This window comes from Acinetobacter sp. WC-323 (assembly GCF_000314615.1).
GTDB lineage: Bacteria > Pseudomonadota > Gammaproteobacteria > Pseudomonadales > Moraxellaceae > Acinetobacter > Acinetobacter courvalinii.
This window is the reverse complement of record NZ_AMZS01000029.1, coordinates 1-57,671: the sequence shown is the minus strand read 5'-3', so window position 1 is coordinate 57,671 and position 57,671 is coordinate 1. Positions and strand designations below refer to the sequence as shown.

Annotated in this window: 47 protein-coding genes and 1 pseudogene (1 of these 48 running past the window's edge); 14 read left to right on the top strand and 34 right to left on the bottom strand. The window is 42.1% G+C overall.

All coding sequences use genetic code 11. The annotated features are described in order from the left end of the window. Window positions 1-1,818, bottom strand: the 5' portion of a protein-coding gene (locus ACINWC323_RS14425) for an ExeM/NucH family extracellular endonuclease (protein WP_009509671.1). Its footprint begins 624 nt before the window's first position; 1,818 of the gene's 2,442 nt are visible here — the first part of the coding sequence; the start codon lies at window positions 1,816-1,818; its stop codon lies beyond the left edge, outside the window. A 183-nt stretch (window positions 1,819-2,001) separates the two neighbouring features. Here ACINWC323_RS14425 and trmB point away from each other — a divergent pair, with 183 nt between their 5' ends. Further along, window positions 2,002-2,718 (top strand): tRNA (guanosine(46)-N7)-methyltransferase TrmB, encoded by a 717-nt coding sequence (gene trmB, locus ACINWC323_RS14430; RefSeq protein ID WP_005231014.1) that lies wholly within the window; start codon window positions 2,002-2,004, stop codon window positions 2,716-2,718. Window positions 2,719-2,798: 80 nt separating this feature from the next. On the opposite strand, the gene ACINWC323_RS14435 is transcribed toward trmB, so the two are convergent. The 17 genes and pseudogenes from ACINWC323_RS14435 to ACINWC323_RS14510 form a co-directional block, all read right to left on the bottom strand. Then, window positions 2,799-3,578 (bottom strand): tetratricopeptide repeat protein, encoded by a 780-nt coding sequence (locus tag ACINWC323_RS14435; protein ID WP_009509656.1) that lies wholly within the window; start codon window positions 3,576-3,578, stop codon window positions 2,799-2,801. Window positions 3,579-3,649: 71 nt separating this feature from the next. Beyond that, window positions 3,650-4,555 (bottom strand): tetratricopeptide repeat protein, encoded by a 906-nt coding sequence (locus ACINWC323_RS14440; protein WP_009509679.1) that lies wholly within the window; start codon window positions 4,553-4,555, stop codon window positions 3,650-3,652. A 16-nt stretch (window positions 4,556-4,571) separates the two neighbouring features. Continuing rightward, the gene (locus tag ACINWC323_RS14445) at window positions 4,572-5,357 is read right to left on the bottom strand and encodes a putative type VI secretion system effector (RefSeq protein WP_005231017.1); all 786 of its coding nucleotides are present in this window, start codon (window positions 5,355-5,357) and stop codon (window positions 4,572-4,574) included. Further along, entirely contained in the window at window positions 5,357-6,124 is a 768-nt protein-coding gene (locus ACINWC323_RS14450; protein ID WP_009509652.1) for a putative type VI secretion system effector, read from the bottom strand. Before ACINWC323_RS14450 ends, ACINWC323_RS14445 begins: the two co-directional genes overlap by 1 nt. Beyond that, window positions 6,121-6,884, bottom strand: a pseudogene (locus tag ACINWC323_RS0118830) (putative type VI secretion system effector). The gene ACINWC323_RS14450 and the pseudogene ACINWC323_RS0118830 overlap by 4 nt, the downstream one beginning before the upstream one ends. Next, entirely contained in the window at window positions 6,881-7,648 is a 768-nt protein-coding gene (locus tag ACINWC323_RS14455) for a putative type VI secretion system effector (protein ID WP_032881176.1), read from the bottom strand. Before ACINWC323_RS14455 ends, ACINWC323_RS0118830 begins: the two are co-directional and overlap by 4 nt. A gap of 10 nt (window positions 7,649-7,658) precedes the next feature. Then, window positions 7,659-10,418 carry a T6SS effector BTH_I2691 family protein gene (locus ACINWC323_RS14460; RefSeq protein ID WP_009509682.1) on the bottom strand — a complete coding sequence of 920 codons (2,760 nt, stop codon included), beginning with the start codon at window positions 10,416-10,418 and terminating at the stop codon, window positions 7,659-7,661. A gap of 8 nt (window positions 10,419-10,426) precedes the next feature. Next, entirely contained in the window at window positions 10,427-11,371 is a 945-nt protein-coding gene (locus tag ACINWC323_RS14465; protein WP_009509644.1) for a hypothetical protein, read from the bottom strand. Continuing rightward, entirely contained in the window at window positions 11,368-13,968 is a 2,601-nt protein-coding gene (locus ACINWC323_RS14470) for a type VI secretion system Vgr family protein (protein WP_009509676.1), read from the bottom strand. Before ACINWC323_RS14470 ends, ACINWC323_RS14465 begins: the two co-directional genes overlap by 4 nt. 87 nt (window positions 13,969-14,055) lie before the next feature. Beyond that, entirely contained in the window at window positions 14,056-14,829 is a 774-nt protein-coding gene (locus ACINWC323_RS14475; RefSeq protein WP_009509663.1) for a Rossmann-like and DUF2520 domain-containing protein, read from the bottom strand. Window positions 14,830-14,910: 81 nt separating this feature from the next. Further along, complete coding sequence (locus ACINWC323_RS14480) at window positions 14,911-15,960, bottom strand: hypothetical protein (protein ID WP_009509683.1); 1,050 nt, start codon at window positions 15,958-15,960, stop codon at window positions 14,911-14,913. A 184-nt stretch (window positions 15,961-16,144) separates the two neighbouring features. Further along, on the bottom strand, window positions 16,145-17,560 hold the full coding sequence (locus tag ACINWC323_RS14485) for an OmpA family protein (RefSeq protein ID WP_009509670.1): 1,416 nt from the start codon (window positions 17,558-17,560) through the stop codon (window positions 16,145-16,147). Between the two features lie 315 nt (window positions 17,561-17,875). Then, window positions 17,876-18,445, bottom strand: coding sequence for a hypothetical protein (locus tag ACINWC323_RS14490; protein ID WP_032881170.1), 570 nt, complete (start codon window positions 18,443-18,445; stop codon window positions 17,876-17,878). A gap of 205 nt (window positions 18,446-18,650) precedes the next feature. Then, the gene (locus ACINWC323_RS14495) at window positions 18,651-19,883 is read right to left on the bottom strand and encodes a dihydroorotase (RefSeq protein WP_009509662.1); all 1,233 of its coding nucleotides are present in this window, start codon (window positions 19,881-19,883) and stop codon (window positions 18,651-18,653) included. Window positions 19,884-19,895: 12 nt separating this feature from the next. Continuing rightward, window positions 19,896-20,912 carry an aspartate carbamoyltransferase catalytic subunit gene (locus tag ACINWC323_RS14500; protein ID WP_009509655.1) on the bottom strand — a complete coding sequence of 339 codons (1,017 nt, stop codon included), beginning with the start codon at window positions 20,910-20,912 and terminating at the stop codon, window positions 19,896-19,898. 113 nt (window positions 20,913-21,025) lie between these two features. Then, window positions 21,026-21,436 (bottom strand): hypothetical protein, encoded by a 411-nt coding sequence (locus ACINWC323_RS14505; RefSeq protein WP_009509668.1) that lies wholly within the window; start codon window positions 21,434-21,436, stop codon window positions 21,026-21,028. Window positions 21,437-21,516: 80 nt separating this feature from the next. Continuing rightward, window positions 21,517-21,882 carry a hypothetical protein gene (locus tag ACINWC323_RS14510; RefSeq protein ID WP_009509657.1) on the bottom strand — a complete coding sequence of 122 codons (366 nt, stop codon included), beginning with the start codon at window positions 21,880-21,882 and terminating at the stop codon, window positions 21,517-21,519. 286 nt (window positions 21,883-22,168) lie between these two features. On the opposite strand from ACINWC323_RS14510, the gene rlmKL reads away from it, so the two are divergent. Then, window positions 22,169-24,373 carry a bifunctional 23S rRNA (guanine(2069)-N(7))-methyltransferase RlmK/23S rRNA (guanine(2445)-N(2))-methyltransferase RlmL gene (gene rlmKL, locus ACINWC323_RS14515; protein WP_009509665.1) on the top strand — a complete coding sequence of 735 codons (2,205 nt, stop codon included), beginning with the start codon at window positions 22,169-22,171 and terminating at the stop codon, window positions 24,371-24,373. Between the two features lie 13 nt (window positions 24,374-24,386). Here the strand turns inward: rlmKL and ACINWC323_RS14520 are convergent, their stop codons facing one another. Beyond that, the gene (locus ACINWC323_RS14520; RefSeq protein WP_005286631.1) at window positions 24,387-24,806 is read right to left on the bottom strand and encodes a hypothetical protein; all 420 of its coding nucleotides are present in this window, start codon (window positions 24,804-24,806) and stop codon (window positions 24,387-24,389) included. Between the two features lie 165 nt (window positions 24,807-24,971). Further along, entirely contained in the window at window positions 24,972-27,551 is a 2,580-nt protein-coding gene (clpB, locus tag ACINWC323_RS14525) for an ATP-dependent chaperone ClpB (protein ID WP_009509642.1), read from the bottom strand. A gap of 263 nt (window positions 27,552-27,814) precedes the next feature. Here clpB and ACINWC323_RS14530 point away from each other — a divergent pair, with 263 nt between their 5' ends. Further along, window positions 27,815-28,615 (top strand): M23 family metallopeptidase, encoded by an 801-nt coding sequence (locus tag ACINWC323_RS14530; RefSeq protein ID WP_032881168.1) that lies wholly within the window; start codon window positions 27,815-27,817, stop codon window positions 28,613-28,615. A gap of 71 nt (window positions 28,616-28,686) precedes the next feature. On the opposite strand, the gene ACINWC323_RS14535 is transcribed toward ACINWC323_RS14530, so the two are convergent. Then, window positions 28,687-29,109: an OsmC family protein gene (locus ACINWC323_RS14535; RefSeq protein WP_005231034.1), complete on the bottom strand. Its 423-nt coding sequence runs from the start codon at window positions 29,107-29,109 to the stop codon at window positions 28,687-28,689. 148 nt (window positions 29,110-29,257) lie between these two features. Between ACINWC323_RS14535 and crp the strand changes: the two genes are divergently transcribed. Together crp and ACINWC323_RS14545 are read left to right on the top strand one after the other, a co-directional pair. Continuing rightward, on the top strand, window positions 29,258-29,965 hold the full coding sequence (gene crp, locus ACINWC323_RS14540) for a cAMP-activated global transcriptional regulator CRP (RefSeq protein ID WP_004772727.1): 708 nt from the start codon (window positions 29,258-29,260) through the stop codon (window positions 29,963-29,965). Between the two features lie 204 nt (window positions 29,966-30,169). Then, window positions 30,170-30,946 (top strand): M48 family metallopeptidase, encoded by a 777-nt coding sequence (locus ACINWC323_RS14545; RefSeq protein WP_005231035.1) that lies wholly within the window; start codon window positions 30,170-30,172, stop codon window positions 30,944-30,946. Between the two features lie 72 nt (window positions 30,947-31,018). On the opposite strand, the gene ACINWC323_RS14550 is transcribed toward ACINWC323_RS14545, so the two are convergent. From ACINWC323_RS14550 to ACINWC323_RS14570, 5 genes are all read right to left on the bottom strand, one after another. Next, window positions 31,019-31,897, bottom strand: a complete 879-nt coding sequence (locus ACINWC323_RS14550) for a class I SAM-dependent methyltransferase (RefSeq protein WP_009509669.1) — start codon at window positions 31,895-31,897, stop codon at window positions 31,019-31,021. A 95-nt stretch (window positions 31,898-31,992) separates the two neighbouring features. Further along, entirely contained in the window at window positions 31,993-33,513 is a 1,521-nt protein-coding gene (locus tag ACINWC323_RS14555; RefSeq protein ID WP_009509681.1) for a flavin-containing monooxygenase, read from the bottom strand. Window positions 33,514-33,606: 93 nt separating this feature from the next. Further along, a complete protein-coding gene (locus tag ACINWC323_RS14560; RefSeq protein WP_032881174.1) occupies window positions 33,607-34,431 on the bottom strand; it encodes an SDR family NAD(P)-dependent oxidoreductase in 825 nt (274 codons plus the stop codon). A 39-nt stretch (window positions 34,432-34,470) separates the two neighbouring features. Beyond that, on the bottom strand, window positions 34,471-35,445 hold the full coding sequence (locus ACINWC323_RS14565; protein ID WP_009509678.1) for a metal-dependent hydrolase: 975 nt from the start codon (window positions 35,443-35,445) through the stop codon (window positions 34,471-34,473). A gap of 204 nt (window positions 35,446-35,649) precedes the next feature. After that, the gene (locus ACINWC323_RS14570) at window positions 35,650-36,609 is read right to left on the bottom strand and encodes a metal-dependent hydrolase (RefSeq protein WP_009509666.1); all 960 of its coding nucleotides are present in this window, start codon (window positions 36,607-36,609) and stop codon (window positions 35,650-35,652) included. A 488-nt stretch (window positions 36,610-37,097) separates the two neighbouring features. On the opposite strand from ACINWC323_RS14570, the gene ACINWC323_RS14575 reads away from it, so the two are divergent. Then, window positions 37,098-37,715, top strand: coding sequence for a TetR/AcrR family transcriptional regulator (locus tag ACINWC323_RS14575; protein ID WP_005231043.1), 618 nt, complete (start codon window positions 37,098-37,100; stop codon window positions 37,713-37,715). Here the strand turns inward: ACINWC323_RS14575 and adeS are convergent. Further along, a complete protein-coding gene (gene adeS, locus ACINWC323_RS14580) occupies window positions 37,699-38,775 on the bottom strand; it encodes a two-component sensor histidine kinase AdeS (protein WP_009509649.1) in 1,077 nt (358 codons plus the stop codon). The two genes, ACINWC323_RS14575 and adeS, sit on opposite strands and share 17 nt — an antisense overlap. A gap of 150 nt (window positions 38,776-38,925) precedes the next feature. Between adeS and ACINWC323_RS14585 the strand changes: the two genes are divergently transcribed. Beyond that, window positions 38,926-39,198 carry a transporter suffix domain-containing protein gene (locus ACINWC323_RS14585; protein WP_009509653.1) on the top strand — a complete coding sequence of 91 codons (273 nt, stop codon included), beginning with the start codon at window positions 38,926-38,928 and terminating at the stop codon, window positions 39,196-39,198. Window positions 39,199-39,224: 26 nt separating this feature from the next. On the opposite strand, the gene adeR is transcribed toward ACINWC323_RS14585, so the two are convergent. After that, the gene (adeR, locus tag ACINWC323_RS14590) at window positions 39,225-39,953 is read right to left on the bottom strand and encodes an efflux system response regulator transcription factor AdeR (protein ID WP_009509651.1); all 729 of its coding nucleotides are present in this window, start codon (window positions 39,951-39,953) and stop codon (window positions 39,225-39,227) included. Between the two features lie 146 nt (window positions 39,954-40,099). On the opposite strand from adeR, the gene ACINWC323_RS14595 reads away from it, so the two are divergent. The 4 genes from ACINWC323_RS14595 (at window position 40,100) to ACINWC323_RS14610 (ending at window position 46,316) form a co-directional block, all read left to right on the top strand. Beyond that, window positions 40,100-41,245: an efflux RND transporter periplasmic adaptor subunit gene (locus tag ACINWC323_RS14595; protein ID WP_009509641.1), complete on the top strand. Its 1,146-nt coding sequence runs from the start codon at window positions 40,100-40,102 to the stop codon at window positions 41,243-41,245. Further along, window positions 41,245-44,355, top strand: a complete 3,111-nt coding sequence (locus tag ACINWC323_RS14600) for an AdeB/AdeJ family multidrug efflux RND transporter permease subunit (protein ID WP_009509677.1) — start codon at window positions 41,245-41,247, stop codon at window positions 44,353-44,355. Before ACINWC323_RS14595 ends, ACINWC323_RS14600 begins: the two co-directional genes overlap by 1 nt. A gap of 79 nt (window positions 44,356-44,434) precedes the next feature. Continuing rightward, window positions 44,435-45,835 (top strand): AdeC/AdeK/OprM family multidrug efflux complex outer membrane factor, encoded by a 1,401-nt coding sequence (gene adeC / locus ACINWC323_RS14605; protein WP_009509664.1) that lies wholly within the window; start codon window positions 44,435-44,437, stop codon window positions 45,833-45,835. A gap of 85 nt (window positions 45,836-45,920) precedes the next feature. Continuing rightward, on the top strand, window positions 45,921-46,316 hold the full coding sequence (locus tag ACINWC323_RS14610) for an acyl-CoA thioesterase (protein ID WP_009509680.1): 396 nt from the start codon (window positions 45,921-45,923) through the stop codon (window positions 46,314-46,316). A gap of 45 nt (window positions 46,317-46,361) precedes the next feature. Here the strand turns inward: ACINWC323_RS14610 and ACINWC323_RS14615 are convergent, their stop codons facing one another. The 5 genes from ACINWC323_RS14615 to ACINWC323_RS14630 all read right to left on the bottom strand — a co-directional run bounded on the left by ACINWC323_RS14615 (window position 46,362) and on the right by ACINWC323_RS14630 (window position 51,833). Continuing rightward, a complete protein-coding gene (locus ACINWC323_RS14615; protein ID WP_009509650.1) occupies window positions 46,362-47,303 on the bottom strand; it encodes a Dyp-type peroxidase in 942 nt (313 codons plus the stop codon). 53 nt (window positions 47,304-47,356) lie between these two features. After that, a complete protein-coding gene (gene fdhD, locus ACINWC323_RS14620; RefSeq protein WP_009509672.1) occupies window positions 47,357-48,145 on the bottom strand; it encodes a formate dehydrogenase accessory sulfurtransferase FdhD in 789 nt (262 codons plus the stop codon). A gap of 27 nt (window positions 48,146-48,172) precedes the next feature. After that, on the bottom strand, window positions 48,173-50,581 hold the full coding sequence (locus tag ACINWC323_RS14625; RefSeq protein WP_009509640.1) for an FdhF/YdeP family oxidoreductase: 2,409 nt from the start codon (window positions 50,579-50,581) through the stop codon (window positions 48,173-48,175). A 216-nt stretch (window positions 50,582-50,797) separates the two neighbouring features. Then, window positions 50,798-50,971, bottom strand: a complete 174-nt coding sequence (locus tag ACINWC323_RS20140) for a cbb3-type cytochrome oxidase assembly protein (protein WP_005231060.1) — start codon at window positions 50,969-50,971, stop codon at window positions 50,798-50,800. A 43-nt stretch (window positions 50,972-51,014) separates the two neighbouring features. Beyond that, window positions 51,015-51,833 carry a hypothetical protein gene (locus tag ACINWC323_RS14630; RefSeq protein ID WP_009509654.1) on the bottom strand — a complete coding sequence of 273 codons (819 nt, stop codon included), beginning with the start codon at window positions 51,831-51,833 and terminating at the stop codon, window positions 51,015-51,017. A 359-nt stretch (window positions 51,834-52,192) separates the two neighbouring features. Between ACINWC323_RS14630 and ACINWC323_RS14635 the strand changes: the two genes are divergently transcribed. The 3 genes from ACINWC323_RS14635 (at window position 52,193) to ACINWC323_RS14645 (ending at window position 56,240) form a co-directional block, all read left to right on the top strand. Beyond that, window positions 52,193-53,638 (top strand): cytochrome ubiquinol oxidase subunit I, encoded by a 1,446-nt coding sequence (locus ACINWC323_RS14635; protein ID WP_009509673.1) that lies wholly within the window; start codon window positions 52,193-52,195, stop codon window positions 53,636-53,638. Beyond that, a complete protein-coding gene (gene cydB / locus ACINWC323_RS14640; RefSeq protein WP_005286769.1) occupies window positions 53,631-54,635 on the top strand; it encodes a cytochrome d ubiquinol oxidase subunit II in 1,005 nt (334 codons plus the stop codon). The genes ACINWC323_RS14635 and cydB overlap by 8 nt, the downstream gene beginning before the upstream one ends. A gap of 198 nt (window positions 54,636-54,833) precedes the next feature. Next, the gene (locus ACINWC323_RS14645) at window positions 54,834-56,240 is read left to right on the top strand and encodes an aminotransferase-like domain-containing protein (protein ID WP_009509659.1); all 1,407 of its coding nucleotides are present in this window, start codon (window positions 54,834-54,836) and stop codon (window positions 56,238-56,240) included. A 502-nt stretch (window positions 56,241-56,742) separates the two neighbouring features. Here ACINWC323_RS14645 and ACINWC323_RS14650 read toward each other — a convergent pair. Continuing rightward, on the bottom strand, window positions 56,743-57,671 hold a 929-nt coding region (locus tag ACINWC323_RS14650), incomplete at its 5' end, for an IS5 family transposase (RefSeq protein ID WP_009509646.1).

Genomic DNA, 57,671 nt, shown 5'->3' with positions numbered 1-57,671 from the left:
AAGATGGTTTGGAATCACCGTAAAGATTTGCCCACCTTGTACAGGCTTGAAGGATTGTGCAATGGTCGAACGGTTTTTATCACCCAGATCCAATACCGCAGCTTTATTCACGGGTTGAACACGTTTGCTGTTATAGATAATCGCAACCGCAATCACATCCGTACCCAGCTGATTAAGTTCTTCTGGAATCACATATTTCCAGTCTGGCCCTAAAGCCTTAGTCAAGTTAGCAACTGCACTATCACTGCCATAACCATTATTGGCAATCTCCATCAAGCCATATACATCAGCATCGATTGATTTTAATGCGCTCACAATTTTGGCATGCTGTTTGTCGAACTCAGCCTGACTGTTAGCGCCACGTTCGGTTGGGAAGCCAGTCTTGCCATTGTCATAGTTGAGTACATTAAATGCTGCAACACGAACATGTTTGCTTTGCTTAGCCGTAATCGTTGGCCGCGGATTGGTGCTGGTCACGACTTCCGGCAAGTTTGCCCCTGCAATGGGTTGTACACGCCAGGCATTAAAACGGTATTCCAAAATACCTTGTGCATTTTTTAACTGATAGCCTGAGCGCAGTGTATTTAAAGCACTAAAGTTTTGTGGCAACCACGGCGCACGGTTTTGATTGTTATAACCATCATCAAAGATAATTTTTGAAAGCAGATTTTGCTGTGCTAACGCCTTGGCTTCATTTGAAAGTGCCGGATACAGATTGGTTGGAATAAACAGCCGTCCCAGACTTAAAGACAACTCCCCATAACGACCGAAATTATAGTTTTCACTGACCGTCAACGTTTGCGGTAATTTTATCAACATACCCTGATAACGTTTCGGTGAGTTCCCTGCCGTATCGGTCAAACTGCTAAAGGGTAAATTCAAATCCAGGGGTTGAATCAATGACGCCATGTTCTGGTTACAGGTCTTGATATCCTGCTGCAACTGATCCAATTGAAGCTGGTTTTGATAACTGGTTAAACGGCCACGCAAGATCACTTCATCACCAACCTGCCCACCGTTTATGGCACTACTTGCAGGAATATAGACGAAGATGGCATTGCTGACATTTGGCGTTGCTTTGCTATCAGGTGTTTGCACATAGAAACCGGAGAAACCGTTGTTATAACGATAGTCTGCGGTGATCACCCCACGAATGGTATAGTTTTGATTCTGAGCTGAGTCGGCTAAACTGGCAATCGGTGTATCACGACTGCTACAACTGACTGCATCGCTAATCGGCGGTGTGGTGGTTGAACCGCTTAAGTTCGAAAAGTCATTCCGGTCCGTCCAGGCCTGCCAGGATTGATCCAGGTCAAATGGACTGGTTGGGTCAACACTCACGACTGAATTGTCTGTTTGAATGCGTTTAAAGCTGTTACCCATGCTTAAAACCGTTGTACCCCAACCTGCTGCTGGGCGCTCGCCAATGCGACCGAAACGATCTACCGGTGTCCCACGATACAGCAATATCACCGCATCATCACCATTAAAGGATAGACCAGCAACCTGATTAACCTTATTGCCTAATTGGGCTTGTAATTCTGAACGGCCGATCAGATATTTCTGTTTGCTGGCTAAACTGCCCTGTAAGGGAAATGCTGCGGTTTTAACGGTGCCGCCATTATTAAACTGCTGGATTTCATAATCTGCCAGATTGACCGTTGTGGCATCGGGGTTATAGATTTCTAACCCCTTTTTATTGCTGCTGCCATCGACATACTGACTAAACATCAGTTGTGCATGCGCCGCAGAAAAGATTGAAGATGCGCCCAACAGGCTTAAACAAATGACGATCGAATGGTATTTAAAATTATGCATGGTTTTTTACTTAGTGTTTAAATTGCCATTAGGCTATGCAAGTTCTGTGACAGCACCATGAAGATTTTTTGACAAGTTTTCATCATTTTTAAAAATAAACGACTAAATAAAATCACTTAAAAGTTTGACTTGTCCACCTGAGCACTTAAAATACGGCATTTCTACATTTATATCTCCAGAATCATGTCAAACGATCAGTTAGAAACGCAAATTACGGAACTCGACAATTTGCCTGAGCACCGTGAAATTGTGACGTTTATGCGTCGTTCAGCTCCGCTCAATACTTCACAACGTACTGCTTTAGAAGATTATCGTGATTTAATTTTGGAATACCCTGTTGGTGATTTACGCCAGCATTTTGAACATCCTGAACGTCCATTAACCGTTGAAATCGGTTTTGGTATGGGCCGTTCTTTGGTGTTAATGGCAAAGGCCAATCCTGAGCGTAACTTTGTCGGCATCGAAGTGCATGTGCCTGGTATCGCACAGTGTGTTTATGAAGCGGGTATGGCTGGCTTAAAGAATCTGTTTGTACTGGATGCCGATGCCATTCAGGTATTACGTGAAATGCCAGACAACAGCATTAACTGTGTACAGCTTTACTTCCCGGATCCATGGCAGAAGAAACGTCACTTTAAACGCCGTTTTGTCATTCATGAGCGTATGCAACTGGTTGAACAGAAGCTTGAGCTGGGTGGGACTTTCCATGCAGCGACAGATTGGGAGCCGTATGCAGAATGGATGCTTGATATCCTAGATAACCGTCCTGATATGGAAAATCTGGCAGGTAAAGGCAATAGCTACCCTCGCCCAGACTGGCGTCCAGTGACCAAATTCGAGCGTCGTGGTCTTGAATCTGGTCATAAGATTAATGATTTTATCTTTAAGAAAATTAAATAAGTCGATTTAGTTTTCGAAGGAAGCCACTAATTGTTTAGTGGCTTTTTTATTGCATAAACATTGACATGATTGAGATCAGGCTATGGCGAGTCATGCTCTAATTGTTTTAACACCTCTCCTGATTCTTTAACTCCATTTTCATAGGCTTTTTTAAACCAGTACTTGGCTTTTTCAAGGTTATGATATTCATTTATATAGAGGTAACCTAAATTATGCTGGGCCATAGGGAAATTCTGCTCAGCTGCACTTTCATATAGTTTTAAAGCCCTCTTTTCATTCTTGGGCACCAGCAAACCATCAGAATATATATTTGCCAGATTATATTGGGCTTCAGGCATATTTTGTCGTGCGGCCTTTTCATATAACTCCATGGCTAGACCAATATCTTTTTTCACCCCTCTCCCTGAAGAATAAGCATTTGCGAGATTAAACTGGGCTTTAGCGTAGCCTTGATCTGCAGATAACCGATAAAAAGCTAAAGCTTTATTTCGGTCTTTTTCCACATAGTGACCATGGTCATACATAATGCCCAAATTATATTGTGCTTCCGGAAAATTTTTCTGTGCGGCTCGCTCATACCAGTAAAAAGCTTTTTCTTCGTTTTTCGCGGTCCCAAGGCCCTTGAAATACATGCCGGCCAAATCATTTTGAGCAATCGCTGAGCCTTGTTGCGCTGCTTGTTCAAACAAAGCCTTAGCTTTTATGTAATCTTGAGGTACATCTTGGCCCAAGAAGTATCGCCCTCCTTGCTGATAGAGCAATTCGGCTTGTACCTCCTGATTATCCCGAGTTACTTTTGAACAGGCACTGAATTGAAAAATAGTCAAAACAATCAAAATAACAATAAATTTTTCTTTCATTTCAATACCTTGTATAGATCAGATGAATACAAAGCCAAATTTTCATATCCATAGGAAAATTGAATGTACGATTACAACTTTGATTTCCAGTAGTTTGCTTTTTCTGGACTATATTTTAAGCTACTGCTTTCTGCGTAAATATCATATAACAATGCCTTGGCTGATGGATTTCCATTACGAACAGCCATTTCTGCATATCGTATTGATTCATCTAAATTCTGTTTCATACCTGCACCATTATAATATTTAAGTGCAGTATTATATTGCGCTAACGAATGGCCATGATCTGCCGCCCGCTTAAACCAGACAAGGGCTTGAAGTGGATCTTGTTCTACACCCTCACCTCGTTCATACGCCAAGCCCACATTATTTTGTGACTCGAGATCACCCTGCTCAGCTGCTTTTAATATCCATTTAAAAGATGCTTTGATGTCCTTTTCAACGCCATCTCCACCATATAATTGAGCAGCAACAACTGTCTGGGACTGTATGAGTCCAGATTCGGCAGATCGAATAAAATATGTAAACGCTTTTGCCCTATCCTGCTTTACACTTAACCCTTTATAATAAGCCAATCCTACATTATGAATCGCAGATGGATTCCCCTTTTTGGCCCCTTCTTCAAACCACATTAAAGCTTTTTGATCATCTTTTTTTACGGCTTCATTGCCATATTGATAAATCAGTCCTAATTGTAACATGGCATTAGAAGAACCTAGTTGTGCAGATTTCTCAAATAGTTCCAATGCTTTCTTTTGATCAAATTTTTCACCTTCACCTGTGGCATACATAGATGCCAATACAAAAATGGCTTCTGCATCATTTGCTTTTGCAGCCTTTTCCAGATCATGTTTAGACTTATACTCCGACACATCTTTATAGTCTTTAGTCAGCGTTCCATGAGTGTTTGCTTCTTTGTCTTGACTGCATGCTGATGTGAGCGATATTAAAGCAACAAAAAAAAATCTAAGCTTCATTAAGTAACCTCTTACTTCAACCCTTTTTCTTATCAAAATAATCTTCTGGATAAGGGTCTGGGCCTTTTAAATTCTTTCGATAATACATAACACTGATGTTGATTCCATCATTAATTAAATAATCATTGTAAAAATCCTGCTCTTTAGGATCATCAAAGCCTAGTTTTTCAAATATTTGCTCTGATAATGTTCCAAAATTTTCATATGATTTTCTATAACCAAAATAATTTACAAAAGCCATCAATGGAATACAGATAAAAATACTTATAAGTATCCACATTATTAAATATAGAAAAGAGTCCCAAGAATAATTAAAATCAAAAATGTAAAAAATTAAAAGCATTATTGACATCCCACCCCAACAAATTAAAGTGAAATAATAGGTTTGCATAATAATCGCTTTATAGCCCTTCTTTACTGAACGACCCATTTCATAGATCATATAAAGCAAACCAGATTTAGGATCAAGAATGGCATAAACCTGATAACGCCCATCTACAGGCTTGTCATTAATTACAGCGATCAGTTCATCATTTTCTTTAAAACGAGCCGTTGTAAATTGCCCTAGTAAAGAATGTCCTTCTATCTCCCCTGTAAACGTGATGCCATCTTTAGCTTTACCTGCCATCACTAGGATAGGAGCACTGGTAAGTAACGAACTACTTTCAGCCAGTACACCTGCAAAAGCAGTACCAGTTGCGATTCCTCCCACATTTTGATTTACGGGTATTTTGGATTTGGCTTTTTCTAAAGAATGGATTGGGCCTTCTACCAGTTTTAGGTTTAATTTTAGACCAGTCATCATTCACTAACTTTTTTCTTATCAAAATAATCCTCTGGATATGGGTCTGGGCCTTTTAAGTTTTTTCTATATTCCATGACACTAATATGAATGCCATCTTTGACGATACAATCATTGTAAAAATCCTGTTCAATTATTTTAAAACCTAAGACTTTAAAAATTTTATCAGATAATACTCCCATTTTCTTTGATACTCGGCCGAAAACAAGATAAGAAAAAGAGAAGGAAAATAAAAAACTTATAATAAAGCTTAAAAATAAATATTTAATAATATCATTAAAATAAATATCTACACTACCTCCATAATAAATTTTTGAACCTAATATTAAAATAGATATAAATGAAAAACATACTAGTCCTAAAAATAATGCTACCTTATTGTTATAGTTATAAGCTTTTTTCAACGACCGTCCCAATTCATACATCATATAAAGTAACCCAGTTTTAGGATCAAGTACAGCATAAGTTAAATGTCTTCCTTGCTCTTTTTCCCTACTAATCACCCAAACCTGTTCATCGCCGTTCTTAAATTGTACTGTTGTAAACTGACCAATCAAACGATAATCACCGACTTCACAAGTAAAGGATTTAGCATCTTCTCCACTTGCTGCCATTAGCAAAATTGGTGCATTTGTCATCAATGCGCTACTGCTGGCTAAAGTACCTAACATTGCCGAACCAACAGCTTGCTTCTCTATATTTTTTAAAGTATGGATTTTAGAATCTTCAATTTGAAGATTCCTTACACGGCCTTCGATTTTTATCATTTCTTATCAAAATAACCCTCTGGATAGGGATCTGGGCCTTTTAAATTTTTTCGATAATACATAACACTTCGTCTTAATTTACCCTGTTCATCAGTAAAAAAGTTATTAGCTCTAAAATCCTGATTTTTAACATTTTGAAAACCTAGCACCGTAAAAACTTGTTCTGATAATCGACAAGCCTGTTTCTGATCACGTGAAAATAAAAATGTACTTAAAACAAATAAAAATGTAAAAACAAATGGTGCTATGATAAGAGGGAGTAAATATTCAGAGAGACTAAAATCCAAACCCTGATCAAAAAAAAGCTCCCTATTAATATGATTGCATTTCCGAACAATACAAAAAATAGAGCAACAAATAGCGCTGTTTTACAAATACTTATATAGCCCTGCTTTAACGAACGCCCCATCTCATTAATCATATGTAATAATCCGTTTTTGGGATCTAAGGTTGCATAAACCAAATGTCGTCCTTGTTCTTTTTCTTCACTAATTACCCAAACCAGTTCATCACCATTCTTAAATTGTACTGTGGTAAACTGACCAATCACACGATAATTACCGACTTCACATGTAAATGATTTAGCATCTTCTCCTCTAGCGGCCATCATCATAATAGGAGCATTGGTCGCCAAGCTACTGCTTGCAGTTAAAGCTCCTATCATTGTAGTACCCGCAGCTTGTTTTTCGATGTTTTTAAATGGATAAACTTTGGAATCTTCAATTTGAAGATTCCTTACACGGCCTTCGATTTTTATCATTTTTTATCAAAATAATCCTCTGGATAAGGATCTTTTCCTTTTAAACTTCTACGGTAATACATCACACTACGTTTGAAAGTATGCCCATTTTCCTTAAAATGATCTGCAGTTCCAAAGAAATCTTGATTTTTAACATCTTCAAAACCTAACACCTCAAAGACTTGTTCTGATAGTCGACAGGCCTGTTTCTGATCACGTGAAAAAAGGAAAGTACAAAGTACAAGTATGAAAGAAAAAAGAAATGGAGGGATAATAAAAAGTGTAAAATATTCAAAAAGACTATATCCCAAACCATTTTCGGAAATAAACCAAGTCACTAATACGATACAGTTAATGATAAATATAGAGAATAACCCCAAGACTATTGCTGTTTTAATAATACTAATATAACCACATTTTAAAGAACGCCCCATCTCATTAATCATATGCAATAATCCAGTTTTGGGGTTTAGGGTTGCATAAACCAAATATCGTCCTTGTTCTTTTTCTTCACTAATGACCCAAACCAGTTCATCGCCATTCTTAAATTGTACTGTTGTAAACTGACCAATTACTCGATATTCGCCCACCTCACAAGTAAAAGATTTAGCAGCTTCTCCTCTTGCTGCCATCATCATAATAGGAGCATTGGTTGCCAAACTACTGCTTGCAGTTAAAGCTCCAACCATAGCTGTACCTGCTGCTTGTTTTTCGATGTTTCTAAATGGATGGATTCTGGAGTCTTCAACTTTTAAGTTTCGAACACAACCTTCAACCACTAACATTTTACTCATCTTAAATACTCACCATTGCTTTACTAAATGCTTCTTCTTCATCTTCGAAAGATTCATATTTCCCCGCTTCAGTCCCAAATACTGACTTTTTACACCATTTTTGCAGTTCATTTTCTGTGTAGTAATAATTTCTCAAAATAATCTCAATTACAGTCAAAGCCAACCCAGCCCAATTTAGCCAGGCCACAGCACGAACCAGACCCAATCTTAATAATTTCTCCATTAGTACCATTGACTCAATTCTTCTAACAAGTGAAGTACCTTGTAATGAAGGCAGCAATGTCAACATTCCAAAACCTACTGCAACGACCCCTATTGAAGCTAAGACTTTAACGCCTAATACAATTGCCAACCAACCATTTTTATCACCCATAAGTTCCTTACCAAACGCTGTAGTATCAGCAATTAAACTAAATGTTGCACCGCCAATAGCAAACCATGCACCAAAATGCTTAATTTTATTCGCTTTTTCTTCAAAACTTAATGCTGCAATTCCGCCACCAGCTACGTCTAAAACAGCTGCTGTAGATGCCAACAATCCAGCAGTAACTTTAAAACCATTTTCCCAATTTCTATCTCCAGCAAAAAGACTGGCTTGCGTTCCCAAATTCATTAACTCGAATACAGCAACAACCCCCGAAATCCTGAGTGCTACACTCACAGGAGATTTACTCAGAATTTCTTTAATTTTCTGTGCAGCCGTATTCTGCCCTGCATTTTTCCAACGTTTTTGGATTTCTGTCGCATTCAACTGACTTGCAGCATTCGTCATTTTCAAGTCAATATTATAAAGCAATGACCATTTTGGTACTTTGTCTGTTAATAACGAACTATGAGCATAGGCAATAAAAGAAACCCTTGAAAGTTTCTTTGCAATCAAAGGACTTGCATTATATTGCAGGCTCCATTTGGCTACACTGCGTGTAATCTCGGAAATCCAGGGTAAAGTTCTGGCAGGATTATACCATTTCAGGTCATTAATTTTATTGTTTGGGTCGGCTAGCCATTGCTCCCAAAGCTGGTCGGCACTGACAAACGCAGCAATTAAACCCTTTAAACTGGATTGAGTCTGATCCCAGGTTAAAGAGGTAATTTCAGGACTTTTTGCATTATATTGATCAATCAGACTTTTTTGATTATAGGTGACCGCCCGCATATATAGATTATCGTCAGAGATTTTATCCACCCCTAACCATTTTTCCATCAATGCCTGCCCTTCATCACACCCTGTCATGCCATCCATGACAGAAAGTGCTTTTATATGAAATAATGCACCATCCCCCTTTAGAACCGTCTGATCATAAGTATAAAATGCTTTTAGCAACTGTTTTGATTGCAACCATTTTAAATGATCGCTTGCATAGGCTTGTGCCGATTTGCGTGCCTCATTCGTTAATGCTTTCACTTTGTCGTCAAAAGCATTTTTTGCAGTCCAATCAATTTTAGTCGAATATTTGGTTTCCCAATCCAATTTCGCTTGTGCTTTAGATTGACTAATAATCTTATCTCTGACCTGCTTTTGTCCCGCAGCATATTTTTTATTGTACTGCTGTAAAAACTTTTCTTTTTCTTGCGGCGAAGCTCGATCCCAAATTTCATTGACTTTGCTTTGGTAGTCTCTTTGATCCATCGATCCAAAGAGAGGGATTTTACCTTGCGCAAATATTAATTTAGTACTTAAATCTGCCTGTAAAGTATTCGTGCTTAAACCTTGATTAATCAGTTTGTTTTCAATAATAATTTTAATACTATCAACCAGTTGAGAAGAATGCAACTTATGTTCATTGGTCGTTTTATTATCTTTCTCTGCGATATATTTTGTAAGTTTTTCAAATCTCGCATTTCGGCTTTCATTGAGTTTAAGCGTTATCCCAATTGGATCATACAACGCCATACAAGCAACATTATTAGGTTCTTGAGCAAATTTTTTCAAAATTTGATCAATTCGTCCTGTACCAAAACTTTTGACATTATAAATTGAATTTTTCAGATTAGCTGTAGCCAAACAGTGTGCTTGAGCAGCTCCCCCTCCTACAATAAACTTTTGCCATTTGCCTTCAGTTACAAACTTTTCGGCATTTTTTTCATATTCTTTTAGTTTTAATTTACTTATCGGATCATGGGTATGGATGAGATAAGCAATTTTAGCTTCATCTTTAGGATTGCTTTCTAGAGTAATCAGAGATGAATTAACACTATGCCCGGCCCCTTTGCAGGCAAATTCAGGCACACTTTTAGGCGCTTCTTTACCTACAGGAAAATAAGATAAATGTCCTTTTGGTGTAACTAGATAGCCTGCCCACTCTAAAGCTCCTGAAGCCCGTTTTACTAAACGATAGATATATCCAGTATCAATCATTTCTACCGCATATTTAAAATGACTTAACTGAATCTCTTTTACATTTTTTCCTAATGTCGCTGGCAAAGCCGGTGCTGCGTTACTGACTACCGTATAACGTAAAGGTAAAATATTAAATCCTGTTTTACGACAGAAGTTAGAACACTCTTTTTGTGCTTGCCCTGCGCTATTATTCTGTACATTTGCAGCAGTGGACTGTTTTGCAGATTTGGAAACTGAACTTTCAGTTATTTTTTTGGCTAATTTTTTCAGATCTTCTGGACTTCCAATCTTACCCAAAGAATTGTTTTGACCAAATTTAGGAATTTGAGCTTGCTGTTGCTTTTGCTGTTTTAGAACTTCATCAAATTTAGAGTTAGTACTATATGGAATCTTGAATTTAGCCTGTTGATTTGTTGTCATATCACACCTTATACATTTAGATCTTGCTGAATAACGGAGTACAACTCAGCATCCAGATAATCCATTGCATCTGTAAATGAAAGCTCGCCCTGCACACAATGTGCATAAAGAATATCCGTAACCACAGGATGAGCCATAAAGTCTTTATGAATAATTTGCCCATACAAACCATAAGTGACAAGATCTAGATTATTTTCTAGTCCATAGAATTGATATGCATGTAATAAAGTTTTATGAATTTCTACAGGGTGTAATTTTGAAATATCAACTTCTTTAAAATCCTTCAGTTGCTGAAAAACACTATTTGCTATTTCAACTAGATCTAATGCGATGGATTGTTCTTTATTTAAAGAACGCAGAGGTATTTTTTGAATTTGATTCCTTTTTACACTAGATTCGATACTATAAAATCCTGTGGGATGAAGAAAATGCCAAGCTTCAAAGCTTTCCAATAAGCTCAATAAATTTTTTTCTTCCAAAATGTCATTTAAATAAATCAATACCCGGGGATCATACCAACGGAATAAAATTTTTCGCTCCTGATCAGACACCACGAGCTTATTTCTTATCTGATCTCTTAACTCCTCAAGAGATCCTGTTTTTGATACACCAAAGCCATGTACAAAGTAATAGTCATTGGTAATATCTTTATTGCGCAGTAAATTTAGCAGGACATCATCTTTTACTTGCCCAAATACCTTTTGATCATCAATACGTATCAAAAAAAGATTAGATGTTTCCATGTCCTTTTTAATTGCTAAGGGAATATAAGCAATATTCTTTTTCGCTAAGGTATTGACCACATCATCAAAAATTGAAGGATTTAAGGTGTTATCTAACAAAAAGATGATATGACCATATTGATGCAATAACTTTATACACTGCTGTTCTAACAGGACTCTGTCATCTTGTTCAGAAGCATATTGAACTGCTGTAAAAATAGGTGAACTCATGATAAGTCAACCTTAGCTGAGCCATTTTGGGCTGCCTGTGTCTGCTTCGCAGAACAATCAGGTAAATCAATTGCAGGGACATTCACAGATGCCCCACCCATAAACAAATGCTGCCCAGCCTTTACCTCAAACTTACCGCCTGTGATCGGAAAAATACCTGAACCATCCAGCTTAATTTGAGAACCACCTGCGGTAATCACAATTTCTTTTGGACTGGTGATTTCAATTCGATCTTCTGTTGAAATAATCTGAATCCCTTGCTTGGCAAGCAAATCCATTCCATCTGCTTGAGCCAATACCTCAAACTTACCTTTAGCAGCCACCTGTTTAATCCCATTCTGTGCGGCAAACAGGCTGGCTCTTCCACTGACATGTGCCACCAGATTTTTTTGCGTACTTAAGTTGATACTATCACCGGCAAAATGATTGATCTGACCATCCGCCGATAAATGAATATCTTCATTAGTGCTCAGGCCAATGCCTGCTGGCGAACTCAATAACAGCATGGCCTTGTTAAACTTGGCAATATCAGCTTCAATTTCATCAGCAAACGCTTTCAGTTGATCAACTGATTCAATCTCATAGGTCTGCTGGTTTTTGGCCACTTCACTTAAGGCTTTGGCATTGCTTTGATTGCCCTCCAGCTGTTGCTTGGCAGGTTGCGCATCCAGATGTTCACCTTGCGCCTGATCCTGTTTATGCGTGGAAACGAGTAGTCCTTCTCCAGCTCGTACTGCACCCCATTGATCGGTGCGCAGCTCAAAACCTTCACCACGGTCTTCACTTTCTGCCTTGTCTTTCGGATAGCTCAGCTTCCCAAGGTTCAACTGGCTGGCAGCATGACTGCTCTGCAGTTGTGCGCTAATCTGTCCAGTGGTGTCATCAAAACGCAGTTGGTTAAAGCCTTCGCCCTGATATTCTTTCGATTTGATCCCGGCCAGTTTTTTGGTGTCTGGCAGCTTGCCTGCATTGTCGAATTTGCTTGGACTACGATGCGCTTCGTGAATACGTCCGACCACAAATGGACGGTCGATATTGCCATCAAAGAAATCAATCACCACGATTTCATCGATACGGGGCAAGAAGCGTGCACCATAGCCTTCTCCTGCCCACGGGGTCAGCACATCGACCCAGGCCGAATCGGTATCGTTGTCATTGGCCCCTGCACCACTATCGTGGCTGTGGTCTTCACTACGGGTAAACAGAAAACGAACTTTGATACGACCCCATTCATCCACATGGATTTCTTCGCCGCTTGGCCCAACCACTTTGGCACGTTGCGGTGAAGCGGCTGGTCGGTGTTGTAATGGATGGTATTCGGGTACAGTTTTTATGCTACGTCGTTGTAACGTCAGCTGGTTGGCTTGGCGTTCGTCACTCTCTTTTATTTGCCAGTTACTTTGAGTCAGTAGCTGATGAATCTGCTGGTGCAGATCTTTAGGCAAGTTGTTCTGGTTGTAGAACTGTTTGCCTGTGATCAGGAATTCTTTATCACTGCCATCGTGTTGGTCTATTTCAGGGTGTTCGGCCAGTTCAAACCAGTAACCGACATGGGTATCTCTCACTGTGGTCTTCGACACAAACTGTTTGGATTGCAGATCGTAATATTGTCCGAGATTCTGATTCAGTTTTTCAATTTGGGTATTGCCGGACTGGGTTGCACCATCTTCACCATTCAGGTCTTGCATCCATGCAGGTGAGAAGTGCCAGGCCTGTTCCAGACCGAGACTGGCATTGTCGTGTTGTTCGCTGTGTTTATGCGTACTTTGGACACTGCCTGCACCGTCTTCCTGTTCCAGTGCATCAGCTTGCCAGCGTTGCACATGTACGCTGCTCGGTTGTAATGAGCGTTGTCCGACCAGACTGGTCATGCTGTCGTATTGTTCGGTGGCACTGCTGCGGTGATAACGAATCTGGCGACGCTCTAAGGCCTGATATTGACTATTGTCATCAATCAGACGCAGTTTTTGCGGCTGAATCGCAGCACTACTTTGTGGAACGGTTCTTTCTGCTTCATCCACCAGCCAGTTAATGCCTTCGCTACGTAGCAAACGGGTGAGAAAGTCATAGTCGCTCTCATTGGACTGCATTATGAATGGTCGGACATCGTAGTCTTGACTCAGCCCACTTAAATCTAAACTTAAGCTTGATGCAAAGAGTGGACTCTTTTGTTGCCATTCTTTAAAGACAACTTCCACTACATCACGTACACTCTTGTTCATAAACACACGGCTGTTACGGCGTTGTTTCCACAGAGCCGTTGGATCTTCAAGCGTGATTTTATAGAGCGTTAAACTACCGTCCGACTGGCCTTGCAAGGCTTGGGTGATAATGCCTGTGACACGGCTGAGTTGTCCCTGATCGGTGACGGTATCAATCGCGGCTTGGCTGCCAATAAATTGTTTGAGTGGAATGGTGGCATTGGTCGACAAACAGATCAGCTCTGCCTTAAAGCCAGCGTTTAATTCATGCTGGCCATCAATACGTTGCAGGAAGACTTGGGAGTTTAAATTTTGATTTGAAAACTGAATATGAATGGCACGTTTTTGTGCTGTAAGGCCGAGACTCTCTAAAGCTTGAAATATATTAGCCAACATCTTTTTATAAAATATAAAATAAAATTTTATTAATATTATACAAAACAGACTGATTTGTCTATTTTGTATACTTATTGTTAAAAGGTGCTATTGATGGCGTTTTAATATCGCTTCACTCATTAAAGTATAGATATTCTGCAAGTCAGAACGATTAGAATCACCCAATAACCGTTGATGCATATTTAATATATTGCGGTCTCCTCGCATTGCGGGGCCAGTCTGCATATCCTTGGGATCATTGGCTGTGGCTTTGTTTGCAGTCTCTAAAATCAGTGGATGGAGTAAGCTAAAATCCACCTGCTCGGCATCGACAATCTGCTTTGCCATGTCATAACAGTAATTACTGAAATTGCAAGCAAATACTGCTGCCAAGTGTAAAGTTTGACGTTGCGTAGAGTTATATTGATAGACACGATGGCTTAAACTGTTTGCTAATTCCGTCAAAGAGGTTAAATCCTGTGGCTCAACAGCTTCAACAAACACAGGCGTTTCTAGCCAGTTTACGTCCCTGTCAAAACTAAAGGTTTGCAAAGGATAAAACACACCTGCCCGATGATGAGTATTTTGCAGAACCGATAAACTGGTGCTGCCTGAGGTATGCACAATCAGGTTGTCTAGTAAATAAGGTGCAATCAACTCAATTACATTGGAAATTGCCTGATCACTGACCGCAATAATCACCAAGTCTGTTTGCGGATCAAGCTGCCTCACATCATCAATTGCCTGAGCACTGACAAGACTGGCAAGGGTCTGGGCACGCTGTAAGTCTCGACTAAAGATCTGAACAATCTGGTGCTGTAACTGTAAGACTTTAGCTAAATGTGTGGCAACACGCCCTGCACCGATCAATGTAATTTTCATAAACTTTATCTAAGCACGTGATTTGCTTAAGCATGCCAATAAAAAAAGGACGAATCAATTCGTCCTTTTCTGCTTGTTCACTTAATTGACATTATTTAAGTAAACAACGCGTTCAATCGTGCGCTGAATAAAGCATTTGGTATATTGCATATCCTGATCTTGCTTATGCATCGCGTCGTTCCAGTAACCCGCCTGCTTCTGATAGGTTTCGCGATCTTTCTCAGGCGTATCATAGACACTTTTCTGTGAGAGCACTTTACAATCCACATCGCGCTTCTCAAACCAGTCTGACTGGTCCTGCTGCAATTGTGCCTTCTGCTCGGCACTGAACTTGTCCCAGGTCTGGTTCAAACGTTCAACCTGCTTGCTCTTTTCCGCATCCAGCTCTTTTTTACGGATATCCATTGCTTTTTGCGCCAGCTCCATCTGAGCAGATGAATTTGCATCATACTCCTGCTGAGCCTTTTCGCTATTCTGTTCAATCAGGCGGTTTTCTTTAAGGTAGGCCATGTAATGCACTGCTTTGGTTGCCATAAACACGACCCCATCAATCACAGCGTTTTGATCCGGAATATTCAATACCACACCGTCTTTATCCGTCTTGGTCAGGTTATAGGTAAAGTCACCACGCAACTGGTCATCTTCAAGCTTTAATGGATAGTCGCTATCTGAGAAATAATCACCCAAGGTATAGGTTGACTGCCCTTCATCCTCGCCATCTCTTTGATATTTCTGCTCTTCGAGATAAGCATTTTCAGCACGTTTCTGTAAGCCTTTAGGGAATGAAATCACCAGCTGACTATCACAATCTAATAATGTTTTTGAAGCTTGCTCAGTGTCCGTATTATCTAAAGTACGCACATTTTTGATTTCAAATTTCAGACCTTTGTTAATCTTATCCAGCACATCATAATCTGCCTGGTATTCACTTTCACGCAAGCTACGATCAATCTGCTTTAAATATGCCTTTTTTAATGCAGCCTGAATATTATTCAGGTTATCCTGATTGGTACAGCTCCATTCGGACACTGCGGCTTCAACATTTTCAACTTTATCTTTAGGTTTGAATTTATCGCATCCTGTCAATAAAACTGCTGCGGTTAAAGAGGTGAATATAAAAAACTTATTCATATTAATTACCCTGTTATCTTGTTTTTTTCGGGCGTATTCTACTCAATTTAACTCGACTTATTCGAGTCTTTTCTTATATTTGGTTTAAATAAATTAAGTGATCGGGTTTTTAATCCATTTATTAGATAAAATTAAAGGAGCTATCGACTGAATAGCTCCTTTATATTAGGTTTTAACACTGATTTTATGGCGTAACTGAGAACTCAATACGGCGGTTTTTAAAACGCCCTTCCTCAGTGGTATTATCTGCTACCGGATTATCTGCGCCATGACCTACCGCTGTAAGCTGATCAGCAGCGACACCCTGACTGACCAAATAATCTACCACGGCTTGAGCACGTTTTTGCGATAAGGTTTTATTGCTATTGGCATTACCGGTTGAGTCGGTATAGCCCGCTACCGTTAATTTTGCATCTTTGGTATTTTTCATTAAAGCTGCAGCTTTATCCAGAATGGCTTTATTTTCATCTGGAATCTGGTTTGATGCAGTTGCAAAATTGATAATCTGTAAATTTAAAGCCTTGATCACATCATTAATATCCACCTGACTGGCATCAATATTTGCCAAAGCATCCTGTGCGGCATTTAAACTATGGCTCACAGAGTCTGCCGTAGTCATAGGTGCTTCAACCACCACTTCGGTATTAGGCACGAGCCCTTTAATTTTTCCAAGTAGATCGTTCAGTTGATTCGCATCTCCACCTTTCAGGGTAATATTGTCACCAATCCAGTCCAGAGAAACATTCGGCACACCTTTAAGCAGACCTAAAACACCAGCAAGGCCTGCCTGATCCATAAATGTTCCAGCATGCTTGGTTGTTGTATCAACGCTACATTGCTGATTTGCAGAAAATACTTCTTTCACTTTGGTCTGTATGGTCGCCAAAAATCCTTGATCCCCAACACCCACCTGACATTGGGCAAGATTGCCTGAACCATCGGTGCTTAGAGATAATGTCGCTGGTGCAGCATCTGCCGCAACTTCTGAGGCTGAATTTGTATCATGAGTTACAGGTGCAGTCGCCTGTTTGTTTTGACAAGACTTCCACAACCAAGCCACCAATAAACCGAGAATAATCAAGGCCACAATAGGTAGCCATGCACGAGATTTAGGTGCCGTCGCTGCCGAAGTATTGGCAAAGTTAGAAGTAGCAGCAGATGCACTCGACACCAACCCGAGTGGTGCCAATAGACCAACTGCCCATGCTGGCAATAAAGAACGGATCGAATCCATATGTTGTTTTAAATAGTTCACAATACTTTGCGTATCATTGCCAGCTTCACTGGTTAAAGCTGCTAGACTTTTTGGAATCGCTTGGGTTAAGGTCTGTTCTGTTTCCGCACTAGACAGTTGCCCATTGCTTAAATTGGTCAGAAGCGCATTTTTGACTTGGTCGTTATGCCCTAATAAATCTGATAGTGAGGGCGAAATAGAATCTTTTAATTTCTGAATAAGTTCAGGTTTTGCCGCTAAAATAGAAAGTAAAATGGGATAGAACCTAGATAAAAGAGCACTTTTTTCATTCACTAGACCGTCTTGATCACTCACGATCATCGAAGTCACTTTCTGCTTTAACAGTTCCATTGGGTTTATTGACATTGTTATTCACTCCAACACATTAAATTTATAATATTCAGAACACTCAAGAAAAAAGCGAAGCTCAAGTGAACTGCTGCTTTTTCATTCTAATCTTTTGTATTTTTTTTATTCATTTTTATATAATTTAAATACAATACTTACATCACAATTTACAAAGAAAAATAAGAAATGCGCATCTTTTTTAACAATTGGTACAATATTATTAAATATAAAAGTTCCCTTCTATTCTTCAAAATTATCTATCTTTATATTTAAAATCATGGATTTATAAAAATAAAAAATTCACTCTAGACTATACATTCAAGCCAACAAGCATCATTTACTTAAATGATATAAAAAAATCAGGGAAAAGCCAAAAAGCACTGTAAAAAGTGGAAAAATCTTGTTCTGCTTTTTTGTAGGAGGAACGATAGGAATAGCTGGAATAACGTCTAGTAACTGCTCTTTAATATAGGTTTCATTTAATTGTGCCAAAACTTCGGTAGTCCAGCTCGGCAATAAAGAATAAATCGATGCTTTATGATCTCTTAAATAATAAATGATCGCCATCGCATCATTACCCACTTCATTGGATAAAACCGCCAGACTTTTAGGAATAGCCCGATTTAAGGTAATTTCCACCTCAGCTACGGACACCTTTCCTGCGGCCAGTCTCAACAACAATGCATTCTTAACACGCTCATTTTCTTCCAGCAAATCAAAAATAGAAGGCGTAAGTTTTTCTCTTAACTTATCGACCAGCTCGGGCTTTTCTAGTAAACGATAAAGTAAGATAGGATAAAATCTTGATAAGACATCATTTTTTTCATTCACCAAGCTGGTTTGATCATTTACAATCACAGATGAAACTTTCTGTTTAAGTAATTCCATAGGATGTATAGACATCGTATTAAGCTCCAATTATTAGAATGGCTTATTTCTCTTTTTTATAATTTTATGTAAGGCATATCTCATTTATATAATTACTTTAATCTATTTTTTCTTGTTTTTATCTATTCTGTAAAATTTAAATACAATATCTACATCACATTTTACAAAGCGGAATAAGACTTAGCTCCTATTCCGCTTGATATAAAAAAGACTTAATTTGTTATGCGAAGGTCTTCACAACCTTGCCGGTCAATTGCTGACCGATAAGTGGAGTATTCTTGCCTTGTGAAAGGATGGTCTCTTTAGACACCGTCCATTGCAGTTCCGGGTCAACCAATACCCAGCCTGCTTCCTGCATCCAGCGTTCTGTCATATTGGCAACTTGTGCTGGCGTCGAGGTCACTTTTGCGGCCCATTCCAACGGCTCGAACAGTCCTTCCTGAATCAGTTGTACGCCTAAAGCCACATAGGTATCGAATGCCGTAATCCCCGGTTGGGTTTCTGCAAACGGTGCCATTTTCGCCGAGCTGCTCAAAGGTTCATGATGGGTACAGATGGCGTCGATAACACCTTCTTTTACACCTTGACGTAATAATTGCTTATCCTGTTCCGAACGTAATGGCGGACGTACATGAGCAAGCGCGTTAAAGCCGTCAGTCAATTGCTCGGTAAGATGTAGCTGATGCATAGCCACATCTGCGGTTACTGGTAAGCCTTTGGCCTTTGCTGCACGGATTAAATCGACCGATGCACCGCAAGACAATAAACCAAAGTGTGCTCTTACCCCAGTTGCTTCAATCATCAGAAGGTATTTGGCAATCGCAACGGTTTCTGCAATCGCAGGAATCATCGGTAAACCTTGGCGAGAGGCAATAAAACCTTCATGCGCACAACCGTCTTTGGCAATTTGTGGTTCTTCGGCATAGAACACTACGGTTAAACCCAAGCCAGCGGCATACTCAAGGGTACGAATCACCACATCATCATTTTCAAATGCAGCATTGGCATTTGAAACTGCGGTACAGCCACCCTTCTTTAAACTGGCCATATTGGCAGGTTGCTTGCCATTTAAACCTTGGGTTTGTGCGCCAATGATATGCAAGTAGATGCCGCCGTCCAGTTGCGCTTTTTCAATCAGGCCATGGATCAGGGCACCATTGTCCTGCACAATCGGCTTTGAGTCTGGCGGTGTGATGACATGCAAAATACCATTGGCACGTGCAGCCTTTCCTTCCGATTTCAAGGTGCCATGCTGTTGCTGGCCTGGCTCACGCATTCTTGCGCACAAGTCCACCATGGTTGGCATTAACCATTTGCCTTGACCATTGAGTGTTTCATCAACCTGGTCAACGGCATCAATGCGCTTACCATTTTCAATATAAACCGTTTGCACCTGATCAGTCTGTTGAATCGGATCGAGCACACGGACATTTTCAATTTTTACAATACTCATGTGATCTATTCCTTACAGTGCAATCGCTTCAATTAAACCTTGTTCTTGTAACTGCCCTTGCATCGCAAGTGTCAGTACTGCCATACGAACGGCAATACCGTTGGTGACCTGTTTTAAAATCACCGACTGATCACCATCTGCCACGCTCGAGTCAATTTCCACACCACGGTTCATTGGTCCAGGATGCATCACGATACAATCCGGTTTCGCCAATGCCAGACGCTCTTTGTTTAAGCCGTACATTTTGTAGAATTCAGCCTGTGATGATAGGGCTGGTGAGTCGATCCGTTCATTTTGAATACGTAAGGCAATAATCACATCACAATCTTTCACACCTTCATCCATTTTATTAAACAGACGAACATGCTCACCATATTCATTAAAACCGACGGGCAATAAGGTATTTGGTGCAATTACACGGATATCTTTACAACCCAATGTTTGCAATGCAGCGACATTCGAGCGTGCCACACGAGAATGCTTGATGTCCCCGATAATGGCAACCGTCAGCTCTTCAAAGGGTTTCTTGGTTTCACGGCGAATGGTCAGCATATCCAGCATGGCCTGGGTTGGATGCGCGTGACGACCATCTCCTGCATTGATAATCGCGACCTTTGGACAGACATCTTTGGCAATAAAATGTGCTGCACCTGATGAGGAGTGACGTACCACGAAAATATCTGCCGCCATGGCTTCCAGATTCCACAAGGTATCACGTAGCGTTTCACCTTTTGAGGTACTTGAACGCGCAATATCGATATTCAAGACATTGGCAGACAGACGTTTTGCTGCCGCTTCAAAGGTGGTACGGGTACGGGTGGAGTTTTCAAAGAACAGATTCATGACCGTCAGTCCTTCAAGTAACGGACGGTTGATCAAATTATTATTTTCATCTAAAAAGCTTTGCGCTGTATCTAAAATCTTGGTCAAGGTTTCTTTAGAAAGACCCTCAATGGTTAAAAAGTGTTTTAGATTTCCTTGTTGGTTCAGCTGGATCTGACTCAAAGTATGCAATGCCGCCAAGTGCATAAGAGATTCCTAACACGTTAAGTTAAGGCATTATACAGACTTTAGTTTTGCTGCGTCGTTGAAGTTTTCAGCACTTAAGTAAAAATCTTTTTGTTTTTTAATCCTATTAATTTTTATTCGTTACTACAGGCAATTTTACCTAAATTGCTATTCATGGCTAATACCGTACTTTCTTGCTCATCGTAACGACCTAAATTTCCAAATTCATCAAAAAGGAAAAATGTCCGTTTTAATATTTGATCATGACAATATAGGTCTGTTTTTATGAGCGAATAACGAGGAAAGCTTCCGTAGGAAGCATTGACTGCCTTCTCAATAACAACTTTTGCATCAGCATGATCCCATGCTTTAGTTCTGAACGTTACAAATTGGCTCTTATCTCCTGTTTCGTAACGTTCAATAAAGTCGGGATTATTTTCAGCTGAGTAGATTTCATCAACAAATTTAACGACGTTTATAGTAATAGGATATGCAAGAAGGGTCGGACTTAAAAATACAGTCATCACAAATATTATTTTTTCCATTTATTAAACTTATAAATTAAAGGATGTAAACATCATAGCTACATCCTTTAGATTTCTTTTATCTTTAAATCACAAATAATTTACCTTAATGCACCAATATAGTGATGATGCACCTGAGCCTGATAAATTTCTTCCTCGGTCACTTCCATTGAGTAGGCATCTGAAACCATATCTTTTTCAACATTCAATTTATTCTCCAGTACATGTGAAGAAGCTTCGGGATATAACGCAATCAATGGACTCAGGCGTGCCACAAAGCGCTGCAACTCTGGATCTTGCGTATCGAGAGCAATATCCAGTACATGTTTGGCATACTCCTGATTATTGACCAGATACATCACATCGATGACACGCCCACAAACACGTCTTAAGCGGACATACATTTGAGTTGCAATCGTAAAAGCTTCGGCATTGACCAGTACTTCATTGTTCATGCTTTCTTTCATAACATCCCCACAGCCTAAAATTAAAATTCTTAATTTTCATCAGCTTTAAGTAAAATTGCTCACTGATGTAGTACTGATTTAGAAAGTAAAACATGTACCAACTTTTCAACAAAACAATTCTCAGCACGACATCAACTGACATTAAAAAAGTTGAGGCCAACAACATTTCGTCAAAAAAGTAGGATGAATTGCCGATAAAGCTAACAATCACACAAATATGCACCGACAGAACAAACAAAAATCAGTTAAAATAGCCGATTGCTGAACTGCTTTTTTGGAAATGTGCATGAATTCTACACAACGTCTGACGAACTATTGGGTGACCTGTGCGGATGGACTTGAAACCTTATTACAACAAGAACTCGAAAATTTAGGGATTCAGAACATTCAACGCTTCGCTGGACGTTTGGTTTTTAAAGGCACACTCGAAAATGCATATCGCATTTGTATGTGGTCGCGTCTTGCCTCTCGCGTACTGTTACCGATTCATACCCATGAACTCGAACATACTCATGACGCACGTGATGTTGCTGAAGAACTCTATGAAGGTGCGATCAGCTTTGACTGGTCTTTGATTTTTGCACCACAAAGTACTTTTGCCATTCGTTTGCATGTTGAACGTGAAATTAAGGTCAATACCCAGTTTGCGACACTCCGTGTTAAAGATGGTGTGGTCGACTCCTTTATGGAAGCTGTGGGCAAACGTCCAAGTATTGATATCAAGCAACCGGAAATCACACTCTATGTATTGGCGGGTAAAACCGAACATACCTATTGCCTGGACTTATCTGGTGATTCTTTACATAAACGTGGCTATCGCCGTTTTATGACCGATGCCCCAATTAAAGAAAATCTGGCTGCAGCAATTTTACAAAAGGCACAACTGGCACAATATCAACCCGATATTATCCTTGATCCAATGTGTGGTTCGGGCACCTTTATTATTGAATCACTCTTGATTCTAACGGACCGCGCACCTGGTCTGGTTCGCCGTTTTGGTTTTAATGGCTGGCATGGGCATGACCATGAATTATGGATGTCGCTCAAAGCGGAAGCCGCCGAGCGTCATGAAAAAGCCTTACAGCAACCCTTACCCCAATTTTATGCTTATGATGCCGACTGGGAAGCAGTAAAAGCGACACGCCAAAACATCATCGCTGCTGGTTTTGAAAAATTACTGGATCAAATCCAGATTGAAGAACGTACTTTGGCCGACTGGGATGATTTCCATGCTGAAGGTAAAAAAGCCTTTATCGTCACCAACCCACCGTATGGTGAACGTTTAGGTGATAAAGCATCGAATCGTTCTTTATATCTCGGTTTATCTGCTTTACTGCAAAAGAATTTCCCAAATCAGCGCGCAGCCATCATCGCCGCTCAAATTGAGCAGGCAGACGTACTGGCATTTAACGATCCACAAACCTCGCGTTTGATGAACGGTAAATTACCGATCTATACCCGTTTTGGTACAGTCAAACCTGCGACTGTAACCCAGCCCTTCCTGGCCAATTGGCAACCACAACAATTTGAACCGATTGAAGGTGCCGAAGACTTTACCAACCGTTTGCAAAAGAATATGCAAACTTTGAAAAAGTGGGCAGTGAAAGAAAATATCTATTGCTTACGTTTATATGACGCAGATTTGCCAGACTTTAATATTGCAGTTGATTTATATGGTGACAAATTGCATGTACAAGAATATGCACCACCAAAGAAAATTGATCCAGAAAAAGCAAAAAAACGTTTTAACCTTGGTCTGGCAGCAATCCGAGCGGTCACAGGGCTCAATCGTGATGCAATCTTTATTAAAACCCGTGCTCGCCAAGCTGGAACAAATCAGTACACCAAACAGAGTACGGCTTCTAAACGCTTTATCGTTCAGGAAGGCAATGCCCGGATTCTGGTGAATCTGACCGATTATCTGGATACGGGTTTGTTCCTGGATCACCGCCAGATGCGTTTGCGTATTGCCAAAGAAGCACGCGGCAAGCATTTCCTGAATCTGTATAGCTACACGTCTACGGCCAGCTTACATGCTGCTTTAGGTGGCGCAGCCAGTACCACCAGTGTCGATTTATCTAATACTTATTTAAGCTGGTCGAAAGAGAACTTTGTTCTGAATGGTTTAACCGTAGATCATGCCGATGAACAACATATGTTCTTCGCCAGCGACTGCTTTGAGTGGCTTAAAGAAGGTCATGAGCAATATGATCTGATCTTCATTGATCCGCCAACCTTCTCTAACTCGAAGAAGTTCTATGGTACCTTTGACGTACAGCGTGATCATGTTTCATTGCTTAAACGTGCCATGAACCGCCTAACCAGTGACGGTACGCTCTACTTCTCAAATAACTATCGTGGTTTTGAGCTAGATGAAGAGATTGAGGCCATGTATCAGGTCGAAGAAATCACTTCTGAAACCATTGGTCTGGATTTTAAACGCAATCAGAAAATCCATCGTGCCTGGAGAATTCAGCACCCAAGTATTTAAGTGTTTAGAATACTCATCGAAAAGTAATTTTACTTTTTTTGATATTCGGTGAGTCAAACTCATAAATCATAAAGCGATCAGGAGCCTCTGCATGAGGCTTTATGGTCGCTTTTCTTTTCTCACGAACATCCATCACCGTGGTTTTTTTCTGCTCTTCGTAAGCAGAAAAACCTCCTTCAGCAAGCATGCTGACACGAATTTCACGCAAATTCCTGTCACTTAGTACACGCTGTGAACGCCAGCGTTCTTCTGCAGGCTTTAATGCATCTTGTTGAGCTTTGATAATGATATTTGGCAAGGCATTATTTAGTGCCCCTGTTTGCAAAGATAAGGTTCCCTCCGGCAATGGCTGTGCAGCATGTCCGATAGAAGATAAAGCGCTGAACAACAAAATCACACACGTGCCTGTGTAATGATGTCTATTTTTTTGCATTTTAATTCATCCTGAATCTTGTTCTTATTTGTTTTGAAACTATCAAGTTTTTATAGCAGTGGCAATGTCATTGGTAATATTCCTGTAAAAATCTGACCAGATGCACCAATACAAAAAAAGATGGTGATTTTCATCACCATCTTTGGGTCATACTCTAAACTAGGTTTAGCTCAGTTTTAACTTATCAAACACCAGATGACCACTGTCGCCTTTGATCAGGATATTATCGCCAGGCTGGAACTCACCAGACAGGATTTTCTGAGCCAGACTGTTTTCCACCTGTTGCTGAATCGCCCGTTTCAATGGACGTGCACCATAGACAGGATCAAAACCAGCATCAATCAATAAATCAAAAGCAGTATCATCCACCGTTAAGCCCATATCACGTTCACTCAAACGTGTACGTAAACGATCTAACTGAATATCTGCAATACCACGAATCTGTGCTTTTTGCAGCGAATGGAAGATGACCAGCTCATCAATACGGTTGATAAACTCTGGGCGGAAATGCTGAGTGACCGCACTCATCACCACGGCCCGTACTTCATCATCGGTTGCACCTTCTCCAAGTTCACGTACATCTTGCGAACCAAGATTCGAGGTCATTACGATTACCGTATTCTTAAAATCAACCACACGACCTTGAGAATCGGTTAGACGTCCATCATCCAGGACTTGCAACAAGATATTGAAGACATCTGGATGCGCTTTTTCCACTTCATCGAATAACACCACACTATAGGGCTTACGACGCACAGCTTCAGTTAAGACACCGCCTTCCTCATAACCGACATAGCCCGGAGGTGCACCGACCAAACGGCTCACGGAATGTTTTTCCATAAATTCGGACATATCAATACGAATCATGGCGTCATCGCTATCAAACAGGAAGTTAGCCAATGCTTTGGTTAACTCGGTTTTACCTACCCCTGTCGGACCAAGGAACAGGAATGAGCCACTTGGACGATTCGGATCGGATAAGCCTGCACGTGAACGACGTACTGCATTGGAAACCGCAACCACAGCTTCATCCTGCCCAACCACACGGTTATGCAAAAACTCTTCCATATTGAGAAGTTTTTCACGTTCACCTTGAAGCATTTTCGCCACAGGAATGCCTGTTGCCGCACTCACGACTTCAGCAATTTCATTTTCAGTGACTTTGGTACGAATCAGCTTCGGCTCTTCATTTTCCTCAGCAACTTCAGCTTGTTCCAGACGTTTTTGCAACTCTGGAATGACACCATATTGCAAGCGTGCAGCTTCAGCCAGATCACCTTCACGTTTGGCTTTTTCCAAAGCGCTACGTGCCTGATCAAGTTCAACCTGTGCCTTCTTATCACCTTCAACCAGTGTTTTTTCAGCTTTCCAGATCTCTTCCAGATCGTTGTACTCTTTTTGCTTTTCCGCAATTTGCTGCTCAAGATGATTCACTTCAGCTTTACTGCCCGCATCTTCATCTTTTTTCACCGCTTCCAATTGCATTTTCAACTGGATTAAGCGGCGATCAAGTTTGTCCAGCGCTTCTGGCTTGGAATCGATTTCCATTTTGATGCGCGACGCAGCCTCATCAATCAGGTCAATCGCCTTATCGGGTAACTGGCGATCCGTGATATAACGATGCGACATCTTCGCCGCAGCGATAATGGCTGAATCCAGAATCTGCACACCGTGATGGGTTGCATATTTCTCTTTAAGACCACGCAAAATCGCAATGGTATCTTCGACACTCGGCTCATCCACCAACACTTTCTGGAAACGACGCTCAAGCGCAGCATCTTTCTCGATATATTGACGGTACTCATCTAAAGTGGTCGCACCCACACAACGCAATTCACCACGTGCCAAAGCAGGTTTTAACATATTACCTGCATCCATCGCGCCATCACCTTTACCTGCGCCAACCAGCGTATGCAGCTCGTCGATAAACAGGATGATTTCACCTTCATGCTTGGCAAGGTCTTTGAGGACTGCTTTTAAACGCTCCTCAAACTCACCACGATATTTTGCACCCGCAAGCAATGAACCCAAGTCAAGTGAAAGCACACGCTTGTTCTTTAAGCTCTCTGGAACTTCACCATTGACAATACGTTGCGCCAGACCTTCTACAATCGCGGTTTTACCGACCCCTGGCTCACCAATCAGCACCGGGTTATTTTTGGTACGGCGTGATAATACCTGAATGGTACGGCGAATCTCGTCATCACGACCAATCACAGGGTCAAGTTTACCCGCCAAAGCACGCTCGGTTAAATCAATGGTATATTTATTCAGTGAGTCACGTTGATCTTCATGATTATTACTCATGACTTTGTCATTTCCTCGAATATTTTCAATTACTTTACGTAAACTTTCAGGTGTAACCCCGATACTATTTAAAATGGTTTTGGTTTCACCGGTTTCTGCCAGACCAAGTAATACCCAGTCGGTTGATAAAAACTCATCGCCTGCTTTCTGTGCATAACGGTCAGCTAAATTCAGCGCCTTTACCGCTTCAGGATTGAGATTGATATCACCCGTAGGATTTGCCAAGGTTGGTGCATTTTGCACGGCTTGTTCCAGCTTCTGCTTTAACTCTGGTAAACGCGCGCCCGCTTGTTGCAACAAACTCAAATTAGCAGGTTCTTCCAATAAAGTAGCAAGAATATGAATACCTGCAATCGAGGTATGGTCTTTACCCATTGCCAATGATTGCGCATCTGAGAGTGCTTGCTGTAAGCGGTTTGTAAATTTTTCAAAACGCATTCTTGTTATTCCTCACAACAAATTTCTAACTTATCACTTAGATGGGAACACTTTTTTAAATTTCAAATAAAAATTTATATATTTTTCAATATTTTATAAAAAACGAAATGAATAAAACTCAGTACTAATATGGGTATATAAACAATCTATTTCAAGTATATTTTGTATAATTTTTCTGTCTGTTCCGTTCTAAACAGAATTATGATTGTGATTTTTCACCGAACGATTTAGCCTAACACCTTACTTGATTCAAAATGACGCTCATGTACTTAAAAAAAATTTTATTGGGTGCAGCTTGCCTGCTGCCTCTTCATTCGGTATTTGCCCAACTCCCACAAGATTCACGTCGCGCTGGTGGGATTGCTGTCATTCCCTTAAACGCAAATACCACTCAGGTCTTTTATGAGCAAAAGCCCGTACTCATTACTCAGGAAGGCACACAGCGATATGCCGTGTTTGGTATTCCACTTTCTGCGCCATTAGGCAGTTTGAGCTTAACTACCAATACCACGCCGATTCAGATCGAAGTAACGCCATACCGATATGCTGAGCAGCGTTTAAACGTCAAGAATCAGGACTATGTCAATCCGAATCAGGACCAGCTTGATCGCTATGCACGTGAAGCAAAAGAGCAAAATGATATTTATCATTCATTTACGCCGAGTAGCTGGCACAGCTTTCCTGCTTTCATCCGCCCTACCGCTGGTAAATTTAGCAACTCCTTTGGCAGAAAACGCTTTTTCAATGGTGAAGAACGCGCTCCGCATTCTGGCCTCGATATTCCCGCGCCAGTGGGACAAAAAGTCGTTGCGCCTGCAGAGGGTGTGGTTGTCGGGACAGGCAACTATTTCTTTAATGGCAATACGGTACTGATTGATCATGGGCAAGGACTGATCAGTATGTTCTGCCATCTCAGCAAAATTAATGTAGAAAAAGGTCAACACATCCAGCAAGGCGAAGTGCTCGGACTGGTCGGTAAGACAGGACGCGTCACAGGGCCACATTTACATTGGGGAATGAGCCTGAACAATGCTCGGGTAGATCCACAATTATTTTTAAAATAAACAGTGCAACAAATAAAAAAGTGATCGGCGCAAAACCGATCACTTTTTAGCAAAACTTAATAGTTTAAGCCTTAAGCTGCTTCAATAATTTCGAAGTCGTGGGTAATTTCTACGCCACCATCAGACAGCATTTTGCTGGCTGAACAATATTTTTCGGCAGACAATTCGACTGCCTTTTCCACCTGTTTTGATTTTACCGCCTTACCGGTGACGATGAAGTGCAAATGAATTTTGGTAAACACCGCTGGAATGCTATCCGCTCTTTCCGCTTTAAGCTGACATACGACATCGGTCACATCTTGACGAGATTTCTTTAAAATGGTCACAATATCAAACGAAGCACACCCACCAAGTCCCATTAAAATCAATTCCATAGGACGTGGACCACGGTTTTCACCGCCATATTCGGCAGAACCATCCATCACCACACTGTGGCCACTTTCTGATTTTGCTTCAAAAGCAACATTCTCTAACCAATGTACACTTGTTTGCATTGCAACTACCCGAAAAACGTTATAAATTTACTCTGTTCTTGTACACTAACATAAAATGAGTTGATAAGGAATTTCATCTCTTCTGTGTAGAAAAGGCTCTTCCAAGGGTCTGTGCGATCGGTTTTATCCAAATTCGGAAATTTTAAGCATGACTTCAAATTTTTCACAACTTAGCACTGATGCTTTATCACCAGGTCAACTCCCTGAATCAGTTAAAGCGCTGCTAAAACGTGCTCATATTAATAGATATCCTAAACGCACCACGATTGTTGACGCTGGAACTGAATCAAAATCACTGTATTTAATATTAAAAGGTTCAGTGTCAATTATCTTACGTGAAGATGACGAACGAGAAATCGTAGTTGCCTATCTAAACCCAGGTGACTTCTTTGGCGAAATGGGGCTTTTTGAAAAGAACCCTCAGCGTACCGCAGAAGTACGTACACGCGATGTCTGCGAAATTGCAGAAATCACTTACGACAATTTCCACGAGTTAAGCAAGCAATATCCAGATTTAAGCTATGCTGTGTTTGCTCAATTGGTTCGCCGTCTTAAAAATACCACACGTAAAGTAACCGATCTGGCATTTATTGATGTGTCTGGTCGTATTGCGCGTTGTTTAATTGACTTATCTGCTCAACCAGAGGCAATGATTTTACCGAATGGCCGTCAGATTCGTATTACCCGTCAAGAGATTGGCCGTATTGTCGGTTGTTCACGTGAAATGGTTGGCCGTGTCCTCAAGACACTTGAAGATCAGGGCATGATTCAAACTGATGGTAAGGCTATCTTAATCTTTGATGCTTCTTTAGAAGAGAATGCCTTCCCTGAAGATGAGTATGATGACGAAGATTAATTTAATGCTCAATTAAATTGATCTATTTTAAAGCCAGTGCAATGCCACTGGCTTTTATTTGCTTAAATATAAATTATAAGCAATGCCGATTACATAATTACAATGATTATAGAGCTATTCAGAATGTTAACTGCTGTAAACATTTTTTATAATCCACCGTGATCATGACTATATTCATAAGATACTGATTTGGAGAGAATAAGTATGAAGAAATTAGCTTTAAGCCTATGTGCTGTAACTGTGATGACCATTTCTGGCTGTGCTTCGTTCGCAGATATGGCGGGTGCGGACAGCGCGACATTAAATGCGCAATCAGCACAAAGTTTCTCAAAAATGACGCAGGAAGCACGTGCTAAAAATCAGCTGGATAGCAGCTCAAGTACTTATCAACGTATTAATACCGTATTTAACCGCTTAAAGCCTTATGCGGATCAAATGAACCAGACCGGTCAACGTTTTGACTGGCAGCTTGCGGTATTAAAATCTGACACGGTCAACGCTTATGTCGCGCCTGGCGGTAAAGTGGTGTTCTATACCGGTATTGTCAACAAGCTCAACCTAACCAATGATGAAATTGCGGCGGTAATGGGCCATGAAATGACCCATGCCCTAGAAGAGCATGCAAAAAGCAAAATCGGTGCACAGGCTTTAACTAACCTTGCAATTGGTATTGGTAAATCATATGCAGGTAGCAGCATTGGCGATCTAGGTAGCGCTGCGATCGATTTAGGCAGCCAGGTTGGTATCGGTCTGCCTTATTCACGTAATCTGGAAAGTCGTGCCGATTACGGCGGTTTAATGTTAATGGCAAAAGCAGGTTATAACCCGAATGCAGCCATCAGCCTATGGGAAAAAATGAACCGTCTTGATGGCGCTGGTGGTGGATCATTCCTGTCTACTCACCCGTCAAACACTCAACGTATTGGCGACATGCGTAAGAACTTACCGGCAGCAATGGCGGTTTATAATAAACGCCGCTAATTCATAGCATCTGTATCGGCCCTTAAATACCTCTAGGTCTTTAAGGGCTTTTTTATGCATGCCGCTGAATACTCATGCCTGAGCTAAGCGTAAATGCAGCATATGCGTTGCAATAGTATGCCGGATATGATCTGCTCGAGCATGAAAATAACGCTCACTTAAACCATCACCAGATAAATCCTCAATGACCTTATACCCCATGTGCTCAACTGCCTGATGCAGCATCTTAGGTCTAAATTGTCCCTTTAACGGTTCTTTTAGAAATCGGGTAAATTGGGAGACAAATAAGCTTCCGAAACGCTCTATCCCGTCCAGCTCCCGATAATCAATCGAATAGTCCAGAACCACCTCACTTCCCTGTGCAGCAATCTGTGCAATGCTAGCTAAAGTCTTTAAGGTTGTTTCTGGCTCCAGATAATGGGTTGTTCCCAGCCACGAGAAAAAAGCGGCCTGATCCTGCTGAAAGGAACTACGCGCCAAAGCATCTGCAATCGATTCTTTTTCAAAATCGATTGCAACAAACTCTACATTCGCTGGAAGCTCTCCCCATTGGCGTAATTTTTTTTGTTTAGCCGTCTGTGTATCGGGATGATCCACCTCATAAATCTTGAGCTGCGGGAATTGCTGCGCCTGTCTCAAGGTAAATGAATCCAGACCTGCGCCCACCAGTACATATTGCGCTACACCCCGTTCAATGGCGGCGTAGAGCTGATCTTCAGCATAGCGTGAGCGTCCCACCACCTGCCCGGTTAATAAACCCAAGGTGCGGTTAAATACCGAAGAATTCATCAGCTTGACGGTTAATGGCGTACTCAGCAACGTCCTCCAGCCTTGACTGGTCAGTTCGAATGCAAAGGGATCAGCAAACACCGGTTCTGCGGCATTGTTAAAATGATTGGCACGCAATGCAGCAGCGGCTTCCGCTGTTCGGCTTGATTGTCCTTCTTTCATTATTTTTCCCCATCTTTATTTCTATCTTGCAAAAAATAAGCAGCAAATTCCATCCTTAGATAAAATTTGCTGCTCTTTTTATGATTGCTCTAAACTCAGTTGGTTTTTTCAGTCTGATAGGTCACTTGATAATCATTGAGATCCATATGTTTTAAACGTTGCTTCAACTTTTTCAACGACCACGGCCACGCAGCAAAGTTACGACCATTGGCATCCAAATAGTAGCTCTTGCATCCACCGGCATTAAACACGGTGGTTTTAAGATGTTTCTGTACCAGTTCATTATGCTGTTTAATCACTTCCGGTTTAATGTTCAGTTTGGCAATGCCTTGGTCTCTGATTTTAAGCAGACCATCAACGATATAATCCAGCTGAGCTTCAGCCAGACCGATAAATGAATCATAAACCAGTACATTAGGCCCCAATACCAAGAATGCATTCGGCACATTTTCAATGCTGGTACCCAAATAAGCTTCTGGCGAACTGCTTTTCCAGAGATCATTGAGTATCTGGCCTTTTTCATTGGTCACACGTTTGCCAATTGGCGGATGCGAGACTTCAAAACCTGTGCCCCAAATGATTACATCCACATCATGACGTTCACCATTTGCTGAAACAACGGTATTGCCCTCGACCTTCACCAATCCATGTGGAATCAGTTTGGTATTCGGTTGCTGTAAAGCAGGATAATAGTTGTTGGCGAACAATAAACGTTTACAGCCAATGGTAAAGTTCGGCGTCACATTTTTACGGAGTTCAGGATCTTCAATCTGGAAGCGTAAAATCAGTTTGGCCAATTCGCCTACCGGTTTTAACACCGCTGGATTACGTAAACCAAAGTTAATGGCATTCAGAGACTGGGCGACTGTTTGACGCCAAGTTTTTTGGATCAGAGGAAACTTCTCAATCAGTGCTTTGCTAACATCACCCAAGTCAGTATCAGGTTTTGGTACCACCCACGGTGCTGTACGCTGGTACACATACAGCTCTTTCGCCAAAGGTTGAATCTGCGGTACAAACTGAATCGCGGAGGCACCCGTGCCAATTACTGCAATACGTTTACCAGTCAAATCATAATCGTGATTCCATTTGGCTGAATGGAACATTTCACCTTTGAAGGTTTCCAGCCCTTCGAGTTTTGGAATTTGTGCTTCGGTAATCGGACCTGTGGCAAAAACCACAGTTTTAGACAGGTACTGGCCTTTATTGGTGTCCATCACCCATAAATTACGTTCCTTGTCCCATGCAGCATTCACTAGTTCCGTACCAAACTCGATTTTTGAACTAACGCCAAAATCCTGACTAACTTCTTCTAAATAGCTCAGAATTTCAGGTTGGCGAGCAAATAAATGACTCCATTTGGCACTGGGCGCAAATGAATAGGAATATAGAGCCGATGGCACATCACAGCCACAACCCGGATAGGTATTCTCACGCCAGGTTCCACCGACACGTGTCGCTTTTTCAATGATCTTGTAGTTACTATAACCCACCTGATCCAGACGAATGGCAGTCGCAATCCCTGAAATACCTGCACCCACAATGAAGGTGTCATAAATATGTTGTGGGAGTGCCTTTCCTTCAGCTGAGTTTAATTTTTTTGCTTGAGCTGTCATTTAAAATGTCCTTTGTATCATGTAGCTGAAATAAGTGATTACCCACAGGTTCTCTCTTCATTTCATTCATTCAGTTCTTTTGCCTAATCAGGGTTATTTTATAAACCGGTATGATGTACCTAAAAATTTTGCATATAAATTTGGTGCAGTACGTTTCATCAGCCAGAATAACTTGGCATCGATTTGTGGAATGGTATAAAGCTCGTTTTTATCCAGACGGTCCAGCGTCAGCTTTGCAACCTTGTCACTGGTGGTAAACGCCAAATTGGTCAATGCATAGTCAAGAATGCCTTTATGTGGTACTTTGCCATTCTTGATAATGTTGGTTGGTACCAATGTTGGACAAAGTACATTTACCTTGATGTTATGTTTACGAAGCTCGGCAGAAAGCGTTTCCGATAAGGCACGCACCCCCGCTTTAGTCACGTTATAGGCTGTCATTTCTGGTGCTGCGGTATACGATGCAGCAGATGCCACATTGATAATCGCGCCACGTCCTAGCTGTTTAAACTTCGGCACAAAATAATGGCAGCCATGAATTACGCCCCACAAGTTAATATCAGAAACCCACTTCCAGTCTTCCAGTGAGGTTTCATCAAACTTGCCGCCTAAACCCACGCCAGCATTATTGATGACCAGTGTGGTGGGATGTTGCATCAACTGCTCGGCCTGCTCTGCCAGCTTTTCTACTTGCTTGGCATTACCAACATCACATTTCACTGCAAACGCTTTCGCGCCTAAGGCTTCAATCAGCGCGACCGTTTCTTTGGCCGCATCTAAATTGATATCTGAACACACCACAGTACCGCCACGTTTCGCCAGTTCGAGCGCAAAACTACGACCAATCCCGCTTCCTGCGCCTGTCACCACAGCAAATGCCTGTTGGCTTGGCTTGGCTTTCTTTGCAAATAATTTCATCATTGTTTTTCCAGCAATCTCGTATGAACTTGAACCAGGTTATGCAGAAGCTGTACGCACAGGCGGTACAAACTCTTTAAGAAAATAAGGACTTAATAAACCCGTTTCAGGATTCAAGAGACGCTCTTTGTAGTATTCCATATACGCGGTCGTATCATGATCATTGGGATGAAAGCTTGGACGCAGATATTCCAGAATATGCATAAAGCTACTTCCAAATACGCCACGCTCGCTACCAAATAACAGCGCAGTACTCTCGACAATATCTTTCATATAACGAGGATTAATCAGGTTGCTTGGCTTACGTATAAATGGCATCAGATAACCACCCAGTGAAACACCGCCTAAAATCGTCAAGCTGGCCAACAGGAAACCTATGATCCGGAGCCAGTAATCACCTGATAATTCCAGGAACACATCATAGGCAATATCTTTATGCTCTGACTCTTCCAGCATGTGCCACATCCACATGGCCCGTTGTCTTTCATCTTGTGACCCAAGCAAATACTCTTCATGCTGCATCATAAATTCAGCAAGCACAGCCGTGTAATGCTCAATGCCTGCCATCAACGATAACTGTAAAGACTGTGGTAGTTTATAGATGCCATAATCAAAAACCTTGCCAGCAATGGCACGTAGCAATTCGACAGGATAGCCATTTTCTTTCAGCACTTCATCATTAAATTGATTATGGATTTTTGAATGAATCGCCTCTTGCCCAATCAGTGAGGTCAGTCTTTGTTTCAAGACAGGATCTTCAATAAAATCACGGTGATGACGAGCTGTTTCGATCACTACATCTTCACCAAAGGTCAAGAAAATAGACAAGGCATGAAAGTAAGATGTTGCAAGTTCTTTATTTAAGAAAAACCGCTCATCAAGTTCAGAAGGGTTAAACTTAAAATCAAAATGACGAATCGGAATCGGTGATTTACTCGCCAGATTTTGAATAATCCCTTGATATTTGGTACTGAATTTATCTGAAAAAACATGACGAAGAACTTGAGCGACCATATCTCGATCCCCTAAAACTGCATTACAACTTAAAAGGCTTAGCCAATTTGTATATCTCTACATACAGCGACTGGATAAGATGGTTTGTTTGCATAGTGCATGACGGCAATGTAGGCAACAAGAACCAAACTGCTCATCACACGCTGAGCTTTTTTGCCAACTCAGCAGGCAATGATCTACCTGCTGTGCCTGCTTTATTGCGCATTAAGCGGCCTGAACTTTAGGCGTAAACTCTTTTACAAAGAACGGATATAAGGCACCACCCTCTGAAAGAAGTTTCTTTTCGTAATATTCGAAATACGCAGATGCATCGTGATCGTTGGGATGGAAATCAGTACGTAAATAATCGAAGATTCGGCCTTGCGTACTTCCAAAAACACCATCTTTGGGACTAAAAATCAGCTTCACGCCACGGCGTGCATCTTTCCAGAATTTTGCTGTCAGCATTTCCTGTGGCCTACGTAACACCGGCACCAACGTAGCTGAAAATGGAATCAGACCGAGAATGGTAAAGTACGCGAGGAAGAACCCTGAAATACGCAATGCATAGTTGCCATTCAAGGTTTGATACACATCGTAGGCCACATCTTTATGCTCGGATTCTTCCAGCATATGCCACATCCACAAAGCACGGGTTTTAGCATCATCGGAGAAATAGAAATTCTGCTCATGCGCCATCATGTATTCTGCTAACACCGCGGTAAAATGCTCGATTCCGGCCATCAGCGAAAGTTTTAGCGGTTGTGGAAATTTCAGGAAGATATATTCAAAGAATTGCTCGCCCAGAAAACGGTACAGTTTTACCGGATAATCAAGCTCAACAATTGCATCATTAAATTCATTATGTAATTTTGAATGAATCGCCTCTTGTCCAATCAAGGAAGTGACGCGTTGCTTTAAGATCGGATCTTTGAGTAAGTCACGATGATGGCGTGCTGTTTCAATCACCAGATCTTCGCCATAAGTTAAAAAGACTGACAGGGTGGCGAAAAAAATTGTGGCAAACTGATTATTCATATAGAAGGATAAATCAACTTCCTTCCCTTCAAATCCGATTGCCAAATGACGAATTGGAATCGTTTTTTTACTCGCAAAATCAATTTGCTCAGTGATGGGATTGGATTTAAACAAGCTTAAACCTTTCCTTAATGTGTTGCTAATCATGGCTACACCTATCTGGTTACTTGAGCGTCATTTGCCCTTTTACATTCTTTTCGTCTGGTTCATCTCTTTTCAACGCTCCCAACTGCTCGGGAAGTGTGAAAAAATATTCGGGAGATTTTTTTAAACCTGATCCTGATACAAAACAACTGTAAACCGATCTTATGTTCGGATTCAATTCGGGTATTTTTAATCATTATTTATCGAAACTTAGCGCAGCATTATCAAAGAAAATTCGCGCTGATAAGATTATTGGTTTATTATAAAATTGTTATTTTCAATATAAATATTAATAATTTAAATAAAATATATAAATTAATTTTTTCTAAAAAATGTATACCCATTTTTTAAAAATACTAATTCATTACACTCTGACCAATAAATATTAAAAAGTCGTAATTTTATTTGTTCGGATTATGGGGCTGGCTCTTTCATGCTCTTCCAGCTCATGTTAATCTGACGTTATGTTCGGATTTCAACAATAATACTTTATGGCTACACGTAAACCCCGCCAGTCTCGTTCCAAAGTGACTGTCGATACAATTATTGAAGCAGGTTTTATTGCAGTTGCCACTAACGGTACCAGCGGCACCACTACACGACACATTGCCGATATTGCAGGTGTCAGCGTCGGTTCACTGTATGAATATTTCAAGAATAAAGAAGAAATCTATGATGCCATGGCCAAAACCTTTGTCAAAGAGGTTCTGGATATGGTCAAAGAGCTGACGCCTATCATTATTGAACAAGAGCTGGAACCTTTATTCGAGATGATTTTTTATACTTTCCGGGACCTGCTCACCCGTGATGATGACCGTTATCTGATTTGCCTGCGCTATGCGACAGAGCTCAAATACGAAAAGTATATCGGCCAGATCGAGATGGCGTTAATGGAAGTGCTGATGAAATACATGATTCGCCATCCGCGCTATTTAAAAGTGAACAATCTTAGTGTGACAGCATATATCAGCATTAATAGCAGTATCTTTAATGTGGCACGCCACCTGATCTTACCGAATCCGCAAATCAGCTTTGATGAAATGGTCAAAGGTCTAAGTACCATGATTATTAGCTATATAGAAGCAGAGCTAGCTAAGGCAGAGTCTTAACCGGCAAGTGAATCGTAAACACACTATTATGAGCAGGATTGCTGTATTCAATGCGACCGTCATGCGCAATTACAATCGCGTGCACAACCGCCAGCCCCAGTCCTGTTCCTCCAAACTCTTTATTTCTGGACTGTTCCAGTCTAAAGAACGGATTGAATAAATCTTGCTGATATTGTGCTGCGATACCCGGACCTGCATCGGCCACCTGCAAAATCCAGTTTTGCGGGTCCATTTTTAAAGAAATGCTAAGTTTTCCGGCATCGGCATAACGGATTGCATTATCAATCAGGGCCATTAATACCTGCTCGATACGACGACGGTCACAATGCACCTGAATAGCAGGAATCTCAAGTACGGGTTCGATCTGTGCCTGTTGTAAACGTTGCTCAAACAGTTTTAATACTTTTTCAGTCAGTGCTTTAAAATCAACCATTTCATAATTTAACCTGAGTTGCTGGTTTTCAATCAGACTTAAGGTTCGCAGGTCTTCGACCAGATGAGATAAGCCTTCCACCTGACTGAGCAGGCTTTTAAACAAGGCTTCATCCGGTTTAAACACCCCATCCAGAATACCTTGTAAACGGCCCTGCAAAATGGTAATCGGTGTCCGCAGCTCATGCGCGATGGCTGCATTCCAGACCAGTGCATTTTCAACCGAACTTTCCAGCTTCTGCGCCATGTTATTAAAATTATGCATCAGTTCCGCAATTTCAGTGGAATGAATGTGACGGTCATCTGCTCGCGCAGAAAGATTTCCCTGACTGATCTGCTTGGCCGCTTCGGCAAGAAAATTAATGGGTTTAATAAAGCGCTGAGCCAGATGCATGCCGATAATGATGGAAATGACCCCACCACAAAAAATCACCGTCGATAACCAGATCCAGTCAATAAAATGAAATTCGGTCCAGTCTTCCTGCAAGGAGCTTAAAGTAATCCAGCCGACATCTATGGCATAGTTATAGATCAAATAACCCATCAGCACGGAAAAAAGCGTCACACTTAAGTTGACAATACTTAAGGCAATAAATAGCTGCTTGCTAATACCCGATTTGTTTCTCATGCCGACTTTCCCGGTTCACCCGCTTTGTTGCTGTGTCATGATACGCTGTTTTTTTTCATGCTTTACACACTTTTTCCACACTTTCATGATCCTTTCTCCTCATACCTGCCGAAAAATAGCAAAATTGAAAATTGTGTAAATGTGGTACTCATGCTGAATCAACAACTGAATCTGCGTAAAAAAATAGGTTTTATCCTTTTGGCGATGGTCGGGGTTTACTGGATTGCCTTTCCGATTGTCCCTTTTCTGGATATTCCGCACAAAGCACTGGTCATGACCACAATGGCAATTGGTGGTGAAATCCTGTTATTGATCGTTATTGCACTATTAGGTAAAGAATATTGGGACAGAATCAAGACTGGATTTAAACGACTGTTTTCGACGTTTAAATCGCATAAGCCAAAACCTGATGATTTGAATTAAAAAAACCGTACACAGTCAAAATATGCTCACTGCGCAGGGTGGTCCAGTCGATAGCCGACTCCGCGCACATTGATCAGCATATTTTGCAAACCGTGTTCTTCCAGTTTCTTCCTTAATTTACTGACATGACTGTCCACCGTCCGTTCCAGCGCATCGCTGTCAGGCAAGCAATGATTCATCAGCTCCCCGCGGGTAAAAACTTTATAGGGCTGATCGATCATCAGCAACAGGATCTTATACTCGGTCAATGTGAGATTGAGCATGATTTTTTTGTCCTGCTGACGGACATAGACACTGTGTAAATCCGAGTGAATCTCAATATTCTTATAAAGCAGATTTCTATTTTGTGCCTGTTGATTTTGTTGAGCCCTTCTCAGCACGGCTTGCACACGTGCCACCACCTCATTCGGATTGAACGGTTTGACCACAAAATCATCTGCACCAATGCGCAGGGCCATGACTTTATCAATATCCTGATCCAATGCGGTCAGCATAATGACGGGCGTTTGGGCTTTCTGGCGGATTTTGCTCAGCACTTCCCAGCCATTGAGCTCAGGTAATTTAATATCCAGCAAGATCAGGTCAATCGGGTGCGATGCATGGATTTCAATGGCTTGCTTGCCATTCATGGCACGGAGTACCTGCATACCTTCGCGTTTTAAGTAATGCTCAATAATATCACCAATATCATACTCATCTTCTACGACGAGAATCTGCTTATCACGGCAATCAAAAGAAAATGAGGCTTCAAACATGAATCAGTCATCGGATAATTTCAATCTCTTTCAATCATACGCCGGTTTATCTCCGGATCTCCACACTTTTTCCACACTTCACCGATGGTCGTTACACACAGCGCGAAAATAATAGCAGCATCAAAAACTCCCAAGGTTTGGACAGCATGCAAAAGCAGCTCTTACTTCCATTATTTTTATCCATCGGACTTGTACTGCAAGGTTGTGGTTCCGAGCAGGCAAAACCCGCTGAAACACCGCCTGCCAAAGTCAGCATTTTAAATATCCAACCGCAATCGGTGAGCTTTAGCGAGAACCTGCCGGCACGTGTCCAGGCGTTCCGGACGGCAGAAATCCGTCCTCAGGTGGGCGGCATTATTGAAAAAGTCTTGTTCCGACAAGGCAGTGAAGTCAAAGCAGGACAAGCACTTTATAAAATTAATGCCGAAACCTTTCAGGCCGATGTAAACAGCAACAAAGCCTCGCTGAACAAGGCCGAAGCTGAGGTCGCACGTTTAAAAGTGCAGCTGGAACGCTATGAACAGTTATTGCCAAGCAACGCAATCAGTAAGCAGGAGGTCAGTAATGCCCAAGCTGAATACCGTCAGGCCTTGGCTGATGTCGCCCAGATGAAAGCGCTCCTCACCCGTCAGAATCTGAACCTGCAATATGCTACGGTGCGCGCCCCGATTTCGGGTCGTATTGGACAGTCATTTGTGACCGAAGGTGCTTTGGTCAGCCAAGGTGATGCCAATACCATGGCAACCGTACAGCAAATTGATAAAGTCTATGTCGATGTAAAACAGTCGATTGGTGAATACGAACGTTTACAGGCCGCGCTACAAAGTGGCGAGTTGTCTGCCAATAATGAAAAAACTGTACGTATCTCCAATAGTCACGGACAAGCGTATAACGTCACGGCGAAAATGCTATTTGAAGACATCAATGTGGATCCTGAAACCGGGGATGTGACCATCCGGATCGAAGTTCAGAATCCTGAAAGAAAATTGCTACCCGGCATGTATGTACGTGTCAATATCGACCGTGCTTCTATCCCGCAAGCATTATTAATCCCGGCACAAGCGGTACAACGCAATATCAATGGTGAACCGCAAGTCTATGTACTCAATAGCAAAGGTGCAGCAGAGATGCGCCCTATTGAACTGGGACAGCCCTATGACCAGTTTTATATCGCCAATAAAGGTTTAAAAGCCGGTGATAAAGTAATTGTAGAAGGTATTGACCGTATCCAGCCGAATCAAAAACTTGAGATTAGCAACTGGAAAGTCCCAGCAGCACAGGGAGCTCAATGATGATGTCACAATTCTTCATTCGCCGCCCTGTATTTGCATGGGTGATTGCGATTTTTATTATATTGTTTGGACTACTGAGTATTCCGAAACTCCCGATTGCCCGCTTTCCAAGCGTGGCGCCGCCTCAGGTCAATATTAGTGCCACTTATCCGGGCGCGACACCCAAGACCATCAATGACAGTGTTGTCACCCTGATTGAGCGGGAATTATCCGGCGTAAAAAACCTGCTGTATTACAGCTCAACCACAGATACCTCGGGTACGGCAGAGATTTCGGCGACCTTTAAACCCGGTACAGATGTTGAAATGGCACAGGTGGATGTTCAGAACAAGATCAAGGCCGTTGAAGCGCGTCTCCCGCAAGTGGTTCGCCAACAGGGTTTACAGGTCGAAGCCTCTTCATCAGGCTTCCTGATGCTGGTCGGAATCAACTCACCCAAAGGACAATATTCAGAAGTTGACCTGAGTGACTATCTGGTCCGTAACGTGGTGGAAGAACTGAAACGCGTTGAAGGCGTGGGTAAGGTTCAATCCTTCGGTGCTGAAAAAGCCATGCGAATTTGGGTTGACCCAAACAAACTGGTGTCTTATGGCCTATCCATCAGTGATGTCAACAATGCGATTCGCGAGAACAATGTCGAGATTGCCCCTGGCCGACTCGGTGATCTCCCTGCGTTAAAAGGCCAATTGATTACCGTGCCCTTGTCTGCTGAAGGCCAGCTCGGTGATGTTGAACAATTTAAGAATATCAGTCTTAAAAGTAAAACCAGCGGTAGTGTCATCAGACTGTCGGATGTTGCCAAGGTTGAGATGGGGTCGCAGGCTTATAATTTTGCAATTTTAGAAAATGGTCAACCCGCAACAGCGGCTGCAATCCAGCTCAGTCCGGGTGCCAATGCAGTGAAGACAGCCGAAGGGGTCAGAGCCAAGATTGAAGAGTTAAAACTCAACCTGCCTGAAGGCATGCAGTTCAGTATTCCTTATGACACGGCGCCTTTTGTTAAAATTTCAATCGAAAAAGTGATTCATACCTTACTGGAAGCCATGGTACTGGTTTTCATCGTGATGTATCTGTTCTTGCATAATGTGCGTTATACCCTGATTCCGACAATTGTTGCCCCCATTGCCCTGCTGGGTACCTTTGCGGTCATGCTCATGGCAGGCTTCTCGATTAACGTACTGACCATGTTTGGTATGGTGCTTGCCATTGGTATTATCGTCGATGATGCAATTGTGGTAGTGGAAAACGTCGAACGGATCATGGCAACCGAGGGGCTTCCACCCAAAGAAGCCACATCCAAGGCCATGAAGGAAATCACCAGTCCGATTATCGGGATTACCCTGGTCTTGGCTGCAGTATTCTTGCCCATGGCCTTTGCCAGTGGTTCGGTCGGCATCATCTATCAACAATTTACCCTGACCATGTCAGTGTCGATTCTGTTCTCGGCATTATTGGCATTGATCCTGACCCCTGCGCTGTGTGCCACCATCCTGAAACCGATTGATGGGCATCATCAAAAGAAAGGTTTCTTTGCCTGGTTTGACCGTAGCTTCGATAAAGTCACCAAGAAGTATGAATTGATCCTGCTGAAAGTGATCAAGCATAGTCTTCCAATGATGGCGATCTTTGTGGTCATTACCGGTCTCACCTTTGCAGGCATGAAGTACTGGCCAACTGCCTTTATGCCAGAAGAAGATCAGGGCTGGTTTTTGACCACCTTCCAGTTACCTTCCGATGCCACGGCTGAAAGAACCCGAGCTGTGGTCAACGAATTTGAAAACAGTTTGAAAGACAATCCGAACGTGGAAAGCAATACCACCATTATGGGTTGGGGCTTTAGTGGCGCAGGCCAAAACGTGGGAATGGCGTTTACCACACTCAAAGATTTTAAAGAGCGGACGTCAAGTGCCAGTGAAATGACCAATGCGGTTAATGAAACCATGGCACATAGTAAAGAAGGTGCAACCATGGCGGTGCTTCCACCGGCCATTGATGAGCTGGGGACTTTTGCCGGTTTCAGCTTACGCTTACAAGACCGTGCCAACTTGGGTATGCCTGCACTTTTAGCTGCACAAGACCAGCTCATGGAAATGGCAGCCAAAAATAAAAAATTCTATATGGTCTGGAATGAAGGCTTACCACAGGGCGACAATATTTCTTTAAAAATTGACCGTGCAAAATTGAATGTTCTCGGTGTGAAGTTCTCCGATGTTTCCGACATCATTTCAACGTCAATGGGATCAATGTACATCAATGACTTCCCCAATCAGGGACGTATGCAACAAGTGATTGTACAGGTTGAAGCCAAATCACGGATGCAATTAAAAGATATTTTAAACCTGAAAGTGATGGGCTCAAATGGACAGTTGGTGTCTCTCTCCGAAGTGGTCACACCACAATGGAATAAAGCACCACAGCAATATAACCGCTATAACGGTCGCCCATCGTTGAGTATTGCCGGTATTCCGAACTTTGATACGTCATCGGGCGATGCCATGCGTGAAATGGAAAACCTGATTGCCAAATTACCGAAAGGCATTGGCTATGAATGGACCGGTATATCCTTACAGGAAAAGCAATCTGAATCTCAGATGGCATTCTTGCTGGCCCTCTCCATGCTGGTGGTGTTTCTGGTACTTGCGGCACTTTATGAAAGTTGGGCCATTCCGCTTTCAGTGATGCTGGTCGTGCCTTTGGGGATCTTTGGTGCCGTGATTGCAATTATGTCACGTGGACTGATGAACGATGTGTTCTTTAAAATTGGCCTGATTACCATTATTGGTTTATCCGCCAAGAACGCCATTTTGATCGTCGAATTTGCCAAGATGCTGAAAGAAGAAGGCATGAGTTTAATTGAGGCCACAGTTGCCGCAGCCAAACTGCGTTTACGCCCGATTCTCATGACTTCACTGGCCTTTACCTGTGGGGTGATTCCCTTGGTGATCGCTTCAGGGGCAAGTTCAGAAACACAGCATTCCTTAGGGACAGGTGTATTTGGCGGCATGATTTCCGCGACGATTCTGGCAATCTTCTTTGTTCCCGTGTTCTTCATTTTTATTCTGGGCGCAGTTGAAAAGCTGTTTTCCTCGAAACCAAAAGATCCATCTTAAATGATAACGAGCAGAGGGAATCAACGGATTTCCTCTGACTCCTCCTCTGTATTTATCCTCATCTTATTTGGAGAAGACCATGTCTAAAGCGACTGTCTTATCTCGTGGCTTACTAGTGTCTACGCTTTCAATTGCCCTAACGGCATGTATGAATCTGCAGGCACCCCAACCTGTAATTCAATCCGATATTCCACAAAAATTTTCTCAAACCACAACTGGAAATTCAATTGCCAATTGTGGTTATCAACAATTTTTTTCTGATGTACGTTTATTACAAGTGATTGAAATCAGTTTAAATCATAATCGTGATTTACGTACTGCGACACTCAATATTCAACGCGCACAACAACAATATCAGATCAGCAAGAATGACCAGTTACCGACCATCGGAGCAACTGCTAGTGCGCTACGACAGGTCAACCCTGCTGTGAATCCGAATAATCCTTATTCCACCTTTCAAGTCGGTCTAGGGGTAACCGCCTATGAACTGGATTTCTGGGGCCGTGTACAAAGTTTAAAAGATGCAGCACTGAATCATTACCTTGTCACCCAGAGTGCCAGAGATGCGACTCAGATTAGTCTGGTGAGTCAAGTCAGCCAGGCATGGTTGAATTATGCCTTTGCCCAGGCCAGTTTAAATCTTGCTGAGCAGACCCTAAAAGCCCAGCTTGATTCCTTTAACCTCAACAAAAAACGTTTTGATGTCGGAATTGATAATGAAGTCCCGTTACGTCAGGCACAGATTTCGGTTGAAACCGCCCGCAATGATGTCGCGACGTATAAGACGCAGGTTGCCCAGGCACAAAACTTACTGAACCTATTGGCTGGTCAAACAATTCCACAAAATCTTTTGCCCCATCAAGCCGTAAAAACCATTAGTGCTGAAAGTCGCTTTGCAACGGGCTTAAGCAGTGATTTACTGAATAACCGTCCGGACCTTAAAACTGCTGAATATCAATTACGTGCTGCTGGAGCCAATATTGGTGCAGCCAAAGCACGTATGTTCCCCACCATTAGTCTGACAGGATCAGCTGGCTATGCATCGGCAGATCTAAAAGATTTATTTAAGTCAGGAGGCTTCTCCTGGTCAGTTGGACCAAGTATTGATCTTCCAATCTTTGACTGGGGAACGCGTAAAGCTAATATTAAAATTTCTGAAACTGAGCAAAAAATTGCTGTTTCCGACTATGAAAAAGCCATTCAATCCGCTTTTCGTGAAGTGAATGATGCCCTTGCTGCCCGTGCCCATATTGATGAGCGTTTGAGTGCACAACGCCGTTTGGTTGGTGCTACTGAGACCACCTATAAATTATCCACGGCTCGCTTTAGAGCAGGCATTGACAGTTACCTGACCGTGCTGGATGCGCAACGTTCTGCTTATACCGCCCAACAAGGCTTGCTCATGCTGGAACAAACCAAGTTGAATAATCAGATTGAATTATATAAAGCCTTAGGCGGCGGATTGTCTCGGTATTCGTAAACGCTTAAGTCTGTTATTGGGGCTGATTTTTGAATATTCAGCCTTTATAGTATGCAGGTTTAAATAAGAAAATAACCATTACCCCATGTTTACACTTTCGATTACCCCAAGATTCTATGAAACCGATGCTTTCGGGCATATCAACAATACCGTGATCACTGGCTGGTTTGAAACCGCACGCGAACCCGTTTTCCGTCTGTTTAATCCGGGTATGGAAATCAAAAATCTGCCTTTGATTCTGGCGCGTGTTGAAGTCGATTTTGTTGCCCAGATCTATTATGGTGCTGATATTGAAATCAAAACATGGATCGAGCATATCGGTAATTCTTCATTCGTAGTCGCACATGAAGCCTGGCAAAATGATCATTGCGTTGCCCGTGGCAAGGCGGTTCAAGTGTATTTTGATTTCAGCACACAAAAATCAGGGCGTATTCCTGATCAATTCCGTGAACAGTTACAACAATATCTGATCAGCCCATAAAACATTTACCGCTGAAATAAGCTGATTTATTTCAGCGGATTCAACTTATTCGCCTAAATCTTCGAGAAAATCAAAGGTCGGGACAAAAAATAAGCTGCCTGAAACAGGTGTACTGAAATCCAGTAAGCGGTCGACATGTCCGGTTTCTTTACCTAAGAACATATTTTCAAGCATGGTTTTGGTGATATTAAAAGAACGGGAATAGCCAATAAAGAAGGTGCCATATTCCCCTTCAGTTGGATTGGAAAATGGCATATTGGCTCTTAAGATTTTAAGCTCATTGCCATCAGCGTCATGTGCTTTACTCGCCACATTATGTGCACTTTGCGGTTTCACATCATCACCCAGCTCGACATCATCATATTTCTTGCGTCCAATAACTTTTTCCTGTTCTTCAGTGCTTAGACCTTTCCACATCTCCATGTTATGCAGGTATTTTTGGATAAATACATAACTGCCACCAATGAACTCGGCATCTTCTTGCCCGACATAGGCAATCTCTCTGGCAATTTCATGTTCAGGATTTTCAGTCCCATCGACAAAACCAAGAATGGCACGACCATCAAAATATCTAAACCCTTTGGTTTCACTAATTGGATAGGTATCTTGTTTTAATTGCTCATGCAAAATTGAGGCAAGTTCATAGCAAATCGCCATCTGGTTGGCACGGATATGAAAGAATAAATCGCCTGTTGTCGCTACCGCGGTATGTCTTGGTCCTTTGATCTCTTGAAAGGGTGCCAGCTCTTTCGGTTTATTTAAATCAGGGAATAGCAAATCCCAGGCATTTGAGCCAATTCCCACCGAAGCACTGAAATTACTATTCGGAAAACGATTGGTCAGACTGCGCACCAATGCGGAAAAATTCGCAAGGAAATCAATTACACCGGAATGATCTGGATTGGTATTGATGCCAAGTACGATAAATAAAGCATTTTCACCTGAAAGATTATTAATTACAGGCTGAGGTCTTAAAGGTATATTCATAATATCGGGGAATAAAAAAACTTAATGCTCATATCCTACACATTTTTTTAGATTTATTCTGTATATAACACAAAGCTCTCACCACGACAAAAACTGGCCAAAGTCAGATTTAATTGCTTGGCCATTTCTATCGCCATACTGGTTGGCGCAGAAATAGTCGCCAATAAGGCAATATTGTAGTGTGCACATTTACGAATCAGTTCATAACTGGCGCGACTGGTCATCACCACAAAGCCCTCGGCAACATTCAGCTTTTGCTCTGCCAAATGACCAAGTAGTTTATCCAAGGCATTATGCCTGCCGACATCTTCAAAGAGTGCCACGATTTGCCCTTGAACCACCCACGCTGCAGCGTGCGCGCCACCAGTGAGTTCAGTAATTTTTTGTCGGGCTTTCAGTTGAGCAATGGCATTTGGAATTTGCTTGAGCCACAAGGGCGAAACCTTGCTGCTCACCAATGGCAGGTCAGCATAAAATTGCTTTAAGCTCTCTATCCCGCATAAACCGCAACCAGTACGGCCCACCATCATTCGGCGATGTTGCTTAAGCGCCATAAATGCACGAGAAGAAATCGTCATATCAACCTCAACCCCTAATGCCGTATGATGAATTTCAAGAGAATACAACTCGTTTAGACTGTGCAATATCCCTTCCGAGAGACTAAAACCCTTGGCAAAAATCTCAAGGTCTGACGGCGTTGCCATCATCACGGCATGCGAGATGCCATTATAAATCAGCGCGACAGGATACTCCTGAACAATATAATCCATTTCATTTTCAGAATGATCCTGATGGAAACGATGCACCGGCACCGTTTCATAGCCGCGTGTTTTGGTATCCACAATTGACCTCTTTACTTAGATGCGCGACTAGACGCCACTCACCCGTTCATTGGCATGTTCAGGATCAACTGCAACCGCTAAGTTAAAATGCTCAGGCGCCTGACCTGCATGCAGGATCACCGGGATACTTTTTGATGCTGGAATTTTGGCATATTTATCATGACTGCCTAAGGCCACCAATGGATTGGTCTCTGGATAATAGGCGGCCAGACTGCCTTGTGGAATGTTATAAGGTACGATGCGGAAACTATGCACGATTCGTTTAACCCCATCCGAGAAGACACTTTCGATATCGACCCATTGATCAGCCTCAAAGCCTGCTGCATCAATATCCGCCTGATTCATAAACAGTACACGGCGCTGCCCGAATACACCGCGATAACGGTCATCCAGACCATATAAGGTGGTATTGTACTGGTCATGCGAACGTGTGGTCATCAAGGTATACACCTGCTGCTCGCTATAGGCAGCAGCATACTGGTTTTCTTTATCTTCATACACTTCGGACAATGGTGTAATCAAGAACTGTGCTTTGCCACTTGGGGTATTCCAGACATGCTGATTGGCTGGATGCTCTAAATGAAAACCACTCGGTTGATAAACCCGCTGGTTAAAATCATGGAATTCGTCAAATACCTCGGCAATCGAATCACGAATACGATCATAACTTTCAATATACCAGCGCCATTTCACCTTACTGTCAGGTAACGCGGCTTCAGCCATACGCGCCACAATATCGGGTTCAGACAAAATATTTTCAGAGATCGGTGGATTACGCCCTGCCGAAAGATGCACGTTCGACATTGAATCTTCTACTGAAATCGCTTGAGGGCCATGCACCTGTATATCTACTTCGGTACGTCCCAGACATGGCAACATCAGGGCGTCCTGACCACACACCAGATGGCTACGATTCAGCTTGGTGGTAATGTTGACGGTTAAATTACAACGGCGTAAAGCTTCTTGGGTATAAGGTGTATCTGGCGTTGCGACCGCAAAATTCCCCCCTAAACCAATAAAGACTTTGACATCACCTTCATACATCGCCTTGATGGTATCGACCACCCCAAAACCATGTTTACGTGGTGACTTGATACCAAATACACGATCAATACTATCGAGTAGCTTATCACTTGGGTTTTCATTGATACCCATGGTGCGGTCGCCCTGCACATTACTATGCCCACGGACTGGACACAGCCCTGAACCTGGTCGTCCGATATGTCCGCGTGCCAGCATCAGATTCGCCAGCATATGAATATTGGCAGTGCCGTGACGATGCTGGGTAATCCCCATGCCCCAACAGAAAATAGCCGTTTTTGCATCCAGATACATCTGGGCAATGGATTGTAAATGTTCAGGTGAAAGTCCTGTGTGCTTGTGAATTTCCGACCATTCAGTCTGGTCAATTTCCGCCAGCATCTCATCGAAACCGATGGTATTCATTTCGATAAAACTGCGGTCGAAAACGCTAGGCTGTCCTTTGGCAAGGGCTTGTTTATCCCATTCCAGTAAATGCTTCATCACCCCGAACATCAGCGCGTAATCACCGCCAATTTTGGGCTGGAAGTAATAGCGGCTGATCGGGGTACTGCCATTGGTCATCATTTCCAAAGGAGCTTGCGGATCTTGAAAGCGTTCCAAACCACGTTCTTTGATCGGGTTAATCGCAACGATGTTACCCCCGCGTCTTGAGACCTCTCTCAGGGTGGCCAGCATCCGCGGATGATTGGTACCGGGGTTATGCCCAAAACTAAAGATGGCATCCGCCTGATCAAAGTCATCCAGAATAACCGTCCCTTTACCTAAGCCAATGGCATCTTTCAAGCCCACACTGGTGGTTTCATGGCACATATTGGAACAGTCTGGAAAGTTATTGGTACCAAAGCTTCTGACGAACAGCTGATATAAAAAAGCCGCTTCATTACTGGCTCGTCCCGAGGTATAGAATGCCGCCTGATCAGGATGGTCTAAGGCTTGTAAATGTTTGGCAATTAGTTGAAAGGCCTCATCCCAAGAAATCGGCACATATTTATCCGTAACAGGATCGTAGCGCATCGGGTCGGTTAAACGCCCTAAGTCTTCAAGATAGAAATCACTCTGCTCGGCTAACCAGCTGACCGTATGCTGGGCAAAAAACTCTGGTGTCACCGTTTTACTGGTGGCTTCAAAGGCAACGGCTTTGGCACCGTTTTCGCAAAAGTTAAAGGCATGGGCATCTTTTTTCTCAGGCCATGCACAACCGGGGCAATCAAAACCGGTCGGCTGATTGATATTAAGTAAAGTAATCGAACCTTTTTTAAGGATATCCTGACGTTTGAGATTGCGTGCCACACTCAATAATGCGCCCCATCCACCGGCGGGCTGGGTATATGGCTCAATTCTCGCGTAGCCATTATTTTCTTGTTTATGAATTGATTGTTCTGAATGATCCATTACGTCGCCCTCAGCTGAGCTATTTTCATTTCTTACTGCTCTAGAAGTAACATGAATCTGCTGATTTTTCTATTCCAGATTTGTCTTATTCTCTGATCGTGAGACTGGCCAGCGCTATCCTGCTAGACAACGAATTAAACAAAAAGGTATTGGCACCGCTGGCTTGCCTCTAAGATGGATCAAGATTGAGCTCAGGTATGTATTGGGTTGAGCAAATTACTTATTGGCTGAACTGAGTTGCTGTGCTTCAGTGGTATTATGCTTTTGCTGCGACGGCATATAATCGGGTTGATTACTGACTGCCAGAAAGAAAAACACCAGAAATAAACAGCCGAGCAAAATACTGATACCCACTGCTAAATAGGGAAATTTGGATTGCTGTTGCGACATAAGGCCTGCTCCTGTTCAAAGATTAAGAAATGTTTAACCTTGTTTATATCGTGGACAAAACTTTAAAACTGGCACCATTTTGAATCCGGGTCTGCATATATTCAGCATAGACCGACAACTTCTCGAAAATGTGTTCGGAATAAAACATATCTTCAATCAGATGCGCAGCCTGCTGTTCGGTAAACTGGCCAATATTTGCCACCAATCTGGCATTCAGACTGGAAAATAAGGTACAAATTCCTTTATGGAATTCATCTTTATTTTTAAACAACAGTTGCCGCATATTGATCATGTCATGATTTACTTGAGGTATATCCTGACCGCTATCAATCACCGTAATTCTGACCTGTAGATAATCTTGCAATATTTTGAGCTGATGCATATCGATCGGCAGATGAATCACTAGAAAAATATGGGAAATATCTGTTCTGCACAGGGCTTTCACCAAACTCCGAAAAAGAAAATCCTGCTCATTTTTCGGATCATTCACCAGCTCGATATAAAGTTTTAAGCTATCAAGCACTTCTTCGATCTTGAGATGAATACTTTTCTCCGCCTGATAATATTGATTTAAAACGGTCAATACAGCAGCGGTGATGGGCGTGGTATAAATCACTGGCTGATTTAAATTGGCAATAATAAACGGCGCAAACACATAAGCCAGATGTCCTTCATTTTCTGCAATGGGGGCCTGGGCAATGTAGGTGACTTTTTCTTTAGAAAAATCTCTAAGCACCTTGCCTCTTAACAACGTTGCTTCAAGATTGACATATTCAAGTTGTAACTGTTCTTGTACTGATTGCGATGGTGCCTTGCCCTGAAAAAGCTGGGTCAATGCATTAAGCTCTGGGGTTATAAACATAATTAAACGCCATTCAGTCCGAAGTAAGGTCAGATAAACGACTTACAATGCTTGATCATTATTTAACACACTGTATCGTTGTGTATGCTATTTTGAATGAGCATCTTGATACTGAATAGCTACAGAATTTTGCTAAAAAAATATAACAGATTACTTAGCTCAAGCTTATCTGTTATAAAAAAACAAGAAGAAATTGTATCTACTCATATACAGCAGAACACGGGATGATGGATAAAACTTAAAAGGCTTTTAAATCCAACAAGAACAGTCACAAGGTTCTATGTATTTTCAGTCGTTTAAGTCCGTTCTTTCACATTTTCCTAGCGACTGCTTTACTCGTCTGTTATAGGAGAGGATATATGGATCTCGGTTTTACTGCCTTAGAATTAGCCCGAATACAGTTTGCCTTTACTGTTTCATTTCACATTATCTTTCCTGCCACCTCAATTGGTCTGGCCTGTTTTCTGGCCATGCTGGAGTGGAAATGGCTTCGTACCCAAAACCCGATTTATAAGGATCTGTTCAAGTTCTGGATCAAGATCTTTGCGGTTGCCTTCGGTATGGGCGTGGTCTCCGGTGTGGTGATGAGCTATCAGTTTGGAACCAACTGGAGTGAATTTTCCCGAATCGCAGGGAGTGTAACTGGCCCCTTACTGACCTATGAAGTACTGAGTGCTTTCTTCCTCGAAGCGGGCTTCCTCGGCATCATGCTGTTCGGTTGGGGACGGGTCAGTCCCAAGGCACACTTTTTTGCCACCTTGATGGTTGCCATCGGCACCTGTATTTCCATGTTCTGGATCCTGTCCTCCAATAGCTGGATGCAAACCCCGCAAGGATTTAGCATTGAAAACGGGATCGTGATTCCTACCGACTGGTGGGCGATTGTTTTCAATCCATCCTTCCCTTATCGCTTGGCGCATATGGCGGCGGCGGCATTTTTAGTCTCGTCACTTCTCGTGGTAGGTACTGCTGCATGGCATTTAATTAAAGGCCGTCGCGATGAACTGGTCAAAAAATCATTTTCGATGGGTCTATGGATGGTTCTAGTCACTTCATGTCTGCAAGTGGTGATTGGTGACAATCATGGTTTAAATACCTTAAAGCATCAGCCCGCCAAACTGGCAGCTATTGAAGGTCACTGGGAAACCAATCATAACGAATCCATGCCACTCTTGCTTTTCGCCATTCCAGACATGGACAAAGAGGAAAATCTGTATGAAATCGGAATTCCGCATCTCGGCAGCCTGATCCTGACCCACTCGCTGGATGGAAAAGTCACAGGTTTAAAAGACTTTGCAGCTGAAGACCGTCCCAATGCCACCATTGTGTTCTGGAGTTTCCGCGTCATGGTCGGTCTGGGCATGCTGATGGTACTGCTTTCACTGGTTGCTTTATGGCTGCGTAAAACAGGCAAACTGTATGGCACTTCATGGTTTCACAAGTTTGCTTTCGTCATGGGACCGGCTGGTTATATCGCCCTGCTTGCAGGCTGGGTCACCACTGAGGTCGGACGCCAGCCCTGGGTGATTTATGGCGTGATGCGCACCAAAGATGGTCTGTCGCAGACCGTTACCGCCGATCAGGTCGGCATCAGTCTGATTATTTTTGTCGGGGTCTATACCATCGTTTTTGGTAGCGGTATTTACTATATGCTGAAACTGCTGAAAAAAGGTCCTGAATTTATTGATGCCATTGAACATGAACCCGCAGGTCCGGGACATTTCAAAACACCGATGCGCCCACTGAGTGCTGTCGATGAAAGCATTGACGGGCAAGATCAAAGTAAGGAGAAACACCATGATTGATTTATCTCTGATCTGGGTCGGTATTATTGGTCTGGGCGTACTGATCTATGTGGTGCTGGACGGTTTTGATCTCGGCATTGGCATCCTGTTCCCCTTTATTAAAAACCGTGAAGAGCGCGATGTGATGATGAATACTGTCGCGCCGGTCTGGGATGGCAATGAAACCTGGATGGTGCTTGGTGGCGCAGGCTTATTTGCTGCTTTTCCACTGGTCTATTCCACCGTGCTTTCTGCCTTGTATATGCCAATTACCTTGATGGTGATTGCATTGATTTTCCGTGGTGTCGCCTTCGAATTCCGCTTTAAGGCTAATCGTACCAAGCATTTATGGGATCTTGCCTTTATCTGGGGCTCGGTCTTGTCCAGCTTCTTTCAGGGCGTGATTCTCGGGGCGTATATTCAAGGGATCCAAACGACCAATGGGATTTTCTCAGGCTCGGGTCTGGACTGGCTAACCCCTTTCGCACTGTTTACCGGACTGGGTGTGGTTGCCATGTATGCAGCACTGGGTTGTGGCTGGCTAATTATGAAAACAGATCATGAATTACAGGACCAGATGTATCGGTTAATGCCGAAGCTGATCATCCTGTTATTTGTGGTGTTTGCTGGCGTCAGTCTTTATACCCCGCTGACTCATCCTGAAATTGCAGCACGTTGGTTTGCCTTGCCAAATCTGCTGTATTTTAGTCCTGTACCGGTTTTGGTGTTGCTCTTTACTGCCTTGATTTTAAAAGCCTGTCAAAAGCGTCAGGATCTAAAGCCATTTATCTACACCTTGGCACTGGTGTTTTTGGCCTTCACCGGTTTTGTCATCAGTTTATGGCCGCATATTATTCCGCCATCAGTTACGATCTGGGAGGCAGCAGCCCCTGCTTCCAGTCAGAAATTTGCGCTGGTCGGTGCCGTAATTCTTATTCCGATCATCATTGCCTATACCATCCTTTCCTACTGGGTATTCAGAGATAAGGTCCGTGTCGGTGATGCAGGTTATCACTAAGGAGGAAGGTTGCATGAAAATAAACTCTCAGCATTTAAGTTCAACGCAATGGTTTATAATCTTATGGTTACTTGGATTTTTTGCACTCGCCATAATTGCTGGTCTATTTAGACTACTATTGATGTTTGCTTATTAGAACTAGGAACGGAGCAGCCTTTTTAACAAGGTTGCTCCGTTTATTCGGATCAGCCCTATTTTATGTATAAATCAGAACAGTTAGCGCATAACCTGAAACTTCTCATTGAAAACGGGACATGGAAGCCACATACCAAACTGCCATCTTTACGTGAACAGGTCCAGCGCTCAGGCTTTAGTCTCATTACCGTCATGAATGCTTATCAGGAACTAGAAGCACAAGGCCTGATTTATTCCAAAGAAAAATCGGGATATTTTGTCGCTGAGCACAATCATATCCAGATTCCGCAAGCCTATTCAGTGGTGTCTTTAAATCCCAAAATTGAAATTAACTCGCTGGTTTTTAAATATCTTAAATCGATTCAATCCAAACACGTCAGTCCCTTAGGCTCTGCTTTTCCAGACAGTCAGTTGCTCTATCCCCCCAAACTGATTCAGATCATGGGGCAACTTTCCCGTAATCGGCAGAGTTATGATCAAACCACCAATCTGCCACCGGGCAATTTAGCGCTCAGAAAACTGATCGCGCAACGCTATTGCATGCAAGGCATCCCCACGGAAGCAGATGACATTGTCATTACATCTGGCGGCTTAGAAGCCCTGAATCTTTCGCTGCAAGCGATTACGCAACCAGGCGATTATATTTTGTTGCAGCAAACCATTTTTTATGGAGCCTGGCAGGCTGCAGAGCGTTTAGGATTAAAGGTGATCACCATTCCTGAGCATCCGCAACATGGCTTTGATATAGAAGCTTTTGAACAGGTCATTAAAAATTATCCGATCAAAGTGTGCTGGTTTATGCTCAATGCACATAACCCGATCGGATTCACGGTCAGTGAGGAGATTAAATATAAAATTGCCAAATTATTGCATGAGCATCAGATCCATTTGATCGAAGATGATGTCTATGAAGAACTGTTTTATGGCAATCAAAAACCTTTGCCGATGAAGTATTTTGACCAGCAAAATCTGGTGCTGCACTGCTCTTCTTTTTCCAAAACCCTAGGTTCAGGTTTCCGTATGGGCTGGGTTTATGCAGGCAAATTTTCCGAGCATATTCAGCATCTACAGTTGATGAGCACCATTTCAGCCAATGCGCTGATCCAGAATGCACTGGTTGAGTTTCTCTCTCATCATCATTATGAAAAGCACCTCAGAACGCTCAGACGTGCTTTGGAGAAAAATAAAAAGCAGTTCTTTCAATATCTCAAACAGCATTTACCCAAAGGCTGTAAGGTCTACAATTATCCGAGTGGCTATTTTCTCTGGATTCAATTGCCCGATAAAGTCAGCAGTATGAAAATCTATGAACAATTGATCCAGCAACAGGTCGGCGTTGCCCCCAGCCCTTTATTTAATGTATTGCCTTCACATCAACATTTTATCCGTATGAATTGTTCTTTTGAATGGACGGAACAGATTGAACATGCTTTAGAATTGTTTATTAAATCGATTCGGGAGACAGTTTAGTAAGTGCTGCACACTTCATAAGTCTTGCAGTATCTAGCTTTTAACCAAAATCAAAATAAGGAAAGATCAAATAACTCATAACAGCCATAATAATTGAAATATAGCCTACTATTTAAACAACAAAGTCAAAATCAGAGCACACCTCAAATTTTAAAGAAATCCTATTTAAAAAAGTGCTCTATAGAATAACCAAGGAATAATAAGGACATACTTAAAAGACCCGACAACATGAAAAAATAATGAAGACAAAAAAACATTGGGTGATTTTTCAACAACTCTTTTAATTGAGAATCATCTATTTTGTGATATACGTTATTTCCATAAAAAGCTTTAAATGAAGTATCAAATTTTATATTTAATGTTTCCTTCCAATAAGCACTGGGCAACATACTCAGATAAAAAAAATCAAATGGTTCCATCAATCTTTTAAATTTTTTCTCATCCTTATATGGCTTTGTTGCACAAAGATTTGAAAGGCAAAGCGCCCCTAATTGAGCCAAATTTAAGGCGTAACTTGGGTAAGTGGTCGACCTAATTCCGTAAATCTGTTGAGGACTGCTACACGTGCATGAACCTCATTGACTTGGCTATCAAAGCTCCTTGCACTGAGTTTATCTCTTAATAATTTGATGCAGTGCATTTTAGTCTCAACCAAACTTCGGCGATGATAGCCTGACCATTTTTTCCATAGTGTCCTACCTAAACGTTTAATTGTTCGAAGTAATTCATTTCGCTCTAGCGAGCTACTCTTTGTATCTTTCCATGGTTTCGCATTTTTTCTAGGTGGAATCACCGCATGTGCTTGCCGATCTGCAATGACCTGACGGCATTGCTTGGTGTCATAAGCTCCATCGGTATAAACAGAGTCAATCTGCTCATCTTGTGGAATCTGATTAAGTAAATCACCAAGCACCTGTGAATCACAGACATTATTGGTTGTGAGCTGAATAGCGCGTATTTGTAGGGTTTTGGCATCTATACCAATATGTAGTTTACGCCATTGGCGACGATATTCAGCTCCATGTTTCTTGCGTTTCCATTCGCCCTCACCTAGAAACTTCATCCCTGTAGAGTCTACGAGTAGATGCAGCCCATCGCTACTTTTTTGGTAGCTGATTGCAATATCAATATGCTTTTGTCTTCTACAAAGCGTACTGTAATCTGGTGCGGTCCAATTTAATCCGCAAAGTTTAATCAGACTTTGCACAAAGCCAGTGACCATACGTAAAGATAGACGGAATAAGGATTTAATCATTAAGCAGCATTGGATGGCTGCGTCGGAGTAGGTTTGATTTCGCCCTTGTTTGCCTTTTGATGGAGCATACCATTGCGTAGCAGGATCAAACCAAAGGGCAATATTTCCGCGATTAATGAGTGCTCGGTTATATGCGGGCCAATTGGTTGTGCGGTAGATTTTGTGTGTAGGCTTCT

Bases quoted from the DNA above. Each gene is read 5' to 3' on its own strand.
- ACINWC323_RS14465 (WP_009509644.1), bottom strand. From the start codon at position 11,371: ATGAGTTCACCTATTTTTACAGCAGTTCAATATGCTTCTGAACAAGAT.
- ACINWC323_RS14490 (WP_032881170.1), bottom strand. From the start codon at position 18,445: ATGTCTATACATCCTATGGAATTACTTAAACAGAAAGTTTCATCTGTG.
- ACINWC323_RS14440 (WP_009509679.1), bottom strand. From the start codon at position 4,555: ATGAAGCTTAGATTTTTTTTTGTTGCTTTAATATCGCTCACATCAGCA.
- adeS (WP_009509649.1), bottom strand. From the start codon at position 38,775: ATGAGAAACAAATCGGGTATTAGCAAGCAGCTATTTATTGCCTTAAGT.
- ACINWC323_RS14500 (WP_009509655.1), bottom strand. From the start codon at position 20,912: ATGCACTTGGCGGCATTGCATACTTTGAGTCAGATCCAGCTGAACCAA.
- crp (WP_004772727.1), top strand. From the start codon at position 29,258: ATGACTTCAAATTTTTCACAACTTAGCACTGATGCTTTATCACCAGGT.
- ACINWC323_RS14545 (WP_005231035.1), top strand. From the start codon at position 30,170: ATGAAGAAATTAGCTTTAAGCCTATGTGCTGTAACTGTGATGACCATT.
- ACINWC323_RS20140 (WP_005231060.1), bottom strand. From the start codon at position 50,971: ATGTCGCAACAGCAATCCAAATTTCCCTATTTAGCAGTGGGTATCAGT.
- ACINWC323_RS14615 (WP_009509650.1), bottom strand. From the start codon at position 47,303: ATGAATATACCTTTAAGACCTCAGCCTGTAATTAATAATCTTTCAGGT.
- ACINWC323_RS14565 (WP_009509678.1), bottom strand. From the start codon at position 35,445: ATGGTCGCTCAAGTTCTTCGTCATGTTTTTTCAGATAAATTCAGTACC.
- adeC (WP_009509664.1), top strand. From the start codon at position 44,435: ATGTCTAAAGCGACTGTCTTATCTCGTGGCTTACTAGTGTCTACGCTT.
- trmB (WP_005231014.1), top strand. From the start codon at position 2,002: ATGTCAAACGATCAGTTAGAAACGCAAATTACGGAACTCGACAATTTG.
- ACINWC323_RS14505 (WP_009509668.1), bottom strand. From the start codon at position 21,436: ATGGAAAAAATAATATTTGTGATGACTGTATTTTTAAGTCCGACCCTT.
- ACINWC323_RS14625 (WP_009509640.1), bottom strand. From the start codon at position 50,581: ATGGATCATTCAGAACAATCAATTCATAAACAAGAAAATAATGGCTAC.
- ACINWC323_RS14560 (WP_032881174.1), bottom strand. From the start codon at position 34,431: ATGAAATTATTTGCAAAGAAAGCCAAGCCAAGCCAACAGGCATTTGCT.
- ACINWC323_RS14630 (WP_009509654.1), bottom strand. From the start codon at position 51,833: ATGTTTATAACCCCAGAGCTTAATGCATTGACCCAGCTTTTTCAGGGC.
- ACINWC323_RS14535 (WP_005231034.1), bottom strand. From the start codon at position 29,109: ATGCAAACAAGTGTACATTGGTTAGAGAATGTTGCTTTTGAAGCAAAA.
- ACINWC323_RS14460 (WP_009509682.1), bottom strand. From the start codon at position 10,418: ATGACAACAAATCAACAGGCTAAATTCAAGATTCCATATAGTACTAAC.
- clpB (WP_009509642.1), bottom strand. From the start codon at position 27,551: ATGCGTTTTGAAAAATTTACAAACCGCTTACAGCAAGCACTCTCAGAT.
- ACINWC323_RS14520 (WP_005286631.1), bottom strand. From the start codon at position 24,806: ATGCAAAAAAATAGACATCATTACACAGGCACGTGTGTGATTTTGTTG.
- ACINWC323_RS14645 (WP_009509659.1), top strand. From the start codon at position 54,834: ATGTATAAATCAGAACAGTTAGCGCATAACCTGAAACTTCTCATTGAA.
- ACINWC323_RS14495 (WP_009509662.1), bottom strand. From the start codon at position 19,883: ATGAGTATTGTAAAAATTGAAAATGTCCGTGTGCTCGATCCGATTCAA.
- rlmKL (WP_009509665.1), top strand. From the start codon at position 22,169: ATGAATTCTACACAACGTCTGACGAACTATTGGGTGACCTGTGCGGAT.
- ACINWC323_RS14470 (WP_009509676.1), bottom strand. From the start codon at position 13,968: ATGTTGGCTAATATATTTCAAGCTTTAGAGAGTCTCGGCCTTACAGCA.
- ACINWC323_RS14585 (WP_009509653.1), top strand. From the start codon at position 38,926: ATGCTGAATCAACAACTGAATCTGCGTAAAAAAATAGGTTTTATCCTT.
- ACINWC323_RS14485 (WP_009509670.1), bottom strand. From the start codon at position 17,560: ATGTCAATAAACCCAATGGAACTGTTAAAGCAGAAAGTGACTTCGATG.
- ACINWC323_RS14510 (WP_009509657.1), bottom strand. From the start codon at position 21,882: ATGAAAGAAAGCATGAACAATGAAGTACTGGTCAATGCCGAAGCTTTT.
- ACINWC323_RS14550 (WP_009509669.1), bottom strand. From the start codon at position 31,897: ATGAAAGAAGGACAATCAAGCCGAACAGCGGAAGCCGCTGCTGCATTG.
- ACINWC323_RS14435 (WP_009509656.1), bottom strand. From the start codon at position 3,578: ATGAAAGAAAAATTTATTGTTATTTTGATTGTTTTGACTATTTTTCAA.
- ACINWC323_RS14555 (WP_009509681.1), bottom strand. From the start codon at position 33,513: ATGACAGCTCAAGCAAAAAAATTAAACTCAGCTGAAGGAAAGGCACTC.
- ACINWC323_RS14455 (WP_032881176.1), bottom strand. From the start codon at position 7,648: ATGTTAGTGGTTGAAGGTTGTGTTCGAAACTTAAAAGTTGAAGACTCC.
- ACINWC323_RS14600 (WP_009509677.1), top strand. From the start codon at position 41,245: ATGATGTCACAATTCTTCATTCGCCGCCCTGTATTTGCATGGGTGATT.
- ACINWC323_RS14635 (WP_009509673.1), top strand. From the start codon at position 52,193: ATGGATCTCGGTTTTACTGCCTTAGAATTAGCCCGAATACAGTTTGCC.
- cydB (WP_005286769.1), top strand. From the start codon at position 53,631: ATGATTGATTTATCTCTGATCTGGGTCGGTATTATTGGTCTGGGCGTA.
- ACINWC323_RS14475 (WP_009509663.1), bottom strand. From the start codon at position 14,829: ATGAAAATTACATTGATCGGTGCAGGGCGTGTTGCCACACATTTAGCT.
- ACINWC323_RS14530 (WP_032881168.1), top strand. From the start codon at position 27,815: ATGTACTTAAAAAAAATTTTATTGGGTGCAGCTTGCCTGCTGCCTCTT.
- ACINWC323_RS14450 (WP_009509652.1), bottom strand. From the start codon at position 6,124: ATGATAAAAATCGAAGGCCGTGTAAGGAATCTTCAAATTGAAGATTCT.
- ACINWC323_RS14570 (WP_009509666.1), bottom strand. From the start codon at position 36,609: ATGATTAGCAACACATTAAGGAAAGGTTTAAGCTTGTTTAAATCCAAT.
- ACINWC323_RS14480 (WP_009509683.1), bottom strand. From the start codon at position 15,960: ATGAATAAGTTTTTTATATTCACCTCTTTAACCGCAGCAGTTTTATTG.
- adeR (WP_009509651.1), bottom strand. From the start codon at position 39,953: ATGTTTGAAGCCTCATTTTCTTTTGATTGCCGTGATAAGCAGATTCTC.
- ACINWC323_RS14445 (WP_005231017.1), bottom strand. From the start codon at position 5,357: ATGACTGGTCTAAAATTAAACCTAAAACTGGTAGAAGGCCCAATCCAT.
- ACINWC323_RS14610 (WP_009509680.1), top strand. From the start codon at position 45,921: ATGTTTACACTTTCGATTACCCCAAGATTCTATGAAACCGATGCTTTC.
- ACINWC323_RS14575 (WP_005231043.1), top strand. From the start codon at position 37,098: ATGGCTACACGTAAACCCCGCCAGTCTCGTTCCAAAGTGACTGTCGAT.
- ACINWC323_RS14595 (WP_009509641.1), top strand. From the start codon at position 40,100: ATGCAAAAGCAGCTCTTACTTCCATTATTTTTATCCATCGGACTTGTA.